This is a genomic window from Burkholderia sp. Ac-20353 (assembly GCF_017104785.1).
Taxonomy (GTDB): Bacteria; Pseudomonadota; Gammaproteobacteria; order Burkholderiales; family Burkholderiaceae; genus Burkholderia.
This window is the reverse complement of sequence record NZ_JAAGPL010000047.1, coordinates 1-50,500: the sequence shown is the minus strand read 5'-3', so window position 1 is coordinate 50,500 and position 50,500 is coordinate 1. Positions and strand designations below refer to the sequence as shown.

General features: G+C 67.2%; 46 protein-coding genes and 1 pseudogene. 20 read left to right on the top strand and 27 right to left on the bottom strand.

Annotated features, from left to right (window positions below; all coding sequences use genetic code 11):
• Positions 1–561: 561 nt before the first annotated feature.
• From G3N94_RS16355 to G3N94_RS16345, 3 genes are all read right to left on the bottom strand, one after another.
• Positions 562–1,221, bottom strand: a complete 660-nt coding sequence (locus G3N94_RS16355; RefSeq protein WP_205793557.1) for an isoprenylcysteine carboxylmethyltransferase family protein — start codon at positions 1,219–1,221, stop codon at positions 562–564.
• Between the two features lie 111 nt (positions 1,222–1,332).
• Positions 1,333–1,497: a hypothetical protein gene (locus G3N94_RS16350; RefSeq protein WP_185732302.1), complete on the bottom strand. Its 165-nt coding sequence runs from the start codon at positions 1,495–1,497 to the stop codon at positions 1,333–1,335.
• Between the two features lie 280 nt (positions 1,498–1,777).
• Positions 1,778–2,197, bottom strand: a complete 420-nt coding sequence (locus G3N94_RS16345; RefSeq protein ID WP_205793556.1) for an HIT family protein — start codon at positions 2,195–2,197, stop codon at positions 1,778–1,780.
• Between the two features lie 284 nt (positions 2,198–2,481).
• Between G3N94_RS16345 and G3N94_RS16340 the strand changes: the two genes are divergently transcribed.
• Positions 2,482–3,660 carry a hypothetical protein gene (locus G3N94_RS16340; RefSeq protein WP_241021882.1) on the top strand — a complete coding sequence of 393 codons (1,179 nt, stop codon included), beginning with the start codon at positions 2,482–2,484 and terminating at the stop codon, positions 3,658–3,660.
• A 230-nt stretch (positions 3,661–3,890) separates the two neighbouring features.
• Complete coding sequence (locus G3N94_RS16335; RefSeq protein WP_205793555.1) at positions 3,891–5,336, top strand: serine hydrolase; 1,446 nt, start codon at positions 3,891–3,893, stop codon at positions 5,334–5,336.
• Positions 5,337–5,414: 78 nt separating this feature from the next.
• On the opposite strand, the gene G3N94_RS16330 is transcribed toward G3N94_RS16335, so the two are convergent.
• From G3N94_RS16330 to G3N94_RS16300, 7 genes are all read right to left on the bottom strand, one after another.
• Positions 5,415–6,038 carry a glutathione S-transferase gene (locus G3N94_RS16330; RefSeq protein WP_205793554.1) on the bottom strand — a complete coding sequence of 208 codons (624 nt, stop codon included), beginning with the start codon at positions 6,036–6,038 and terminating at the stop codon, positions 5,415–5,417.
• Between the two features lie 127 nt (positions 6,039–6,165).
• Positions 6,166–7,650 carry a TIGR01777 family oxidoreductase gene (locus G3N94_RS16325; protein WP_205793553.1) on the bottom strand — a complete coding sequence of 495 codons (1,485 nt, stop codon included), beginning with the start codon at positions 7,648–7,650 and terminating at the stop codon, positions 6,166–6,168.
• Entirely contained in the window at positions 7,647–8,561 is a 915-nt protein-coding gene (locus tag G3N94_RS16320) for a DUF393 domain-containing protein (RefSeq protein WP_205793562.1), read from the bottom strand. The genes G3N94_RS16325 and G3N94_RS16320 overlap by 4 nt, the downstream gene beginning before the upstream one ends.
• 126 nt (positions 8,562–8,687) lie before the next feature.
• Positions 8,688–9,158: a DUF2269 domain-containing protein gene (locus G3N94_RS16315; RefSeq protein WP_205793552.1), complete on the bottom strand. Its 471-nt coding sequence runs from the start codon at positions 9,156–9,158 to the stop codon at positions 8,688–8,690.
• Positions 9,155–10,408, bottom strand: coding sequence for an SDR family oxidoreductase (locus tag G3N94_RS16310; protein ID WP_205793551.1), 1,254 nt, complete (start codon positions 10,406–10,408; stop codon positions 9,155–9,157). The genes G3N94_RS16315 and G3N94_RS16310 overlap by 4 nt, the downstream gene beginning before the upstream one ends.
• Positions 10,405–10,791, bottom strand: a complete 387-nt coding sequence (locus G3N94_RS16305) for a hypothetical protein (RefSeq protein ID WP_205793550.1) — start codon at positions 10,789–10,791, stop codon at positions 10,405–10,407. The genes G3N94_RS16310 and G3N94_RS16305 overlap by 4 nt, the downstream gene beginning before the upstream one ends.
• 83 nt (positions 10,792–10,874) lie before the next feature.
• A complete protein-coding gene (locus G3N94_RS16300; RefSeq protein WP_026044422.1) occupies positions 10,875–11,408 on the bottom strand; it encodes a MarR family transcriptional regulator in 534 nt (177 codons plus the stop codon).
• Positions 11,409–11,689: 281 nt separating this feature from the next.
• On the opposite strand from G3N94_RS16300, the gene fabV reads away from it, so the two are divergent.
• Positions 11,690–12,892, top strand: coding sequence for an enoyl-ACP reductase FabV (fabV, locus tag G3N94_RS16295; RefSeq protein ID WP_205793549.1), 1,203 nt, complete (start codon positions 11,690–11,692; stop codon positions 12,890–12,892).
• 91 nt (positions 12,893–12,983) lie between these two features.
• Here the strand turns inward: fabV and G3N94_RS16290 are convergent, their stop codons facing one another.
• Positions 12,984–13,688 carry an SDR family oxidoreductase gene (locus G3N94_RS16290; protein ID WP_205793548.1) on the bottom strand — a complete coding sequence of 235 codons (705 nt, stop codon included), beginning with the start codon at positions 13,686–13,688 and terminating at the stop codon, positions 12,984–12,986.
• A gap of 351 nt (positions 13,689–14,039) precedes the next feature.
• On the opposite strand from G3N94_RS16290, the gene G3N94_RS16285 reads away from it, so the two are divergent.
• Complete coding sequence (locus G3N94_RS16285; RefSeq protein ID WP_205793547.1) at positions 14,040–14,624, top strand: TetR/AcrR family transcriptional regulator; 585 nt, start codon at positions 14,040–14,042, stop codon at positions 14,622–14,624.
• 45 nt (positions 14,625–14,669) lie between these two features.
• Here the strand turns inward: G3N94_RS16285 and G3N94_RS16280 are convergent, their stop codons facing one another.
• Complete coding sequence (locus G3N94_RS16280) at positions 14,670–15,203, bottom strand: GNAT family N-acetyltransferase (RefSeq protein ID WP_205793546.1); 534 nt, start codon at positions 15,201–15,203, stop codon at positions 14,670–14,672.
• 208 nt (positions 15,204–15,411) lie between these two features.
• The gene (locus G3N94_RS42980) at positions 15,412–15,534 is read right to left on the bottom strand and encodes a hypothetical protein (protein WP_277398546.1); all 123 of its coding nucleotides are present in this window, start codon (positions 15,532–15,534) and stop codon (positions 15,412–15,414) included.
• Here G3N94_RS42980 and G3N94_RS16275 point away from each other — a divergent pair.
• On the top strand, positions 15,533–16,018 hold the full coding sequence (locus G3N94_RS16275; protein ID WP_205793545.1) for an SRPBCC family protein: 486 nt from the start codon (positions 15,533–15,535) through the stop codon (positions 16,016–16,018). The genes G3N94_RS42980 and G3N94_RS16275 overlap by 2 nt on opposite strands.
• Positions 16,019–16,248: 230 nt before the next feature.
• On the top strand, positions 16,249–16,887 hold the full coding sequence (locus tag G3N94_RS16270) for a 2-hydroxychromene-2-carboxylate isomerase (RefSeq protein WP_205793544.1): 639 nt from the start codon (positions 16,249–16,251) through the stop codon (positions 16,885–16,887).
• 21 nt (positions 16,888–16,908) lie between these two features.
• Here the strand turns inward: G3N94_RS16270 and G3N94_RS16265 are convergent, their stop codons facing one another.
• A complete protein-coding gene (locus G3N94_RS16265; RefSeq protein ID WP_205793543.1) occupies positions 16,909–17,898 on the bottom strand; it encodes a LysR family transcriptional regulator in 990 nt (329 codons plus the stop codon).
• 100 nt (positions 17,899–17,998) lie between these two features.
• Here G3N94_RS16265 and G3N94_RS16260 point away from each other — a divergent pair, with 100 nt between their 5' ends.
• Both G3N94_RS16260 and G3N94_RS16255 read left to right on the top strand, forming a co-directional pair.
• Positions 17,999–19,231 carry an MFS transporter gene (locus G3N94_RS16260; RefSeq protein ID WP_205793542.1) on the top strand — a complete coding sequence of 411 codons (1,233 nt, stop codon included), beginning with the start codon at positions 17,999–18,001 and terminating at the stop codon, positions 19,229–19,231.
• Between the two features lie 512 nt (positions 19,232–19,743).
• The gene (locus G3N94_RS16255; RefSeq protein ID WP_205793541.1) at positions 19,744–20,436 is read left to right on the top strand and encodes a phosphatase PAP2 family protein; all 693 of its coding nucleotides are present in this window, start codon (positions 19,744–19,746) and stop codon (positions 20,434–20,436) included.
• Between the two features lie 105 nt (positions 20,437–20,541).
• Here the strand turns inward: G3N94_RS16255 and G3N94_RS42390 are convergent.
• From G3N94_RS42390 to G3N94_RS16245, 3 genes and pseudogenes are all read right to left on the bottom strand, one after another.
• Positions 20,542–20,745 (bottom strand): annotated as a pseudogene (locus tag G3N94_RS42390) (glutathione S-transferase family protein); the annotation flags it as partial.
• Positions 20,746–20,747: 2 nt separating this feature from the next.
• Positions 20,748–21,818, bottom strand: coding sequence for an MBL fold metallo-hydrolase (locus tag G3N94_RS16250; protein WP_205793561.1), 1,071 nt, complete (start codon positions 21,816–21,818; stop codon positions 20,748–20,750).
• 195 nt (positions 21,819–22,013) lie between these two features.
• Positions 22,014–22,667: a peroxiredoxin gene (locus G3N94_RS16245; RefSeq protein ID WP_124600934.1), complete on the bottom strand. Its 654-nt coding sequence runs from the start codon at positions 22,665–22,667 to the stop codon at positions 22,014–22,016.
• Positions 22,668–23,378: 711 nt separating this feature from the next.
• Between G3N94_RS16245 and G3N94_RS16240 the strand changes: the two genes are divergently transcribed.
• Positions 23,379–23,627, top strand: a complete 249-nt coding sequence (locus G3N94_RS16240) for a hypothetical protein (protein WP_241021881.1) — start codon at positions 23,379–23,381, stop codon at positions 23,625–23,627.
• A 67-nt stretch (positions 23,628–23,694) separates the two neighbouring features.
• Positions 23,695–25,860, top strand: coding sequence for a hypothetical protein (locus G3N94_RS16235; RefSeq protein ID WP_241021880.1), 2,166 nt, complete (start codon positions 23,695–23,697; stop codon positions 25,858–25,860).
• A gap of 98 nt (positions 25,861–25,958) precedes the next feature.
• Here the strand turns inward: G3N94_RS16235 and G3N94_RS16230 are convergent, their stop codons facing one another.
• The 3 genes from G3N94_RS16230 to G3N94_RS16220 are packed head-to-tail and all read right to left on the bottom strand — an operon-like array spanning position 25,959 to position 29,529.
• Positions 25,959–26,900, bottom strand: a complete 942-nt coding sequence (locus G3N94_RS16230) for a LysR substrate-binding domain-containing protein (RefSeq protein ID WP_205793540.1) — start codon at positions 26,898–26,900, stop codon at positions 25,959–25,961.
• A gap of 12 nt (positions 26,901–26,912) precedes the next feature.
• Positions 26,913–28,055 carry a porin gene (locus G3N94_RS16225; RefSeq protein WP_241021879.1) on the bottom strand — a complete coding sequence of 381 codons (1,143 nt, stop codon included), beginning with the start codon at positions 28,053–28,055 and terminating at the stop codon, positions 26,913–26,915.
• A gap of 28 nt (positions 28,056–28,083) precedes the next feature.
• A complete protein-coding gene (locus G3N94_RS16220; protein ID WP_205793539.1) occupies positions 28,084–29,529 on the bottom strand; it encodes a cytosine permease in 1,446 nt (481 codons plus the stop codon).
• A 366-nt stretch (positions 29,530–29,895) separates the two neighbouring features.
• Here G3N94_RS16220 and G3N94_RS16215 point away from each other — a divergent pair, with 366 nt between their 5' ends.
• From G3N94_RS16215 to G3N94_RS16200, 4 genes are all read left to right on the top strand, one after another.
• Positions 29,896–31,053, top strand: coding sequence for a ring-hydroxylating oxygenase subunit alpha (locus tag G3N94_RS16215; protein WP_205793538.1), 1,158 nt, complete (start codon positions 29,896–29,898; stop codon positions 31,051–31,053).
• 27 nt (positions 31,054–31,080) lie between these two features.
• Positions 31,081–32,541, top strand: a complete 1,461-nt coding sequence (locus tag G3N94_RS16210) for an NAD-dependent succinate-semialdehyde dehydrogenase (RefSeq protein ID WP_205793537.1) — start codon at positions 31,081–31,083, stop codon at positions 32,539–32,541.
• A 125-nt stretch (positions 32,542–32,666) separates the two neighbouring features.
• A complete protein-coding gene (locus G3N94_RS16205; RefSeq protein ID WP_205793536.1) occupies positions 32,667–33,656 on the top strand; it encodes a PDR/VanB family oxidoreductase in 990 nt (329 codons plus the stop codon).
• A gap of 162 nt (positions 33,657–33,818) precedes the next feature.
• Positions 33,819–34,889 carry a PAS domain-containing protein gene (locus G3N94_RS16200; protein WP_205793535.1) on the top strand — a complete coding sequence of 357 codons (1,071 nt, stop codon included), beginning with the start codon at positions 33,819–33,821 and terminating at the stop codon, positions 34,887–34,889.
• Positions 34,890–34,996: 107 nt separating this feature from the next.
• Here the strand turns inward: G3N94_RS16200 and G3N94_RS16195 are convergent, their stop codons facing one another.
• Entirely contained in the window at positions 34,997–36,076 is a 1,080-nt protein-coding gene (locus G3N94_RS16195) for a tartrate dehydrogenase (RefSeq protein WP_205793534.1), read from the bottom strand.
• 230 nt (positions 36,077–36,306) lie between these two features.
• Between G3N94_RS16195 and G3N94_RS16190 the strand changes: the two genes are divergently transcribed.
• On the top strand, positions 36,307–37,215 hold the full coding sequence (locus G3N94_RS16190) for an HTH-type transcriptional regulator ArgP (protein ID WP_205793533.1): 909 nt from the start codon (positions 36,307–36,309) through the stop codon (positions 37,213–37,215).
• A 22-nt stretch (positions 37,216–37,237) separates the two neighbouring features.
• Here G3N94_RS16190 and ltaE read toward each other — a convergent pair whose 3' ends face one another.
• A complete protein-coding gene (ltaE, locus tag G3N94_RS16185) occupies positions 37,238–38,251 on the bottom strand; it encodes a low-specificity L-threonine aldolase (protein ID WP_205793532.1) in 1,014 nt (337 codons plus the stop codon).
• Positions 38,252–38,628: 377 nt separating this feature from the next.
• On the opposite strand from ltaE, the gene G3N94_RS16180 reads away from it, so the two are divergent.
• The 3 genes from G3N94_RS16180 to G3N94_RS16170 are packed head-to-tail and all read left to right on the top strand — an operon-like array spanning position 38,629 to position 41,220.
• Complete coding sequence (locus G3N94_RS16180) at positions 38,629–40,041, top strand: cytochrome ubiquinol oxidase subunit I (RefSeq protein WP_205793531.1); 1,413 nt, start codon at positions 38,629–38,631, stop codon at positions 40,039–40,041.
• Between the two features lie 32 nt (positions 40,042–40,073).
• Positions 40,074–41,081, top strand: coding sequence for a cytochrome d ubiquinol oxidase subunit II (gene cydB, locus G3N94_RS16175; protein ID WP_124600945.1), 1,008 nt, complete (start codon positions 40,074–40,076; stop codon positions 41,079–41,081).
• Positions 41,053–41,220, top strand: coding sequence for a hypothetical protein (locus G3N94_RS16170; protein WP_124600946.1), 168 nt, complete (start codon positions 41,053–41,055; stop codon positions 41,218–41,220). The genes cydB and G3N94_RS16170 overlap by 29 nt, the downstream gene beginning before the upstream one ends.
• A gap of 92 nt (positions 41,221–41,312) precedes the next feature.
• Here G3N94_RS16170 and G3N94_RS16165 read toward each other — a convergent pair whose 3' ends face one another.
• Entirely contained in the window at positions 41,313–42,014 is a 702-nt protein-coding gene (locus G3N94_RS16165) for a hypothetical protein (RefSeq protein ID WP_205793530.1), read from the bottom strand.
• Positions 42,015–42,111: 97 nt separating this feature from the next.
• On the opposite strand from G3N94_RS16165, the gene G3N94_RS16160 reads away from it, so the two are divergent.
• Positions 42,112–43,020, top strand: coding sequence for a LysR substrate-binding domain-containing protein (locus G3N94_RS16160; protein ID WP_205793529.1), 909 nt, complete (start codon positions 42,112–42,114; stop codon positions 43,018–43,020).
• Between the two features lie 32 nt (positions 43,021–43,052).
• Here G3N94_RS16160 and G3N94_RS16155 read toward each other — a convergent pair whose 3' ends face one another.
• Positions 43,053–43,247: a YqaE/Pmp3 family membrane protein gene (locus G3N94_RS16155; protein WP_124600947.1), complete on the bottom strand. Its 195-nt coding sequence runs from the start codon at positions 43,245–43,247 to the stop codon at positions 43,053–43,055.
• Between the two features lie 227 nt (positions 43,248–43,474).
• The gene (locus tag G3N94_RS16150) at positions 43,475–45,163 is read right to left on the bottom strand and encodes an alkaline phosphatase family protein (RefSeq protein ID WP_205793528.1); all 1,689 of its coding nucleotides are present in this window, start codon (positions 45,161–45,163) and stop codon (positions 43,475–43,477) included.
• A 288-nt stretch (positions 45,164–45,451) separates the two neighbouring features.
• On the opposite strand from G3N94_RS16150, the gene G3N94_RS16145 reads away from it, so the two are divergent.
• Positions 45,452–45,670 (top strand): hypothetical protein, encoded by a 219-nt coding sequence (locus G3N94_RS16145; RefSeq protein ID WP_205793527.1) that lies wholly within the window; start codon positions 45,452–45,454, stop codon positions 45,668–45,670.
• 54 nt (positions 45,671–45,724) lie between these two features.
• On the opposite strand, the gene G3N94_RS16140 is transcribed toward G3N94_RS16145, so the two are convergent.
• Together G3N94_RS16140 and G3N94_RS16135 are read right to left on the bottom strand one after the other, a co-directional pair.
• Positions 45,725–49,582 (bottom strand): DUF748 domain-containing protein, encoded by a 3,858-nt coding sequence (locus tag G3N94_RS16140; protein ID WP_205793526.1) that lies wholly within the window; start codon positions 49,580–49,582, stop codon positions 45,725–45,727.
• Positions 49,583–49,743: 161 nt separating this feature from the next.
• Positions 49,744–50,500, bottom strand: a 757-nt coding sequence (locus G3N94_RS16135; protein ID WP_205793525.1) for a DUF1214 domain-containing protein, incomplete at its 5' end; no start/stop codon positions are given.

Below are 50,500 nucleotides of genomic sequence, written 5' to 3'. Positions count from 1 at the left end.
ATCACCGAGCCGGTGCGACCGCCGACCGCACCGCCAACCGCCGCGCCGGCTACGCCGCCGAGCGCGCCGCCAAGCGCGTTGTTCAAGTCGCTAGCTGCCGCCGGCAGCGCTGTCGCGCCAGCAAGAGCGGCGACGACGAGAGTGGGAGCGATCTTCTTCCACATGCCCGTATTCTTCCTTGTTCGCAATCTGGTTATCGAGGGTTCGCTCTGGTATGACGATTCGTGTCGACCGGCCCGTTCGATGCATTGTGCGGAGGGTCGGACGAATTCATTTCAATGAGCTTGCGGCGAAGAATAGCACCGGTCCCCGACGCTTGCCCCGAACATTCTGGTAACAAGTTGTGTGCCGATCGGAAAGGCTTACCGCATGCTTCGCGCCCGGGCTGGAAGCCCCTGTCAGCACGGGTTTCCGCGCGCACCGACACGAGTTCCGCCCCCCTGAAATCGCCCTTTTCGGCGTTGTGCGAGCGCAACCGGCGGCCTGGTTCGGCACGTCGTGCGCGATATCGGCCGGCCGCTCACGCTGTCGCGCACGCCGCTACACCTGTGCACAAAGGGGTCAGTAGATGCCGGGAACCAGCCGCCACGTCCGCGCGAAATACGCGTCGTATTCGGCGCCGAAATGCGAGCGCAGCAACGCCTCTTCCGAACGGATGCGCGCGACGAGCGGCACGAGCGTCAGCACGGTCAGCAGCACGCCGACGCCCGAGCGAAACGCGAGCGACCAGCCGAGCGCATTGACGAGCAGGCCGAGATAGCTAGGGTTGCGGATGTGGCGGTAGATGCCGTCCGTCACCAGCGTGTGGCCGGGCTGGATCGCGACGAGCCCGCTGAAGCGGCGGCCCAGCACGAACACGGGCCACATCCGCAGCGCGCCGCCGGCGCAGTACAGCACGACGCCGATCCAGCGCAGCGTATCGCCGTCGAACGTCCAGAACCCGAGCCGGTCCGTGTACGCGGGCAGGAACGCGGATGCGAAGCCGATCACGGCAAACACCGCGAGCACCCAGCGGTTGTCGCGCGCCTCCCGGTCACCGGCACTCAGGTTGCCGCTGCTGAACATCGCGACGACGGTCATCGCGAGCGTGACGATCGCGACGACCGTCAGCGGCGGATGCGAGAAGAATGCGGCAAAGCCGCCGCTGCCGAGGATCGCGAGTCCCAGATAGACGAACGTGGCCGCGATCGACAGGATCGCGACCTTCGGTGTGAGCGTCATGGCTGCCTCGCTTGAACGCGCGCTTTCCGCAGAAGTATAGGGCGCGGAGCCCATGCCGCGTGCGCGGCGCGCGGCCGAGGACAGACGGGAAAAGACGCCCGACGCGCGGCGTCAGCGGACGTGGAACACGCCGCCGATGCCGATGCTGACTGGCGGCGCGTAGTACGCCGGCGCATAGCCATAGTAGGCCGGCGCCGGCGCGTAGCCGTAAGGCGGCGCAACGACGCAGCCGCACAGGCCGCTGATCAGGGCGAGCGTAACGAGAAGTCTGGACATGGGCTGGTTCCCGGCGCGAAAGACGCATGACACTTTGCGAAAGCCGCCTCGCGATGACGCGAGAGGCACCCGATACGAAAGGGTCAGTCCGCCCTCCACATATCACTCGATGAATCGATGCATCGAGTGTAGCGGCCGGGTCCCCGCGCCGAGTTTCGGGGGACGTTACACGTGTTACCTGCTGTGACCGCTGAAACAATGCGGCCGGCCCGGTCACAGCCGCCCGGCGCGCCGCCTCGTGCGTGCCGGCCTGCCCGACAACGTCGTGCGCCAGGCGCCGTTACACGAACTGCTCGCGGATGCGTTTCGCGATCGATTCGAGGGTCGCCGCATCGGCGACATCGCGTGCGTGCATCCGCAACGCGACGTCCTCCCAGCGCGGAATCACGTGGAAGTGCACGTGCGCGACCGTCTGGCCGGCCGCGCGGCCGTTGAACTGTCCGATGAACATGCCGTCCGGCTTCAGCGCGCCACGCACCGCGGCCGCGACGCGCTGCGTCATCCGGATGCACGATGCGGCGGATTCGGCGGACAGGTCGAAGATTTCCGCCGCGGCTTCCTTCGGGATCACGAGCACGTGCCCGTCCGCCTGCGGCATCAGGTCCATGATCGCGAGCGTGGTGTCGTCCTCCGCGACCTTGACGCACGGCAGTTCGCCGCGAAGGATTTTTGCGAACGGGTTGTTGTTGTCGTAGGACATGGCAGTTTCCGAATAACGATGGCTGGGAGATCGGTCGAGTCCGGACGATTATCAGCCGACGGCGGCACGGATTTCAACCTGTCAGGCGGCGCAGGCGGCGCCGCGAACAATCGATGTCGGCTCGCATGCAATGCGCGAAAGCGAATGGAATAACCGCGTGCTGCAAGCCGTTTACTCCGAACGTCGGTTCACGCCGTCACGCCGTGAACCGGCGTCGGACACCCGTTGTCTGCGCTGGCCGGCAGCCGGGCTGATTTCTCGTGATCGTCAAAAGGAGTCAAGCGATGAACCCTCTCCCCTCCTGTGCTTCCCCCGACCCACCCGCTGCCAGCCTGCCGGCCATATCACGCACCTCGCATGCGCTCGCGCGCGTGCTGCGGCGAGCAGCCTGCGGCGCGGGCCTCGTCGCGCTGTCGTCGACCGTCGCGTGGGCGGGCGGCGAAACGATCCTGCCGCCGACGGCCGTGATCTCAAATACGGTGCCCGCCAACGGCGACGAGAATCCGTACGGCATCGCATTCGTTCCGCGCGGCGTGCCGACATGGGGCGCGCTGAAACCGGGCGACGTCGTGGTGTCGAACTTCAACAACAGCTCGAACGTGCAAGGCACCGGCACGACGATCGTGAAGCTGTCGCCCGGCAACACGCCGACACCCTTCTTCCATGGCAGCAACCTCGGCCTCACGACCGCGCTCACGGTGTTGCGCAACGGCTTCGTGCTGGTCGGCAACCTGCCGACGACGAAAAATGGCACGATGATCAACGGGCCGGGCTCGCTGCTCGTCATCAATCCGCAAGGCGGTCTCGTCACGCAACTGATCGACGGCACGCTGCTCGACGGGCCGTGGGACATGACCGTGATCGATCGCGGCCAGCGCGTGACCGCATTCGTGTCGAACGTGCTGAGCGGCACGGTCTCGCGGATCGAGCTGGTGTTCGACAACAACGGCGTCACGATGGCGCAGCCGCCGACCTCACTCATCATTGCGTCGGGCTATACGATCCGGCCCGATCCCAGTGCGCTCGTGGTCGGCCCGACTGGACTCGCGTACGACCCGAACATCGACGTCCTTTATGTCGCGTCCACGGGCGACAACGCGGTGTTCGCGATCCAGAACGCCGCGTCGACGAACCGGAATGCCGGCGTCGGCAGACTGATCTATTTCGACAAGAAGCACCTGCACGGCCCGCTCGCGCTGGCGCTCGCACCGAACGGCCATCTCGTGACCGCCAACGGCGACGCGGTCAATGCTGACGCCGCGCAGCCGAGCGAGATCGTCGAATTCACGGTGGACGGCCGCTTCATCGCGCAGATGCAGGTCGACATCGTGCCGGGTGCGGCCTTCGGCCTCGCATTCGGGCGAGACATCAACGGCCAGTCGCAGTTCGCGGCCGTCAACGACAACACGAACACCGCGACCGTCTGGACGCTGCGCCTGGACAACGACAACAACAGCCAATGACGCGGTAAACGGGCGGGCCGCACACGCCGTATCGCGCGCGCGGCCCGTTCGGACGCAGCCCGCTACGCGCTCCTCGACGCTGACACATCCGCTTCGCGATCGGCAGGCAGCATGACCGCGACCGGCCCTGGCCTGCCGCGGCGCCACGCATGCGCGATTGCCAGCGCGCGCCGGAACCTGCGACACTGCCGGTTCGTTTCCCGACGGCCGACAACCGAGGACGCTCGCGCATGACGACACCCTACAGGAAGCTGATGCTGCGCGGCGCCGCGCTCGTGCTGGCCGCCGGCCTCGTCTACGTCGGTAATACGCTGTCGCGTCTCGCGCCGATCGCGACCGGCTACGCGGCGAAGGCGCTGTGCTCGGGCGTGTTCGTATCGGGCCGCCCGGCGGCGTCGGTGATCGACGTCGACATCATGGCGGGCGTCCACCCGCTGCTCAAGCTCGTTCATCCGTCGCTCGATGCCGAACACCATCGCGCACGCGCCACCTTCGTCGGGTTCGCCGAACGCGAAGCCGAGTTCCGGCCGGGGCTCGGCTGCACGCTCGCGCTCGGGCCGTCGGCGAACGCGCTGCCGGCCGCCGGCGAAACCGCGTCCGATCCTGCGCCTGCGCAGTCCTCGCAGTCCGTGCAGTCCGCGCCGATCACACAGACCACACAGACCACACAGGCCGCGCCGCCCGCTGGCGTCGACACGCACAAACTGCGGGCGGCGATCGACAGCGCATTCGACGAGCCCGATCCCGCGCGGCCGCGCCGCACGCGCGCGGTCGTCGTGCTGTATCGCGGGCAACTGATCGCCGAGCGCTACGCGCCCGGGTTTTCGGCCGACATGCCGCTGCCCGGCTGGTCGATGACCAAGACCGTCACCGCCACGCTGGTCGGCATGCTCGTCGCGCAACACAAGCTCGCGCCGGATAGCGCGGCGCTGCTGCCCGAATGGCGCGGCGGCGGCGATCCGCGCGCGCGGATCACGCTCGACGAACTGCTGCGCATGACGAGCGGCCTGCAGTTCAACGAGGACTATGACGACCCGCTATCCGACGTCGCCGTGATGCTGTTCACGCAGCCCGATACGGCCCGGTTCGCGTCGGACAAGCCGCTCGCGGCGACGCCGGGCACGCGCTGGCACTACTCGAGCGGCACGAGCGCGATCCTCGCGCGCGTGATGCGCGACGCGATCGGCAGCACCGAAGCCGACTATCTGGCATTCCCCCACCGTGCGCTGTTCGCCCCGCTCGGGATGGGCCACAGCATCTTCGAGCCGGATCCGGCCGGTACGCTGGAAAGCGCGTCGTTCATGTACGCGAGCGCGCACGACTGGGCGCGGTTCGGGCAATTCCTGCTGCAGGACGGCGTGTGGGACGGCAAGCGACTGCTGCCCGAAGGCTGGGTGGGCTACCTGACGCGCGCGACGCCGCAGGCGCCAAGGAAGGATTTCGGCGCGCAGCTGTGGGTGAAGGTGCCGGAGCCGTTCAACGACACCGATCCGCATGCGCCCGTGCTGCCGGCCGACGCGTTCCACGCGGTCGGGCACGAAGGCCAGTTCGTCAGCGTGGTGCCGAGCCGGCAGCTCGTCGTCGTCCGGCTCGGGTTATCGCGGCCGGAATCCGCGTGGAATCACGAAGCGTTCCTGACGCGCGTGCTCGCCGCGATTCCCGCGCACCGCGAATGAAGGCTGGGGCGTGCAGACACACGCCGACACGCGCCGGCATGCGCAGGCGCCCGCCTGCGACGGCTTGCGCCGTGTGCGTTACGGCATCTTGCTGCCGCCATACGCTTCGAATCCCGGACGCGCGGCGAGACGTTCGAGATACTGCGCCACGGCCGGCAAATCCGGATGCTCGAACGGCGTACCGGCCCAGCGATTCACCGACAGGCCGATCGGCACGTCGGCGAGCGTGAAGTGGTCGCCCGCGACGAACGCGCCGGTCGCTTCGAGCTGCGCGTTCAGCACGCGCATGTGCTTCGTCCAGCCGGCGATCGACCGTGCGATCGCGTCGGGGTTCTGAAAGTCCGGCGATTTTCTCACGAGGCCCTGAAATGCGGGAACCCACGAACGATTCAGGTCCGCGGCCTGCCAGTCGATCCATTGATCGATCCGCGCACGCGTCTGCGGGTCGGCCGGATAGAACGCGTCGCCGCCGTACCGGTTCGCGAGATAGCGGATGATCGTGTTCGACTCCCAGAGCACGAAATCGCCATCCTTGATGACCGGCACGAGGCCGTTGGGATTCAGCGCGAGATAGGTCGGATCGTCGGTCGACCGGAACCCCGCGCCCCAGTCTTCGCGTTCGAACGGGATGTTCAGTTCGGCGCACACCCACAGCACCTTGCGCACGTTGATGGACGGAATCTTGCCGAGAATCTGCAGCATGCTGGCTCCTTGTGAAGTCGGGTACGACTATCCCGGAATGGCCTGATTATCCCGGATTCCGTTCCGGTGAACCCATCGACAATCTCGTCGAATGCAAAAAGTCGGGAGCAAGCCCGGAAGCGGCGGACTATCTCCGCGTCAGATCGCGCAATGCCTGTTCCGCCGTCGAGAACCGGAACGCAAAGCCGTCTTGCTGCAAACGGGCCGGAATCACGCGCTGCCCGTCCAGCAGCACCTCGGCCATTTCGCCCATCGCACATCGCAACGGCGCGGCGGGCAAGTGAAACCACACGGGACTGCGCAGCACGCTCCCTGCAACGCGCGCGAATTCGCGCTGGCTCAGCGCGGCGGGGGCGACTGCGTTGTAGACGCCGCGCATGCCAGCGCTCGACATCGCGCGGGCGATGACCCGCAACACGTCGTCCCGGTGAATCCAGCTCATCATTTGCGTGCCGTCGCCCAATCGCCCGCCCAGGCCGAGATGGTGCGGCAGCAGCATCGGCGGCAACGCGCCTCCGGGCCCGAAGACCAGGCCGAGCCGCAGCACCACCACGCGGATTCCGTAACGATCGAGCGGCTGCGCGGACGCTTCCCATTTGCGGCACAGCTCCGACATGAAACCTGTGCCGGGGCTGCTGGCCTCGTCGAGCCGTTCGTCGGGCGACCGCGCGCCGTAGTAGCCGATCGCGGAAGCCTGGATCCAGGTGTCCGGCTTGATCGCGGCGGCCTCGACCCATTGCAGCAGCGACTGCGTGACGCCGACGCGGCTGGCGAGCAGCCGGGCCTGCCTGCGCTGGCTCCAGCGCGCGCCCAGTATCGGCGCGCCCGCCAGATTGATCACCGTGTCGAAACGTTCATGCGGATGCAGTTGATCAACCGACGTCACGCTGCGCACGCGTCCGCGAAACAGGTAGGCAGCGCGCAGCGGATCGCGCGCCAGCACGGTCACCACGTGCCCCGCGTCGAGCAGTTGGCTGACCAGGGTCTCGCCGATGAAGCCTGTCCCGCCCGTGATCAGCACGTTGCGAAGCGGCTGCCCGGCGAACGGATTGTCACCCGGATTGTTGTCCGGATTGGCGCCGCGATTGGCGCCCGGATCGCGCCGGCCGATGCGCGACGCCGCCAGTCCATCGCGGATGCCCGATGCCGTGACACCGACCGCGAACAGGTCCAGCAACCAGCCGCGCCACCCGAGGTCGATGACACGCAGCGCGACCGGAGCATGCGACCATGTCGCGAGCTGCATCGCATACGCGCAGAACAACGCGCCGCCGTTGACGGCCAGCAACGTATGCAGCACGCGTTCAGTGGCGGGAAGCTTGCGGGTCTGGTCCTCCACGATGAAATCCCACAACGTCAGAAGCACTTCGACGAACAGCACGGCCGCGATGGCCGCCACCCACGCGCCGTAAAAAGCGAGGTTTGCGAACGATGCAAACACCAGGCCGTAGAGCACGGACCGAACGCAATGGATGGTCAGCTCGAGCCGCGCGCGCGGATGGCGCGGCAAGTGCTGCGTGAGCTCGTGGTGGTAGAGCGTGTCGAAGGCGCCCATCCCGCCCTGCACGATAAGCAGGTTGATGGCCCAGTCGAATGCAGGCAGCGTGTTCATGCGGGATCCCTCCTCCACAGCCAGACGAGCGGCGCAACCATCGACGCGAGGGCCGCCACATCGGCCGCGACATGCATCCACGCATGGGCTTGCAGTGAAATCAGCATGTCTTGCGGCGCCCAGACCAGCAGACCGGCGAGCAGCCACCCCCAAACGGCCCGCTTTCGCAACCGGTTGCCGAGGTGTACCAGCGCGAGCATCCATACCGCTGCGGATTGCAGCGTGGCGCCGATCAGCGATATCCACCATATCTGCTGGGCCCGCGCCTGGGCGGGCGCCATTCCGGCCCAGAAATGCTGCTCGATGCCGTGGTGGTAGGCGTCGAACAGCGGCGACCCGGCAAGCCACGGAAGGGCCGCCCCCACGAGCAGGTGCACGACGGCCGCGCCGTACATCCAGCAGACCACCCTGCGACGCGGGTCGTCGTGCGACTCGTCGTGCGACGGCTGATCCGCCGCACGCGCCTGCGCATGCATGCCGGCTTGGTCCCCGGACCCCGCGCGTGGCCTACCGATGCCACACGCATTTCCGTCGCATGCCGGTTCGAAGCGAAAACCCGGCAAGCGCGAAAGCGCATATCGGTTGCGTGCGAAGGTGCGATACAACGCCGCCGACGCATCGCGCAAGCCGGGCACCCGAAGCGGCCAGACGAGCCAGCCGCGCCCGACCAGCGTATACGCGGCCAGCACGCTGTCGATGCCGGTCAGCACGCGGCCGTCACGCAGGCGGCCGTGCAACTCGCGATTCAGTGCGGCCATGTCGACACCCAGCGACGCGGGATCGAAGCCCGGCTCGGCGATGTCCACGAAAGCCAGCCTGTGTCGCGTATTCCACTTTCCGAGGCGCTGCATTTGCGCGACGCATAACGGGCATTTGCCATCGAAATACAACACCAGCGCAGCCTGATTCATCATTTGGACTCCTTTGTGATGTCGTTCCGATATCCGGGAATTTTCCGGATCTTCATCAGATGCTTCAGGCAGGCGCGTAGCCGTTTCGATACGGCAGCACACGCGGGCCGCGCCGAATCGCGCCGCTCACACCGGCTTCAGCACCATCAGGAAATACACGACCAGCATCGCGACAAAGGCGGGATAGCCGAGCAATTCCCACGTCTTCGCGTACTGCCAGTACTTCTCGGGCAACTCGATCGCGCCGTTCGTGTGCGCGTGCTCCGCGATCGCGGCCAGTTCGATCTGCAACCGTACGACCGGCAGCCAGCAGGCGCCGGCGAACAGATACAGGCCGAGCGACGCGACGAGCCACGGCGTGTGCCACGGCCAGCCGGCCGTGTGCGCGAGCCACAGCCCCGACGCGGGCTGGAAGATCGCCGCGGGCGTCGTGAACCACCAGTCCGCGCGCACCACGAGGCGCGACACGGCCGCGATCGCCGGCACCGAGCGCGTGCGGTTCGCGAAAAACAGGTAGAACGCGGTGCCGAAACCCGTGCCCACCAGCAGCACTGACGACAGGATGTGCAACGCCTTGACGGCGAGATAGATATTCATGGACGCACCTCTTCGCTGAACAGGATCACCAGGATCGCGAGGATCGGCAGGTTCTTGAGCACCGGCCCGAACGGCTCGGCCAGCAGGTCGGGCATCGCGACGGCGATGATCGCGGAATACACGGCGATCAGCGCGATCTGCGCAGCCCACAGCCGCCGGCCGGGCGCGGCGACGGTCGCGATGCCGAACGCGAAATCGAGCGCACAGGCCGCGTATAGCGCAACGTATGCGAGCCCGCCGGTCACGTGGGCACGCGCGAGCAGCGCGAGACTGTCGGACAGCGGATGGACGAATGCGCTCGCCAGCGCCGTCCAGATCCAGACGATCGCGAGCGCCCCCGTCAGCAGCGGACGCCGCCAGGTCGCGAGCGCTTCGTCGCGCAACGCCGCCGCGTCCGCGCCGATGAACCCGCGGAGGCCGCGCGGCGGCCGGCCGAGCGCCGCGGTCGACGCGCCGGCTTCGCCGGTATTGCCGCCGTGCAGCATCGTCCACGTGTCGCGCGTGAGCATCGCCCCGGGAATCCGGTCGGACAGCGCCGCCGCCGCTGTGAACAGCGCGCCCGGCAGACTGACGCGCACCGCGGGCGGAAACCCCATCGCGCGCCGGTAAGTCGCGAGCATCTCGCGATACTCGACTTCGTCCGCGCCGACCAGCTCGACGATCCGCTCGCACGCGGCGGACCGATCGATCAGCCGCGCGACGAGCTCGGCCAGATCGTCGACGTGCACGGGCCGCAGCAACTGGCGGCCGCCGGCCGGCAGCACGTGCACCGGCACGCTCGCGAGCATCCGGAAGAAGCGCGCGGACGCGCCCGTCGCGCCGTACACGAGCGCCGGCCGCACGATCCGGAAATCGATCGGCAGCGTCTGCAGGTAAGTGTCGGCGGCGAGCTTGGTCGCGAAGTACGCGGTGTCGCCGCGCTCGACGCCCAACGCGGAAATCTGCACGACCTGCCGGACGCCGGCATCACGGCATGCGTCGAACAGCGCGCACGGCGCCGCGCGGTGCACGGTGTCGAACGTCACGCCGCGCCGTTCGGTCAGGATCCCGACCGCATTGACCACCGCGTCGATCCCGTCGAGCCGCGCGCGCCAGTGTTCGGGCCGCACGTCGTGCACATAGTCGATCGCGATCTCGCCGGGCCCCGCCGCGCGGCGCACGCCGCGCACTACGCAATGGCCGCCGGCCTCGAGGCGCGCGCACAGCGCCCGTCCGATGAACCCGTTCGCGCCGCAGACCAGGATGTTCATGCCGACGTCTCCGCCGCACGCGCCGGCTGCATATCGGGCGACAGATTGCGCGGCAGATAGCGCGCGATGCGGCTCGCGACGACGCCGACCGCCGCGAGTGCGCCGAGCAGCGAAAACACGAGCGTCTGCCGCACCGCGACTTCGAGACAGATCGCGTCGTCGGCCTGGCAGTCGAGCGGATTGCGCGCGGCGATCAACGCCAGCACGAGCGGGCCGGCCACCAGCAGCACCGTGGTGACGCGCACCCAGAACTCCGCACGATCGGCCGTGCCGCACAGGTCCATCAGCAGGCGTCGCGTGACCACGCGCAGGTAGCACGCGATGGCGAACCCGATCGCGATCGGGGCCGTGAACTGGAACACCAGCAACGCGGGTGCATTCATTTTTATCCTCTATTTACAGTTATTTCTGTATAAACAGAAATTCACGCACCAAAAAAAGCGGGCTGCATGCCCGCACGACCTGCTTACTTCGACGACTTGCGCCTGACGGTCTGGCTGATCTTCGCGCCAATGCCGAGCGCCTTCATCAGCGTGTCCGGCTTGAGCCGCAACATCTCGTCCGACCACGTCGTGAGCGTCTCGACGAACTGCAGCGTGTCGCGGATCCGCTGCTCGGTCTCGCGGCTCTCGTCCGCGATCTCGGGGCTCGCGAGGCAATCGCGCAGCACGTCGAGCGTCGGCTCGATCTCGCGCTGGCGGCGCCCTTCGACGATCAGCTTGAACAGCTCCCAGATGTCGGTCGACGTCTCGAAGTGGTCGCGCCGGTCGCCCATCACGTGCACCACCTTCGCGAGCCGCCACGCCTGCAGTTCCTTCAGGCTCGTGCTGACGTTCGAGCGCGCGACGTTGAGCGTCTCCGCGATCTCGTCGGCGGCGACCGGCCGGCCGAGCAGGTACAGCAGCGCGTGAATCTGCGCGACAGTGCGGTTGACGCCCCAGCGGGAGCCCATCTCGCCCCAGTGGAGAATGAATCGTTCGGCAATCGGTGTGAGTTCCATGTCGCGAAATTTAGGTCTTTCAGTTATTTCTGTCAAGAGAGAAATAACTGGCGGTGGGCCGGCGGGTTTCAGCGGCGCTTCGGCGGCGCTTCGGCGGCGCTTCGGCGGCGCTTCAGTGTCCCGAAGCAACCGCATCAGGCCATTCACGAATGGACAGCGCATGCCGATTCCGATGACATCCAAACCGTAAGCAGCATGCGGCCCCGCGTCGGCCGCCGCTTCCTTTACAATGCGCGAACTTTGCCGTTTCCAGGCCTTCCGCTTTTACACAAGAGGTTTCCATGATCATCAAACCGCGCGTGCGTGGCTTCATCTGCGTGACGACGCATCCCGTCGGCTGCGAAGCCAACGTCAAGGAACAGATCGACTACGTGACTTCGCATGGCCCGATCGCCAACGGCCCGAAGAAGGTGCTCGTGATCGGCGCATCGACCGGCTACGGCCTCGCCGCCCGGATCACCGCCGCGTTCGGCTCCGGCGCGGACACGCTCGGCGTGTTCTTCGAGCGCCCCGGCACCGCCACGAAGCCCGGCACGGCCGGCTGGTACAACAGCGCCGCGTTCGAGAAGTTCGCGACCGCGAAGGGCCTGTATGCGCGCAGCATCAACGGCGACGCGTTCTCCGACGCGGTCAAGCAGGCCACGATCGATGCGATCAAGCGCGACCTCGGCAAGGTCGACCTCGTCGTCTACAGCCTTGCCGCGCCGCGCCGCACGCACCCGCGCACGGGCGAGGTGATCAGCTCGACGCTGAAGCCGATCGGCAAGTCGGTCAGCTTCCGCGGCATCGACACCGACAAGGAAGTGATCCGCGAAACCGCGCTCGAGCCGGCGACGCAGGAAGAAATCGACGGCACCGTCGCGGTGATGGGTGGCGAAGACTGGCAGATGTGGATCGACGCGCTGCACGAAGCCGGCGTGCTGGCCGACGGCGCAAAGACGACCGCGTTCACGTATCTCGGCGAACAGATCACGCACGACATCTACTGGAACGGCTCGATCGGCGAGGCGAAGAAGGACCTCGACAAGAAGGTGCTCGCGATTCGCGAACAGCTGGCCGGCCACGGCGGCGATGCGCGCGTGTCGGTGCTGAAGGCCGTCGTCACGCAGGCAAGCTCGGCAATCCCGATGATGCCGCTCTACCTGTCGCTGCTGTTCAAGGTGATGAAGGAAAAGGGCACGCACGAAGGCTGCATCGAGCAGGTCTACGGGCTGGTCAAGGACAGCCTGTACGGCGCGCAGCCGCACGTGGACGACGAAGGCCGCCTGCGCGCGGACTACAAGGAACTCGATCCGGACGTGCAGTCGCGCGTCAAGACGCTCTGGAACCAGGTCGACGACGCGAACCTGTACGAGCTGACCGATTTCGCGGGCTACAAGACGGAATTCCTGCGTCTGTTCGGCTTCGCGATCGCCGGCGTCGACTACGATGCCGACGTGAACCCGGACGTACAGATTCCCGGCATCATCGACCTGACGGCCTGAGCGGCATACGCCGCTCGACACCCGTCGTGCGCCTCGGTGCGCACGACGGGTCGCCCTGCCGGCTCGCCGTACGGCTCGTCACGCGGCACCTTCAGTGTGCCGCGGGTTCCTTCAGATACACGCCGTCCGACAGCCCCTGCTTCACCTGCCGGCTGAATTCGTCGGTGGCGACCTCCTCCGCGCCCGCCTCGACCGCGTCGTAGGCCAGACGCACGACGTCGGCCGGAGCGGCCTTCGGCACGTCCAGATCCCGCGCGAGATCGGTGTCGATGAACCCGGCATGCAGCCCGATCACCTGCGTATGCTGCTCGCGCAGCGAATGGCGCAGCCCGTTGGTCACCGCCCACGCGGCGGATTTGGACACGCCGTAGTTCGACAGGAACGGCCGGTTGATCCAGCTCGCGACCGACAGCACGTTCAGCATCGCGCCGCCGCCGTGGTTGCGCAGGATGTCCGCGAACGCGCGGGCCATCGCCAGCACTCCGAACACGTTGGTTTCGAAATGCTCGCGCAGCGCGACGACCCCGTCCACGTCGACCAGGCTGCCGGCGCGCGCGATGCCCGCGTTGTTGATGAGCAGCGTGACGTCGCGGCACGCGTCGGCCGCCGCCGCGACGCTCGCCGGATCGGTGACGTCGAGCTTCACGGGCACGACGCCCGGCAGCGTCACGCTGGCCGGATCGCGCGAGCCCGCATAGACCTTCTTCGCGCCTCTGGCGAGGGCCTCTTTCGCGAACTGCAGGCCGAGCCCGCGGTTCGCACCCGTGACAAACACGACAGCGCCTTCGATCTTCATGGTTCTTCCTTGTAGCGTCGTTGAACCGCACGCACGCCGGCACGCGACGGGCGTGACATCCGGTGGAAACGAAGTTGCGATGGATACCGATGCGTCGCGCGGCGCAGCGGCAAGCCGCCGTTCCTGGCGCCGGGCTTCCCCGCTCCGCGCTCGCACCCCGAAAGACCGCGATCGCCGGACATCAGGCCCGCCGCGCGTGCTTCGCGGTTCGCGCGAAGTCGGCTACACTTGATGTCAATGTCGATCACCATTGTCTTTGCGACGCATTGTGTCAGCGGGTTTTGGCTGTGTCAATGGTGATCACCATTGTTATTTTCAATGAACGCGATCTCAGAAAAAAGGGAGTGATCGATGGGCGTATCGAGGCAGCAGGCGGCCGAGAACCGCAGCGCGATCGTCGCGGCGGCCGAGCGACTGTTCCGGGCGCGCGGCGTCGACGCGGTCGGGCTGACGGAACTGATGAAGGAAGCCGGCTTTACGCAAGGCGGCTTCTACAACCACTTCAAGTCGAAGGATGCGCTGGTGGCCGCCGTGATGGACAAGGCGATGCAGGATCGCGCCGATTCGCCGACGGGCGGCGCGCTGACGTCGACGATCACGCGCTACCTGTCCGCCGAGCATCGCGACAACGTCGACGCCGGATGCCCGCTTGCGGGTTTCGCCGGCGACGCACCACGGCTCGGCGCCGCCGCGCGCGAATGCTATGCGGGCGGCCTCGCCGTCTATCTCGACCGGCTCGCCGCGCAGGTGGCCGCGGACCGCAATCCGGCGCAGGACAGCCGGCGCGATGCGCTCGCGGTGTTCAGCCAGATGGTCGGTGCGCTGTTGCTGTCGCGTGCGATCGCCGACGCCGATCCGGCGCTCGCCGACGAGATCCTCGATGCGGGCCGCGCGTCGCTCGTCGACGCGCTCGACAGTCCGGCCGCGCCGGCGTGACGTTGCAGGCGGCTGCATGCGTCGCCGCAGCGTCGATCGGCTCCGCTACGCGAGCTGCTTGTGGAAGAACGTCGTCGCGCACGGCGCACCGTCGGGCATCAGCGCGAAATTCGGCACCACGCCGACGCGCTGCCAGCCGGCGCGCTCGTAAAGCCGCTCGGCATCGCCGCCCGTCACGGTGTCGAGCACCAGCACGGTCTTGCCGGCCGCACGCGCCGCCGCGTCGACCGCCGCCATCAGGCGCGCCGCGATCCCCTGCCGCCGCGCGCGCCGGCACACGAGCATCTTCGCGACATCCGCGCGATGCGGCTGATTCTCCGGCTGCGCGGTGACGACCTGCACGGTGCCGACGATCCGGCCGTCCGCGTCCTCCGCGACGATCAGGATGCGCTCGCCGGTCGCGACGCCGTCGGCCACGCGTTTCCAGAAGTCGCGCGCCGTGGCGCGCGCGATCGGCAGCATGAAGCTGACGGACGCGCCGCCTTCGACGCAATCGATCAGGACGTCGGCCAGCGCGTCGATACAGGCGAGCGCTTCGCTCGCGTCCACGTGGCGGATCACGATTTCGGGTGCGGTCATGCGGGTCTCCGGCGAGCGGGTTGGTGTCGTGTGCGCGATGTGTGCGGCAGCGACTCGCGCGCGAGCACGTTGCCGGCATCTTGCGTCGGGCGCGGCACGCGATCGCGACGCGTGCGCCGTTCCACGCGGGTCGCGCGCATCGCCGGCCATCATGCCACGACATCGCATTTCGCTGGCTGCCGTCCTATATTTGCCGCATGACTGACTTTCAAACCGGCGTCAGCGACGTATTCCATGCGTCGTCCGACCCGACACGCTGCGCGATCGTCAAGCGCGATCGGATCGCATGATCGAATTCGTCGAACGCCATCACGAACAGGAGCAGGCCCATGTCAGCAAGCCACACCGAACCCGCAGAAACCCGCGACCTTGTGATCAATCGCGAACTGCGCGCCCCACGCGCCGCGCTATGGCGCGCGTGGACCGACCCCGAACTGCTGCAGCAATGGTGGTGTCCGAAGCCGTGGACCACCGAGGTGCGCGCGTTCGACCTGCGGCCGGGCGGTGCATTCCACACGTTCATGCGCGGCCCCGACGGCGGCACGAGCGACAACCCCGGCTGCTTCCTCGAGATCGTGCACGAGTCGCGCCTCGTGTTCACGTCGATGCTGACGGCGGACTGGCGGCCTCACACGCCGTGGCTTGGCTTCACGGCCGTGATCACGATGCGCGATGACGGTGCGCTCTGCCACTACGAAGCACGCGTGATGCATCCCGACGCGGCCACGCGTGACCGGCACGAACACCTCGGTTTCTTCGAAGGCTGGAACATCTGCATCGACCAGCTCGACGCACTGGCCAGCAAACTGCGGTGAGCAAGACCCGCATCAGCGGGCATCTGGATGCGCCGCGCACGAAGGTCTGCTGAGAGCGGGACGTCGCGCACCGCTTGCCGCGCGCCATTCGACAAACGGCTTGCGCACCGGCCAGCCGAAACGCTGCGCGAATCCCGTCCGCATGCGACACTGTTCCCATCCCTGCCACCACGACGCGCGCGCCGCCGACACCGGCGCACACCCCGGCCATGCCCAACAGGACACCCGCGATGACTACCCCGAGCACCGCCACGTGGTATTTCGATTTCGTTTCGCCGTTCGCGTATCTGCAGATCGAGCAGTTCGAGCGCCTGCCGCCAGCGCTGACCGTCGAGCCGCGTCCGATCGTGCTAGGCGCGTTGCTCGCGCACTGGGGACAAAAGGCGCCGGCCGAGATCGCCGCGAAGCGCGTCTTTACCTATCGCCACGCGCAATACCGCGCCGACAAGCTCGGCATTCCGTTCCGGATGCCGGCCGCGCATCCGTTCAACCCGATCAAGCCGCTGCGGCTCGCCATCGCGATGGGCGGCTCGCTCGACACGATCCGGCGCATCTTCCGGTACATCTGGCGTGACGGGCACGACGTCGCGTCACCGGAAGGGTTCGCCGCACTATGCGACGCCGTCGGTTTTCCGGACGGCGTAAGTGCCGTCGACACGCAGCCGGTGAAGGACACGCTGCGCGCGTACACCGACGACGCGATCGCGCACGACGTGTTCGGCGTGCCGACGTTCGAACTGAACGGCGACCTGTTCTGGGGCGAGGACGCAACCGCGATGTTCATCGATTGCGTCGGATCGCGTGCGTGGCTGGACTCGCCCGAAGTGCGGCGGATCAGCGCGCTGCCGGAAGGCATCCGGCGCGGCTGAGCGGGCCGGTCGCCGCGCGCGTCAGCGCGGCCCGCTGCGCTCCTCGACGAGTGCCGGCACCGCGTCGCGCATCAGCGCGACGAACCGCACGAGCCTCGACGGATAGAACTGCGCATGCGGATAGGTCAGATAGACCGGCAGCGGCGCGGCCTCCCATTGCGGCGCGAGATGCACGAGGCGCCCGTTCGCGAGATAGTCGTCGAGCATCCACGATGACCCGACGCATGCGCCAACACCCAGCAGCGCCGCGCTGCGCAGCGCATACAGGTTCGCGGTGCTGATACGCGGACGGATCGCGATGCGCCGCGTGTCGCCCGTCACGCGATGCGTGAGCGCCAGCTCGTTGCGGTAATACGTGCGCAACGCGAGCCACGGCAACGCGGCGAGCGCGTCGGGATCGGCCGGCACGTCGGCGCCGTCCAGCACCGACGGCGCAGCAACCACGAAGCGCGGCACGTTCGACAGCCGGATCGCAACGACGCCCGGATCGGTCGGCTCACCGACCTGGATCGCGCAGTCGATGCCGCTGCCGATGAAGTCCCGCACTTCGTCCTGCAGCAACCATTCGACCGACACGCGCGGATAGGCGCGCAAGTATTGCGCGAGCGGCCCCACGAAGCGCTCCTGGCCGAACGCGTGCGGCACCGCGACCCGCAGCAGCCCCTCGGGCTCCTCCTGCGCACCACGCAAGTCGGCTTCGAACGACGCCCAGCTCGCGAGCAGTTCTTTCGCGCGCTTGAAGCAGCGCTCGCCGTCGACGGTCAGCCGCATCGCATGCGTCGTGCGCTGCAGCAGCCGCACGCCGAGCGAACGCTCGAGCGCCTGCAACCGGCGGCTGATCGTCGGCTGCGTCGTGCGCAGCTGCGCGGCGGCCGCCGACAGGCTGCCCGATTCGACTATGCGCACGAACGTCTCCATCAGCTCGAAACGATATCCGGCACCGTCGACCGGAACCGTGACATTGCGCGGAAGCCCGCCAGCAGCGGGCATGACCGGGGGTTTCTTGTTCATACGTGGAGCGTATAACAAATCTGCGTGCGACGGTACTACCGTCGTTCGGGCCCGACCGTCACACTCGCGTCCATCTCCTCACCCGACGAAGGACCCGATCATGTCCACCCCGACGAATCCCGCCGCCGCCCGTGAGCCGCTCGCGCATGCGCATGCGGCTCACGCTGTCACACCGCTCGATGGCCGCCTCGTGCTGCTGCTCGCCGCCGCGGCCGGCCTCGCGGTCGCGCCGCTCTACTACAGCCAGCCGATGCTCGGCGTGCTCGGGCCCGACCTCGGCGCGTCGGAACGCGCGGTGGGTTTCGTGCCGACGCTCACGCAGCTCGGCTATGCGCTCGGCATCCTGCTGCTCGCGCCGCTCGGCGACCGCTTCGATCGCCGCCGCGTAATCGTCGCGAAGGCGGCCGCGCTCGTCGTCGCGCTGCTGCTTGCAGCAGTTGCGCCGTCGATCGGCCTGCTGCTCGCGGCCAGCTTCGCGATCGGGCTGGCCGCGACGATGGCGCAGGACGTCGTGCCGGCCGCGGCGACGCTTGCGCACGACGCGCATCGCGGCAAGGTCGTCGGCACGGTGATGACCGGCCTGCTGATGGGCATCCTGCTGTCGCGGGTCGTCAGCGGCTTCGTCGCCGCAAACGCCGGCTGGCGCGCGATGTTCGTGATCGCCGCCGCAAGCGTCGCGGCAATCGGCATCGTGTCCGCACGCGGCCTGCCGCGCTTTCAGCCGACGACGCAGCTGCCGTATCGCGCGCTGATCGGCTCGCTCGGCGAGCTGTGGCGCCGCCATCCCGCGCTGCGGCGCGCGGCGTTCGCGCAAGGGCTGCTGTCGGTGGGCTTCAGCGCGTTCTGGTCGACGCTCGCGGTGATGCTGCACGGCGCGCCGTTTCATCTCGGCAGCGCGGCCGCCGGCGCGTTCGGTCTCGCGGGCGCAGCCGGCGCGCTGGCCGCGCCGGTCGCCGGACGCCTCGCTGATCGCCACGGCCCGGAACACGTGACGCGACTCGGCATCGGCATCGCAACGCTGTCGTTCGCCGTCCTGGCGCTCGCGCCGCTGATGTCCGCACATGCGCAGCTCGCGCTGCTGGCGGCCGGCACGATCGGCTTCGACCTCGGCGTGCAGGCAACGCTGATCGCGCATCAGGCGATCGTCTACCGCATCGATCCGGCGTCGCGCAGCCGCCTCAACGCGGTGCTGTTCGTCGGCATGTTCATCGGCATGGCGGCAGGCGCCGCGATCGGCAGTCTGTTGCTCGCGCAACTGGGGTGGAATGCGGTGATCGTGCTGGCCGTCGTCACGTCGCTCGCGGCGCTTGGCGTGCGGATCTGGCGGCGCTGATACGGTGAAGGGTCGCGACCGATATCGGCGCGATCCATGTGACCCCGTGATCCATGCGATCGCGGCCCATGCAGCCAACTCTGCGATCGCACCACGGCAACCCGGACGGGCAGCACCTCGTGCTTGCCCGTCTTTTCTTTTATTTTCGACAAGCGCTGGCGCGCATGTGCGTCACGCGGCAGATTTCGCCGCACGGCGAGGCAAATCCCCTCACTCGATGCAATGACGTTGCACGCGCAACGCATTGTCCAGTTCACCCAATTATTTTCCTGGCACCCGCATCCGCATCGGCGCTGTGCCTGAGAAATCCTCGCGCGCCGCGCCACACGGCGCCCTCGAATCCGGCCCCATCACGCAGACCCGTTTCATCAGGGGATTCCCCCTATTTTTTCGCATTTTCTTCGAAATAACGGGTGACATACTTGCCCCCCGTTGCGCTTGCCTGTCGAGCGCGCTTTTGATCCCTCCGGCCGCACATGTCATGCGCTGCGCGTCCGCCGGGGCCGCAGAACATGAACGACTTCGACACTTCGATCCAGCTTTTCCTGACCCACATCACGTTCAGCCCGTTGCTGAACCATGTGATCCGCGTTGTTGCGGGCCTGTACACGTTCAAGGGCTTCGTGCTGATTCCGGTGCTGTGCTGGCTCTGGTTCCAGCCGGGCCCGCGCAGCGAATGGCAGCGCGAGATGGTCATCGCGACACTCGCGAGCGGACTCGCCGCGCTCGCGAGCGGCCGGCTGCTCGCGCATTATCTGCCGTTCCGCGTGCGGCCGATCTACAACCCGGAACTGCATCTGCACTTTCCGTCCGCGGAATTGCGTGCGGCGACGCTGCAGGCTTGGAGCTCGTTTCCGAGCGATCACGCGATGCTGTGGATGGCGATCTCGACCGGCATCTTCCTGATATCGCGCCGCATCGGCGTGCTCGCGCTGCTGTACACCGTCGTGTTCATCTGCGTGCCACGCGCGTATCTCGGCTTTCACTATCCGACCGACCTGCTCGCGGGCGCGGCGATCGGCGTCGCGATCACGCTGCTGATGACGCGCGACGCAATCCGCACCCGCTGCGCGCGGCCGGTCCTGCAGCTGATCGAACGCTTTCCCGCACCGGCCTACACGCTCGCGTTCCTGCTGTGCTTCGAGCTGATCACGCAGTTCGACGAACTGCTGACGCTCGCGCAGTCGGCCTCGCGAACGATGTGACCGCAACGGACGCCGCGATGCTGCCACTCTTGCTGTCACGACGAACCGCCGCGCGCTGCCGGTCGCACGCGGCAACGTCGCGCGCCGCGACCGGCACGCTGCAGATCAATCGCGATCCGGTGTGCCGCCCGGAAAGAGCCCGCGATGCGGCCGTGCCTCATCGACCGCACACGAGAACGACGACCACGCAAGCAGACGCTTCCGGTACGCGATCACGTGCGCGAACGACCGAGCGATGCGATGTGTTCAGTGCGCGTAGAACGGGAACGGCGCGGCGCCACGGTCGGCGAGGTTGAAGCAGATGCCGGCTACTACTGCCGGCCATTCACAACCGCCCGCCCCTCGGCCCGCCAGCGCAGCATTCCGCCGCCGAGATTCGCGACCGCCTCGAAGCCCGCGTTGCGCAGGATCACGGTCGCCTGCGCGGACCGGCCGCCCGCCCGGCACACGGTCACGACCGGCCGCTCGCGGCCGAGCTCGCCGGCGCGCGAGGCCAGTTCGCCGAGCGGAATCAGCGTCGCGTCGGGCAGGTGCCCGAGCGGCCCCGTGAATTCGGCGGGTTCGCGCACGTCGACGACCTGCACCGCGTTCAGATGATCCTCGAGCCACTGCGGATCGATTTCCCAGAACCCCGCGAACGTGTACACGAGCGGCGCCCAGTCGGGTTCCGCGCGCTGCTCGGGCGCGCCGACCGCAAGGCCGCACTTCAGGTTCGCCGGCACCGCGACGTCGATCTGCCGCGGGTGCGGCAACCCGAGGTTCGTCATGTAGCCCGCGAAATCGTCCTCGCTGAGATCGCCGCCGAGGCGCGGATTGAAACGCCGCTCCTCGCCGACGCTCGTCACCGTCAGCCCGCGATAGTCGTGCGCAGGATAAAGCAGACAGGTTTCCGGCAGCGTGAAGAGCCGGCCGTGGACGGCGCGGTACATCGCGCGCGGATCCCCCTGCTGGAAATCGGTGCGTCCCGTGCCGCGGATCAGCAGGCAATCGCCGGTGAACGCGATCGACTCGTCGTCGAGCACGAGGCTGATGCAGCCGTTCGTATGGCCCGGCGTCGCGCGCACGGTCAGGTAGCGCCCGCCGAACGGGCAGCGGTCGCCGTCGCGCAGATAGCGGTCCGCGCCCTGCGCGCCGCTCGCCGCCGAGAACGCGATCGCGCTGCCGGTGCGCTGCTTCAGCAGCCACGCGCCCGTCACGTGGTCCGCGTGCACGTGCGTGTCGATCGTCATCGCGAGCCGCAGCCCGAGCTCGTCGAGCAGCGCCACGTCGCGGCGCACCTGCTCGAACACCGGATCGATCAGCACGGCCTCGCGCGACGCGCGGTCGGCCAGCAGATACGTGTAGGTGGACGATTGCTGATCGAAGAGTTGCCGGAAAATCACCACGATGTCGCTCCGTCGCCAGTCCCCGCGCGCGGCACGGCCGACGCCGCGCGCCGCCCTGCCGCCCGTCGGCGCGATCGGCCCGCATCGCCGGCCGATCCGCCCCCGTCATGAAATTGCGCCGCCTTAAGTCCTGCCTTAAGAGACTCCCTACGCGCCTCCCTACGCAGCGCAGGACAAGCGGCGCGGGCCGCGTCAGCGCGGCTGCGTCACATACCGCAGATACGGCTTCAAGGTCCTGAAGCCTTGCGGATATTTCTGCTTCGCGTCGTCGTCCGACACCGACGTCGGAATGATCACGTCATCGCCCGGCTTCCAGTTCACCGGCGTCGCGACCGTATGCTGCGCGTTGAGCTGCAGCGCGTCGAGCAGGCGCATCACCTCGTCGAAATTGCGGCCGGCGCTCATCGGATAGACCAGCATCGCCTTGACCTTCTTGTCAGGCCCGATGATGAACACCGAGCGCACCGTCGCGTTGTCGACCGCGGTGCGCGGGCCGCCGCTCGCGTTCGGGTGGATCATGTCGTACAGCTTCGCGACCGTCAGGGTATCGTCGCCGATCATCGGATAGTTGACCGCGTGCCCCTGCGTCTCCTCGATGTCCTTCACCCATTTCTGGTGATCGCTGACAGGATCGACGGAGAGCCCGATGATCTTCGTGTTGCGCTTGTCGAATTCCGGCTTCAGCCCGGCCATGTAGCCGAGCTCGGTCGTGCACACTGGCGTGAAATCCTTCGGATGAGAGAACAGGATCGCCCACTGGTCACCGATCCACTCGTGGAACCGGATCGTCCCCTCGGTGGTCTCGGCGGTGAAATCAGGCGCTTCCTCTCCTAGTCGAATCGACATTTTCTTCCTCCATGGCATGGAACCCTCATGACGCCCGCGCCGCCCCGGCGCGGCCGCGCCCTGATTCGTCGAACGTAACGCTGGCGACTGCCGCGCACGCCAGTGCCCGCGTCCGGCCCGGCGGCGCACAAGCCTCCGCAGGCGGGACGCGCTCCACCCCGCGCGCGTTTAAAGGTTAGGACAAAATGCGCGCGTCACGGGCAGCAGTTCGCTCCGTGCTCCGACGCACGATACGCGTGCGCAACACTCGCGATCGAGCCGGTGCGACGCGCAGCGAAACCGCCGTCACGCGCGCAGACGCCGCGTGAGGCCATGCGCGCGGCGCCGTGCCGCCGCGCGTGTCGGCAGGCGGATCACCGATGAAACATTTTTCTCGCGCCGAGGCGGGGAACACTGTACGCACGGCAAAAAATCATCAATAAAATCATTGACTTGAATCAATTGGCACATTGCTCGCTTGCCTCTACAGCAAATTCGTCGACGCGCGGCACCGGCGTTACGACGCCACCTCGAACGCGCCCGCACGCACGCGGCCGCACCACCGCACCACTGATGCCGCGCCACACCGGCCGCCGGCCGGTACGGGAACTCCGTCTTGTTGACCCCACCGATTCCAGGGGCCGCTACCCGGCATACATGCCGGGCAGGCCGCCGGGCGGTTAGTCGTTTTTGCAACGTATCGAACAACGTCAGATGCTTCAGGAGGACACCATGAAAGTACGAGGTACGAACGAGTCGCTGCGCGTGTGGCGCGCACTGCTGACCGGACTGTGCGCGGGCGCCGTCGCGGTCGCCACGCTCGGTTCCCCGGCGGCAATCGCTGCCGGCAAACCGCGTCATGTCGGCCATGGCTCGCTGCCGGTGAAAGGCAGCATCGCGGCCAAATTCCCGACGCTGCCGACCGGCCCGCATCCGAGCGAAGTGAACAGCAAACAGAAGATCAAGCCGAATCCACTATAAGCACCACGGTCGCTTCATCGTCGGGGAACAGGTTCATCGATTAGATATCCGATACGTGAGGTTTGCCATGAGTGCAACGCGAACGTTTTTTCACAACCCGGGGCCTGTGGTGCGCGGGCTGGCCGCTGCGGGGCTGTGTGCTGCCGTCCAGGTCGCGCAAGCCGTCCCGGCTGATGCGCAGATCGACCTGAAGGTGCTGGTGCTCGCCAGTCAGCAGGCCGGCAACAGTCCTGAATTGCTGGCGACGCAAACGATCCTCGACCGCCTGGGCGTGCCGTACACGATCTACAGCTACGACACCAACAATCCGACGCTGCCGGCGCTCGAAACCGGCGACCACGCAAAGTACCAGGGCATCATCATGCCGATCAGCGATGCCCGTTTCATGAACCCGTTCACCGGCGGCGCGCTTGCGACGACGCTCGCGCGCTACCAATTCAAGTACAACGTGCGGCTCGCGAGCGTCTACACGTGGCCGGGCGACACGGGCTGCATGCAGTACGTCGGCTACCGCGACACCACGGCGTCGCCGCTCAACACGACGCTGACGGCCACCGGCAAGACGCTGTTCCCGTACATGAATGCCGGCACGAGCGCCGCGAACCCGCTGACGGTGCAGAACGCGTGGACGTACTTCATGTCGCCCGCGAGCCCGCTGCCGGCCGGCACGACGACGACGACGCAGGTCCAGGGCACCGGCACCAACAACGTCACGTATTCGGTCGCGTCGACCTGCCTGTTCGGCAACACGACGCCCGTCGCGGGTGACAGCACGTCGCGCGAGATCATGGCGGTCTCGTTCGACAACAACCCATACCTGATGCATTCGATGACGCTGTCGTACGGCCTCGTCAACTGGGTCACGCGCGGGCTGTTCGTCGGCGTGCGGCATGCGTACATGGATCCACAGGTGGACGACAACGGGATTCCGGACGAGATCTTCCCGTACGCGGTATCGGACTACACGGGCATGTGGTACGACGTCAGAAACGGTAACTGCCAGCCCAACAAGCCCTGCGTGTACACATCGACGAACCCTCAGGGCCAGTGCCCGCTCGGCAGCCCCGTCGGCTCGACGAACCCGAACACCGGCACGACCGCCTGTGAGTACCGGACCGTCGGCACCGATTTCGACAACACGATGAACTGGCAGGACAACGCGAACGCGAATACCGCGAACGCGGGCGCGCTGAAGTTCACGCTGGCGTTCAACGGGTCGGGCTACGGCACCGCTTACGGCGGCCTCGGCAACTACCCGACGACAGGCACCGATACGCTGTCGACCGAGACCAACGCGAACGAATACGAGTTCAAGTGGATCACGCATACGTACGATCACATCCTGCTCGACCCGCCGTTCACGACCACGGCCTCGCAGGTCACGACCGAGCTGGCGAACAACGACAACGTCGCGCAGACGTTCGGCTTCGAGAACTACAACACGTCCGTGATCGTCACGCCGGAGATCTCCGGGCTCTACAACACGACGACGCTCGGCGCGCTGCAGCAGTTCGGCATCTCGGTGCTGGTCTCCGATTCGTCGAAGCCGACCCCGCCGGTCGGCACGCCCGGCTGCCCGATCAACAACAACGGCGTCGCGTGGCCGCTGCCGCCATTCAACGCGGGCAAGTTCAACTGCGTGAACCAGAACATCTTCGAGATTCCGCGCTATGCGACCGCGCTGTTCTTCAACGTGTCGCAGCCGCAGGAATGGGTCGACGAGTACAACTACTTCTACGGCGCTAACGGCATCGATCCGACGAAGTGGGGCTATGACCTGACCTATCCGCAGGTGCTGGACAAGGTATCGGATACGCTCGTGAGCTACCTGCTCACGTTCGACATGCGGCCGCTGATGTTCCACCAGTCGAACCTGCGCGTGTACAGCGGCACGAGCTTCCTGCTCGGCGACCTGATGAGCGCGGTGCTGACGAAGTACAACAAGTACTACAAGGGCTTGCCGATCCGCAGTCCATACCTGTCCGATGCCGGCGTGCTCGCGAAGCAGCGGCTCGTGTTCGACACGTCAAGCGTGGCCGCTACACTCGTGCCGGGCAAGTCGATCACGGTCAGCGCAACGCGCAGCGACGGGCAATCGGTGGTGGTGCCGGTCACTGGCGTGACGTTCGGCACCGTGCATGAAACGTACGGCGGTCAGAGCAACTCGACGATCACGCTGCTGCCTGCGACCGCGTACACGACGCAGATCACGCCGGCACCCGCCTGGCAATAGCTTGCCGACGGGCGTCGCGTAACGGAGGCGTGACCTGAAAACGCCCGCCGCAAGGCGGGCGTTCTTTTGCCGGGGAGTGGTGTGCGGTGTGCACCCCGTCATTCCCACATCGCCGGTTCGCGCCGCGCCGGCCCCCCGGACTCCCCAAGCGCCTCCTTCAGAAACTCGACGCACGCGCGCACCTTCGCGGATTGCGCGAGCCGCGCCGGATAGACGGCCCACACGTTCGCGGGCTGCGAGACGCCCGGCAGCACGCGCTGCAGCCGGCCCGCGTCGATCAGCGGCTGCACGTCCCAGATCGAGCGCAGCACGATGCCGCGCCCGGCGAGCGCCCATTGCACGGCAACCTCGCCGTGATTGCTCGACAGCGGCCCCGTCACCTGCACGGACACCGTCTCGCCGCGCACGTCGAGCCGCCATACGCCGAACGGATGGTCGCGCTCCTTGATCGCGACGCACGCGTGCGACGCGAGATCGCCAACCTGCTTCGGCACGCCGTGCCGCGCGAGATAGTCGGGCGACGCGCACAGCACGCGGTAGTTCGACGCGAGTTGCTTCGCGATCAGGTGGCCGGCGATCTCGTCGCCGATCCGCACGTCGACATCGAAACCCTCGGCCGCGACGTCGACGATCCGGTCGAACAGTTCGAGCCGCACGTTGAGCTGCGGATAGCGGTCCGACAGTTCGGCCAGCGCCGGCGCGACGACGTTGCGGCCGAAGCCGAAACTGCTCGACACGCGCAACGTACCGCGCGGCACGCGGCGCGTCGTCGACACGTCCTCGACCAGATGCTCGACGTCGTCGAGGATCTTCTCGGCCCACGCGTACACGCGCTCGCCGGCATCCGTCACCGCGACGCGGCGCGTCGACCGGTGCAGCAGCCGGATGCCGAGGCTCGCCTCGAGCATCCCGACGCGCTTGCTCACGTACGACGACGACATCGCGAGCGCATCGGCCGCCGCACTGAAGCTGGCCTTGCGCGCGACCATGCAGAACACGCGCAGGTCGCCGAGTTCGGGCGTGACGGCCGCATCGTTCATCGCACGCTCCGGTCAGAACGAATGCCGCATGCCGATCCGCACGTCGGCCTGCGTCTGCGTCGTCGACGGCGTGAAGCTGTAGCCGATCACCGCATCGACGCCTTGCGACGCGCGCAGGTAATCGCCGGAGAGGTAGACGTCGGTACGCTTCGACAGCAGGTAATGGAGGCCCGCGCTGCCCATGTTCCAGTGATGGCCTTCAAAGCGCGTGTGCTGGTAACCCGCGATCAGGCTCAGCGCCGGCGTGAACTGGTACGAGCCGCCGCCTTCGTACGACTGCATGTGCGACGACTGGCCGAAGCCCTTGATCGTCGTGTACGAGAAGTTGCCGTCCAGCGTCAGCTTGCCGATCGTGTAGCTCGAGCCGATGCCGAACGTTCCCTGGCTGTCGACGTTCATCGGCGTGTCGGCGAACAGGTCGGTGCGCGCGCCGGTCGCCGGATCGACGGTGACGGTCTGCTGGCCGAGGAACGTGTGCGTGCCGATCATCGCGTACGGATCGAACGCATAGATGCCGCTCGGGTTGTTCAGGCGCGTGTACGCGGCACCGATCGAGAAGTCGCCCTTCGTATAGCTCGCGCCCGCGCTCCATGCGCTGTTGCGATGGAAGTTGCCGGCAACGTTGCCGAACGAGTACATCGCGCCGAACTTGACGCCGCTCAGGTCTTTCGACAGGAACTTCACCGAGTTCGGCAGGCGGTCGCCGTTGAAGCGGTCGAAGTCGCCCTGATGGATCGCATAGCCGCTGCCCCACGCCGAGATGTTGTAGATCGACACGAGCTCATTGGTGATGTCGAGCTGGTTGCCGAACGACAGCGTGCCCCAGTCGTTCTGCAGGCCGACATACGCCTGCCGCCCGAATTCGGCGCCGCCGAAGCCGAGCTTGCCGTTGCCGAGATGGAAGCCGCTCTCGAGCGCGAACACGGCCTTCAGGCCGCCGCCAAGATCTTCGGTGCCCTTGAGCCCGAAGCGGTTGCCGTACGCGACGCCGTCGTCGAATTTCACGACGTGCGCGCCGCCCGTATTGGACACGTAGGTGATGCCGGCATCGAGCACACCATACAGCGTGACGCTGCTCTGCGCGCGGCTGTCCGTCGCCGCGCACGCCAAAGCCAGCGCTGCCAGCGGCAGCGCCTTCGAAACAATGCTTTTCATCGAGTGTGGGGAGTTCGGTTGTGACGGATCAGTTCAGGCCGCGATCGGCTGCCTCGACGAGCTTGCGTTCCGCTTCGGTGTCGAGCGAACGGCAGGCCCACAGATAGACGAGCGCGGCAACCGGCAGGCCGACCAGCATCGCGATGTCGGTGCCGCCGAGCGCGCGCGCGACGGGGCCGCTGTACATCTCGGTCTTGAAGAACGGGATCATCGCGACGAAGCCGATCGCGTACGCGGTCAGGCCGCGCCAGTTCCAGCGGCCGTAGATGCCGCGCGGGTTGAAGATCTCGCGCACCGAGTAGTGCGTATGACGAACGAGGAAGAAGTCGACGAGGTTGATCGCGGTCCACGGTGTGAACAGATAACCGAGGATGCCGAGGAAGTCGCCGAACTTGCCCATGAAATCGTCGGATGCGGCGAACGCGAGCGAGGTCGCGACGAACGCGACGATCATGAGGCTCACGATGCGCTTGCCGGCGCTCGATTTCAGCGGCTTGAACGAGTCGGTGATGCTGAGCAGCGTCAGCGACGCACCGTAGAAATTCAGGCCCGTGATCGCGAGCAGCCCGAGCAGCGACAGCAGCAGCGTGATCGAACCGAAACCCGGATGGATCGCGTCGCCCGCGCGCTGCACCGCGTCGGCGATCTCGATCTTCGAGTTCAGCGCGGCGGCAGCCGTGCCGACCAGCATCATCCACACGCCGCCGATCAGCGCGCCCGTGAAGGTCCACCAGAACGTCGCACGCACGCCGGTCGTCGGCGGCAGGTAGCGCGAATAGTCCGACACGTAGATCGACCACGACAGTTGATACGCGGCGGCCGCGAACAGCTGCACGAGGAACGGCGTCGCCTTGAAGCCCGCGAACGACAGCTGGTCGGCCGGGAACGGCACCTTCACGCAGATGCCGACGCTGAACACCGTCAACGCGATCAGCAGCGCGATCGCAAGCCAGCGCTGCGCCTTGTGGATCAGGTCGTAGCCGAACACCGCGAGCGCCACCGCGATCGCGGTGAATACGATATAGCTGACGTGCGGCTCGGTGCCGAGCAGGTGATGCGCGGTCTGCCCCGCCATCAGCTGGTTGAACGAGTTGTAGCCGACATACGTGACGAGCGCGACGACCCACACGAGCAGCGCGCCCATGTAGCCAAACTGCGGCCGCGACTGGATCATCTGCGGCAGGCCGAGCTGCGGCCCCTGGCTCGAGTGGAACGCCATGAAAAACGTGCCGAGCAGGTTGCCGATCAGCACCGCGATCGCGCTCCACAGCAGGTTGCCGCCCATGCTGACCCCGATCGCGCCGCACGCGATCGTCGCAAGATTCGCGTCGCCGGTAAACCACACCGGCCACAGATGCCACGCCTTGCCGCGCCGCTCCGCGAGCGGCACGTAATCGATCGAGCGCGCCTCGATGCGCGATTTGCCCCGGCTGGCGTCCACCGCCAGTCCGTGGGCCACTGCGTCCTGTCTCATGTCTCCTCCATGTGCGTCCGATGGCGCCGGTCGCGCACCGTCCGATGGCCGGGCGCGAGCCCGGCGACGGCACGGCGGTCGATCGTATGCTGCCGTCGTTACCTTCAGTTAACAATGAACTACTGGTTAACAATGGTACGCAGTTCAATTAGGCGACCCTACTGGCGCATTCGCCTATTGACGTTTCTAAAAATAGTCGCGACTTGTGATCAAACGCAAATATCAGACAAATTCCGCCATCTTCGGCGATTGCGATCCGTCCATCTCGGGATAACCCTGATCCAAATCAAGCCGCACATCCCCTATATTTCGTTAACCGTTAGTTTTAACGTAACCGACAGTTAATTTTCAGAACCCGACGCCATCATGACCTACCTGCCGATCGAATTCCACCAGAAAGCCAAGCTGCCGCAACTCCCGGCCGATTTCTGCGCGAACCCGGAACTCGCGTGGACGATCCCGAAGACCTATTACACGTCGCAGGAGGTCTTCAAGGCGGAGGAGGAGAAGATCTTCGCCGACACGTGGATCTGCGTCGCGCACCGCAGCGAGCTGACCGAAGCGAACCAGTACGTAACGCGCGAAGTGATCGGCGAGAACATCCTGATCGTGCGCGGCAAGGACAAGGTGCTGCGCGCGTTCTACAACGTGTGCCCGCACCGCGGCCATCAGCTCCTCGAGGGCAGCGGCAAGGCGAAGAACGTGATCACCTGCCCGTACCACGCATGGACCTTCAAGCTCGACGGCGCACTCGCGCACGCGAACAATTGCGATCACGTGCTGGAATTCGACAAGGAGAACTCGAGCCTCGTGCCGGTCAAGGTGGAGGAATACGCGGGCTTCGTGTTCATCAACCTGAATCCGGACGCGGGCACGGTCGAAGACCAGCTGCCGGGCATGCAGGACCGCCTGCGCGCCGCATGCCCGGTGATCGACGACCTGAAGCTCGCCGCGCGCTTCGTCACCGAGACGCCTGCGAACTGGAAGTCGATCGTCGACAACTATCTCGAGTGCTATCACTGCGGCCCCGCGCACCCCGGCTTCTCCGACTCGGTGAAGATCGACAAGTACACGCACACGCTGCACGGCAACTGGACGCTGCAGTTCGGTTACGCGGAGTCGTCGGAGCGCTCGTTCAAGCTCGACCCGTCGATCACCGACGCGAGCTTCCAGGGCTTCTGGGCATGGCCGTGCACGATGTTCAACGTGCCGCCGGGCGCCGACTTCATGACCGTGATCTATGAATTCCCGGTCAGCGCGGAAATCACGCTGCAGCACTACGACATCTACTTCCTGAACGAAGCGTTGACCGACTACCAGAAGAACCTGATCGAGTGGTACCGCAACGTGTTCCGCCCGGAAGACCTGCGCCTCGTCGAAAGCGTGCAGAAGGGCCTGAAGTCGCGCGGCTATCGCGGCCAGGGCCGGATCATGGTCGACCAGCGCCGCAGCGGCGTCAGCGAACACGGCATTGCACACTTCCACAACCTGCTCGCACAGCAGTACCAGGGCTGCCAGGACTGACCCAACCCGCACCAGGACGACACCGACATGACTTTCCTTGAACAACCGGGCCTGCTGCGTGAGCAGGCATACATCGCCGGCGTGTGGCGCGGCGCCGACGACGGCGCGACGCTCGACGTCACCAACCCGTCGACGGGCGAGCTGATCGCGCGCGTGCCGAACATGGGCGCGGCCGAGACGCGCGCCGCGATCGATGCCGCGCACGCGGCGTTCGCGAGCTGGCGCAACACCACCGCAAAGGAGCGCGCACGCCTGTTGCGCGCGTGGTTCGAGCTGATCATGGCCCGCCAGGAAGACCTCGCGGCGCTGATGACGCGCGAACAGGGCAAGCCGCTCGCCGAAGCGCGCGGCGAGATCGCGTATGCGGCCTCGTTCGTCGAATGGTTCGCCGAGCAGGCGAAGCGTATCGACGGCGACGTGATCCCGAGCCCGAACCCGGACCAGCGCCTCGTCGTGACGAAGGAGCCGGTCGGTGTGTGCGCGGCGATCACGCCGTGGAATTTCCCGGCGGCGATGATCACCCGCAAGGCCGCGCCGGCGCTCGCCGCGGGCTGCACGATCGTGATCAAGCCGGCCAACGAGACGCCGCTGTCCGCGTTCGCGCTCGCGGCGCTCGCCGAGCAGGCCGGCATTCCGGCCGGCGTCGTCAACGTCGTGACCGGCAAGTCGCGCGAGATCGGCGCGGAGATGACGTCGAGCCCGCTCGTGAAGAAGCTGACCTTCACGGGCTCGACCGAAGTCGGCCGGCTGCTGATGCGTCAGTGCTCGGACACGGTCAAGAAGATGTCGCTCGAACTCGGCGGCAACGCGCCGTTCATCGTGTTCGACGACGCCGATCTCGACAAGGCTGTCGAAGGCGCGCTGCTGTCGAAGTACCGCAATGCGGGCCAGACCTGCGTGTGCGCGAACCGCTTCTTCGTTCATGATTCGGTGTACGACGAGTTCTGCCGCCGGTTCGCCGCGCGCGTCGCGGCGTTCAATGTCGGCGACGGCTTCGACGCGGACGTCAACATCGGCCCGCTGATCAACGAAGCCGCGCGCGACAAGGTCGACGGCCTCGTGCGCGATGCGCTCGCGCAAGGCGCGCGCGTGCTGGTGGGCGGCGCGCCGCATCCGCGCGGCGGCAACTTCTACGCGCCGACCGTGCTCGCCGATGCGAAGCCCGGGATGGCCGTGCTGACCGAGGAGATCTTCGGGCCGGTCGCGCCGATCGTGCGCTTCACGACCGACGACGAAGTCGTGCGGCTCGCGAACGATTCGATCTACGGCCTCGCCGCGTATTTCTACAGCCGCGACATCGGCCGCGTATGGCGCGTCGCCGAGCAGCTCGAATACGGGATCGTCGGCATCAACAGCGGACTGATCTCGAACGAAGTGGCGCCGTTCGGCGGCGTCAAGCAGTCCGGCATCGGACGCGAAGGCTCCAAGTACGGGATCGAAGATTTCCTGTCGATCAAATACCTGTGCATGGGCGGCGTGAGCACCTGATCCCCTGATCCCCGTTGCACGCGCGGCGGCTTCGGCCGCTGCGCGCCGTATCCCGGACCGAACGACCCCAGCCATACCCGCCGCGCGGCGCCCGTCCGATCCGCCCGCCGGTAAAGGAATGCCAGATGAATGCCCGTGAATCGATCTCCGTCGACGTCGTCGCCGTCGAGACCCTGACCCCGCTGATCAAGCGCTTCACGCTCGCGCTGCCCGACGGCGCGAGCCTGCCGTCGTTCAGCGGCGGTGCGCATGTGCTCGTGTCGATGCAGGACGGCAACGCGTGGCATCACAACGCGTATTCGCTGCTCAGCTCGCCGCACGACACGCGGCACTACCAGATCGCCGTGCGCCGCGAGGAAGCGTCGCGCGGCGGCTCGGCGTTCATGCACGAGCGCGTGACGGCCGGCACGCAACTCGCGATCGGCTCGCCCGCGAACCTGTTCGAGCTCGACCGCCGCGCGCGCCGCCACGTGTTCATCGCGGGCGGCATCGGCATCACGCCGTTCCTCGCGCAGCTTGCCGAGCATCGGCCGGGCGGCGAACTCGAACTCGAACTCGAACTCGAACTCGAACTCGAACTGCATTACGCATACCGCAGCCCCGAGCACGGCGCGTTCGTCGACGAACTGAAGGCCGGCCCGCACGCGGCGAACGTGCACACGTACGTCGACAGCCTCGGCCAGCGCCTCGACCTGCTGCGCCTGTTCAAGTCGCTGCCGGCCGACGCGCACGTGTACGTGTGCGGCCCGCAAGGCCTGAACGACGCGGTGTATGCGAACGCGGCGCTGCTCGGCTGGCCGAAGGCGCAGCTCCATTCCGAGCAGTTCGCGGCGACCGACACGGCCGGCCAGGCGTTCACGGTCGTGCTCGCGCGCTCTGGGCTGGAGCTCGAGGTGCCCGAGGACACGACGATCCTGCAGGCGATCGAGCGCGCGGGCGTGAAGATCGAATCGCTGTGCCGCGAAGGCGTGTGCGGCACCTGCGAGGTCGCGATCCTCGAAGGCGAGGCCGATCACCGCGACCAGTATCTCGACGACGACGAGAAGGCCGCGCAGAAGACGATCCTGCTGTGCGTGTCGCGTGCGCGCACGCGTCGGCTCGTGATCGACCTGTAAATTTTTCCTCGCGCCGTATCCGTTAAACTACCGCGGATACAGGGAAACCCGGCGCGCCATCCCCTCCCGACGCGGCGGCATGGCCCGCGGCCCGCACGATGCGGCCGCGGGCCATGCCGCCCTTGTCGTTTGGCCGCGCGCCGCCGTCACAAAGAGGAATGGATGTCCGAGGATACGTTCGCGTTCCGTCTCAAGGTGCTCCTCGAGCACAAGAAGCTGAGCCTGCAGCAGGTCGCCGACGTGGTCGGCATCTCGCGGCCGGCCGTGCACAAGTGGACGCGCGGCGGCGAGATCGACTATTCGAACCTGCGCAAGCTGGCCGCGTTCCTCGACGTCAACTGGGTCTGGCTGCGCTACGGCGACGACGCGGTGAAGGACCTCGGCCTCGGCGCGCAGACCGAGCTGCCGATGACCGACCTGCGCCGCCGCTACACGGCCGAGATCGTGTCGAGCGAAGCGCGGATGAAGCAGGCGCAGGAAGCGGCCGGCATCGTCACGTGGGAATGGAATCTCGTCAGCGACGAGCTGATCTATTCGGCCAACTGCGCGAAGCTGTACGGCCGCGAAATCCACAGCAACGAGGAATTCTGGGAGATCCTGCACCCCGAGGAGCGCAGCTGGCTCAACAGCCAGGCGCTGCAGCAGGCGGTCGCCGCGCGCGAGCCGTATGTGTGGGAATTCCGGATCGTGCTGCCCGACGGCACCGTGCGCTGGATCGAATCGCGCACCGCGACGCTCGTCGACGATGCGGGCCGGCCGACCCGGATGGTCGGCACGACGATCGACATCAGCGCACGCAAGGCGGTCGAACAGCGGCTGCGCGCGCAGATCGCGCTGCTCGCCGGCGGCGAGCGCCTGGCGGGGCGCGGCGCATGGCAGTGGCGGCCGGAGCAGGACGAAGTGAACGTATCGGATGAATGGTGCCGGCTGTTCGGCGTCGAAGCGGCCGCCGCGCCGCGCCGCCATGTGGAGCTGCAGGCACGCGTGCACGCGGACGACCGCGCGGCGCGCGAGGCCGCGGTGCAGGATGCGCTCGCCCGTCAGGGCGACTATCGCGCGCTGTACCGCGCGCTGTTGCCGGACGGCACGTGCCGGCTGCTGCTCGAACAGGGGCACGTGCAGCCCGCCGACGACGGCGAAGGGCTGCAGCTCACCGCCGTGTGCCGCGCGGCGGAACCGGCCGACGCGATCGCGTTCGCGACGCAGCCGAAAGCGGCGGTCACGCCGCACTGAGCCGAAGGCGCGCAGCGATGCGCGTTTGGCGTTTGAGCAGCCGCATGCGGCGCAGCAGGCCGGCGTTCGGTATCCCGAATCCGGCCTCGCGTTTCACGCTTGCGGCGTCAGATCGCCGCCGCAACCGCCTGGCCGACGGCCGTCGTATCCGCCGTGCCGCCCATGTCCGGCGTGCGCGGCCCGTCCACCAGCACCGTCTCGATCGCGCGCATGATCGCGTCGTGCGCGTCCTTGAAGCGCGCGTCGCCGTCGCCGAGGAAATCCAGCATCATCGCGCCGGACCAGATCATCGCGATCGGGTTCGCGATGTTCTTGCCGAAGATGTCGGGCGCCGAGCCGTGCACGGGCTCGAACAGCGACGGGAACGTGCGCTCCGGATTCAGGTTCGCCGATGCCGCGAGGCCGATCGTGCCCGTGCAGGCGGGGCCGAGGTCGGACAGGATGTCGCCGAACAGGTTCGACGCGACCACGACGTCGAAGCGGTCCGGCTGCAGCACGAAGCGCGCGGACAGGATGTCGATGTGCTGCTTGTCCCACGCGATGTCCGGATAGCCGGCCGCGACCGCCGCGACGCGCTCGTCCCAGTACGGCATGCTGACCGCGATGCCGTTCGACTTGGTCGCTGCCGTCAGCTTCTTGCGCGGGCGCGTGTTCGCGAGCTCGAACGCGTACTTGAGGATACGGTCGACGCCGTGCCGCGTGAACACCGCTTCCTGCAGCACGAATTCACGGTCGGTGCCCTCGAACATCTTGCCGCCGACCGACGTGTATTCGCCTTCGGTGTTCTCGCGCACCACGTAGAAGTCGATGTCGCCGGGCTTGCGGTTCGCGAGCGGGCACGGCACGCCGGGCAGCAGGCGCACCGGACGCAGGTTCACGTACTGGTCGAATTCGCGGCGGAACTTCAGCAGCGAACCCCACAGCGAGATGTGATCGGGCACCTTGTCGGGCCAGCCGACCGCGCCGAAGTAGATCGCATCGTAGCCGCGCAGGGTTTCGTGCCAGTCGTCCGGCATCATCTTGCCGTGCTGCAGGTAGTAGTCGCAGCTCGCCCATTCGAAATGCGTGAATTCGAGGTCCAGGCCGAATTTCGCGCACGCGGCCTGCAGCACGCGCACGCCTTCCGGCATCACTTCCTGGCCGATCCCGTCACCCGCGATCGCGGCGATCCTGAATACCTTGCTCATCGTTCGTTCTCCGTTGCGTCTGTGTGTCTCGGTGTGTTTCTGCCTATCGCGGCTGCCTGCGCGGAATGCACGCACCGCATGCACGCTAGGATGCCGGAAAGCGCGCCGCGGATAATCGGCGGGACTGTGGACGCATTTTGCACGTTTCGTGGACAATCGCGCGTTGCGCCGGCGACGCGCATGCGTCCCCGGCCCGTCACTGTTCACCTTCAAAGGACCTCATCACCCCCATGTCGATGACGCTCGATCCGAAGCAGGCCGCCGCGCTGCTGGCCGTTGCCGACACCGGCAGCTTCGAGCAGGCGGCCGTCCGCCTGCACGTGACCGCGTCCGCCGTCACGCAGCGCGTGCGTGCGCTGGAGACTAGCCTCGGCACGCCGCTCGTGCTGCGCACGCGGCCGTGCCGGCCGACCGTCGCGGGCCAGCGCGTGCTGCAGCACCTACGCCGCGTCGCCATTCTGCAGGCCGATCTGCAAAGCGCGCTCGCGGCCGAGCGCGAATCGCCGATCTCGGTCACGATCGCGCTGAACTCGGACAGCCTCGGCACCTGGTTCCTGCCTGCGCTGACATCGGTGCTGGCCGGCGAGCGCATCCTGTTCGAGCTGATCGTCGAGGATCAGGACCACACGTTCGCGCTGCTCGAAAGCGGGATGGCGGTCGGCTGCGTGACGACCGAGCCGAAGCCGATGCGCGGCTGCGTCGCGACGCCGCTCGGCACGATGCGCTACCGGCTGCTCGCCGCGACCGCGTTCGCCGCGCACTGGTTTCCGCGCGGCCTGACCCGCACGAGCGCGCGCCGCGCGCCCGTCGTCGCGTATTCGCGGCGCGACACGCTGCAGTCGTCGTTTCTCGAGGAAAAATTCGGGCTGCCCGTCGGCGCGTACCCGTGCCATTACGTGCCGGGCACCCATGCGCATTTCGCGGCCGTGCAGCACGGGCTCGGCTATGCGATGGTGCCGGCGCCGCTCGTCGGCGACACGCCACTCGACGCGCAAGGGCTCGTCGATCTCGCGCCGCGGCATCCGACCGACGTCACGCTGTACTGGCACGCGTGGACCGTGCAGTCGCCGGCGATGGCGTCGCTGTCCACGCGCGTCGTCGAGGCCGCGCGGCGGCTGCTCGCGCCGCTCGCGCGCTGAACGTTGCGTCCTCGTTCCGTCCTCACCCGCGGCGCTGCGCGAAATACGCGCCAACCGCATCGACGAACGTGTCGATGTCATCGCGCGACACGTCGCAATGCGTGACGAAGCGCGACGCGTAGAGCATCTGCGTGAGGATTCCGCGCGCGCTGAGCCATGCCTCGAGCGGCGCGCAGTCGGCTTCGGGAAACTGCGCGAACACCATGTTCGTCGCATGCGACAGCACCTTCACGTCGTCGATGCGTGCGAGGCCTGCGGCGAGATGCGCGGCATTCGCGTGGTCGTCCGCGAGCCGCTCGACGTTGTGCTCGAGCGCATACAGGCACGCCGCCGCGAGAATGCCCGACTGCCGCATCCCGCCGCCGAGCACCTTGCGCCAGCGATGCGCGCGCTCGATCAACGGCCGGCTGCCGACCAGCACCGAGCCGACCGGCGCGCCGAGGCCCTTCGAGAAGCAGATCGACACCGTGTCGAACGGCGCTGCCAGTTCGGCGATCGAGCGGCCCGATGCGACCGCAGCATTGCAGACGCGCGCGCCGTCGAGATGCGCGGACAACCCGTGGCTGCGCGCGACCGCGACGGCCTCTTCCGCATAGCCGGTCGGCAGCACGCGGCCGCCGATCGTGTTTTCGAGCGCGAGCAGGCGCGTGCGCGCGAAGTGGTTGTCGATCGGCTTGATCGCGGCGACGATCTTGTCGATCGGCAGCGTACCGTCGAGCGCGTTCTCGATCGGCTGCGGCTGGATGCTGCCGAGCACTGCCGCGCCGCCGCCTTCGTACTTGTAGGTATGCGCATGCTGGCCAACGATGTATTCGTCGCCGCGCTCGCAATGCGCCATCAGCGCGGCAAGGTTGCTCTGCGTGCCGCTCGGGAAAAACAGGCCCGCCTCCTTGCCCGCGCGCTCGGCCGTCGCGGCCTGCAGGCGCAACACGGTCGGGTCGTCGCCCCACACGTCGTCGCCCGTTTCGGCGGAGGTCATCGCGGCCAGCATCGCGGAGCTGGGGCGTGTCACGGTATCGCTGCGTAGATCGATCATCGGTGTTTCCAGAGTGAACGCATGCCGATACGGACCTCCGATACCGGCGGTGCAGAAACGAGACTCCGAGTGTACGCAATTCGCCGTGCGTTTGCCTGACTGCGGCGGGCCGGCCGCGCTTGCGATGCCGCATCGCGCCATATTGACGCAGGTGCGGCAGGCCGCCGCATCGCGCGCGCACCCGCGATGCAACGCGTTCTTGATACGAATCAACGATTTACCCCGCAAAGGCCGCGCGCGGGCTGGACATCTGCGACGAGTTGGCACATTTCGCGCCGCAACATCGCGTCCCATACTCCAGCCAACCCTGCAGCCGCCATTGGCCAGGGTCCGCCGGCAGCCCCGCCGGCGGGTATCGACAGCTTCGGTCAACTGGTATGGATACCGCTTTCTCGGCCCTCGATCTGGCCCGCCTGCAGTTCGCATTCACCGTCTCCTTTCACATCGTCTTTCCGGCGCTGAGCATCGGCCTCGCGAGTTTCATCGCGGTGCTCGAATACCGCTGGCTCAAAACCGGCAAGCAGTACTACAAGACCCTGTGCCTGTTCTGGTCGAAGATCTTCGCGGTCGCGTTCGGGATGGGCGTCGTCTCCGGCGTCGTGATGAGCTATCAGTTCGGCACCAACTGGTCCGGCTTCTCGAGCTTCGCCGGCTCGGTCACCGGCCCGCTGCTGATGTACGAAGTGATGACCGCGTTCTTCCTCGAAGCCGGCTTCCTCGGCATCATGCTGTTCGGCTGGAACCGTGTCGGCCCGCGCGCGCACTTCGGCGCGACGCTGATGGTCGCGATCGGCACGATCATCTCGACGTTCTGGATCCTCGCGTCGAACAGCTGGATGCAGACGCCGCAGGGCTTCGAGATCGTCGACGGCCGCGTCGTGCCGACCGACTGGTTCGCGATCATCTTCAACCCGTCGTTCCCGTACCGCCTGTTCCACATGGCGATTGCCGCGTTCATCGTGGCCGCGCTGGTGGTCGCCGCGACCGGCGCGTGGCACCTGCTGAAGGGCCGCCGCGACCAGGGCGTGAAGAAGATGTTCTCGATGGCGCTGTGGCTGCTGCTGGTGCTCGCGCCGGTGCAGGCGCTGATCGGCGACCAGCACGGCATCAACACGCTGAAGCACCAGCCCGCGAAGATCGCCGCGATCGAGGGCCTGTGGGAAACCGAGAAGGGCGGCACGCCGCTGAACCTGTTCGGCATTCCCGACATGCAGGCCGAAACGACGCGTTACGCGGTGAAGGTTCCGCATCTCGGCAGCCTGATCCTCACGCACAGCTGGGACGGCGAGATCCGCGGCCTGAAGGAATTCCCGCCGGAAGACCGGCCGAACTCGACGGTCGTGTTCTGGAGCTTCCGGATCATGGTCGGCCTCGGCTTCGCGATGATCGGCCTCGCCGCGCTCGCGTGGTTCCTGCGCCGCCGCGGCCGCCTGTATGAATCGAAATGGTTCCAGCGCTTCGCGCTCGCGATGGGCCCGACCGGCTTCGTGTCGCTGCTCGCGGGCTGGGTGACGACCGAAGCGGGCCGCCAGCCGTGGGTCGTGTACGGCGTGATGCGCACCGCGCAGGCCGTGTCGCCGCTCACCGCGCAGCAGGTCAGCATCTCGATGATGACGTTCGTGATCGTGTACTTCCTCGTGTTCGGCACCGGCGTCTACTACATGCTCAAGCTGATGAAGGCCGGCCCCGCGCTGCCGGACGTCAAGCACGACAACTTGCCCGACACGCGCCCCGACCACACCGCGCGCCGCCCGATGTCGGCCGTCGACGACCTGATCGAGACCGTCTGAACGGCCCACCCAACACGCATACGAGGATTTTCATGGACGTCACCGTAATCTGGGCCGCGATCATCGCGTTGGGGCTCTTCATGTACGTCGTGCTCGACGGCTTCGACCTCGGCATCGGCATCGTCTTCCCGTTCTTCCCAGACGAGAAGGAACGCGACCTGATGATGAACACGGTCGCCCCCGTGTGGGACGGCAACGAGACCTGGCTCGTGCTCGGCGGCGCCGGCCTGTTCGCGGTGTTCCCGGTCGTGTATTCGACCGTGCTGTCCGCGCTGTACCTGCCGCTCGTGTTCATGCTGGTCTGCCTGATCTTCCGCGGCGTGTCGTTCGAGATCCGCGCGAAGGCGCGCCGCACCAAGCAGCTGTGGAATCTCGCGTTCATCGGCGGCTCGGCCGGTGCGACGTTCTTCCAGGGTGTGGCGCTCGGCGCGTTCCTGCAGGGCATCCAGGTCAAGGACGGCGTGTTCGCCGGCGATGCGTTCGACTGGCTCACGCCGTTCAGCCTGCTGACCGGCCTCGGCCTGATCGTCACCTACGCGCTGCTCGGCTGCTGCTGGCTCGTCGCGAAGACCGAAGGCGACCTGCAGCGCCGCCTGCATCGCGTCGTGTGGCCGCTGACCGTCGTGTTGCTCGGCTTCATCGCGATCGTCAGCCTGTGGACGCCGCTGCAGGATCCGGCGATTGCCGAACGCTGGTTCGATTCGGGGCTGTTCTGGCGGCTGCTGCCGGTGCCGTTCCTGGTCGCGGGCTGCGCGGTGTGGATGTACCGCGCGGTGCGCAGCCGGCACGACATGACGCCGTTCGTGCTCGCGCTGGCGCTCGTGCTGCTCGGCTACGTCGGCCTGCTCGTCAGCCTGTTCCCGTACGCGATTCCGCAGACCATGACGATCTGGGAAGCGGCGGCGCCGCGTTCGAGCCAGACCTTCACACTGGTCGGCGCAGCGGTTATCCTGCCGATCATCATCGCCTACACGACGATGGGTTACTGGGTATTCAGAGGGAAGGTGCGTCATGAAGACCAGCACTACTACCACCACTGAGCACGACGCCGCGCCGCGCTCGAAACTGCGCGGCTGGATGTGGTTCGTGCTGCTGTGGGCAGGCGGCGTCGCGGGCGCCGTGACACTCGGCTATGTGTTCAAGATCTTCATGAACCTGACGCTGTTTGCCGTGAAATAAGCTGAAGTAATCGTGTCGGGCCGGTGTCGCCGCGCAACGGTTTCGCCGCGCGCGGCACGCGGCCCGCATCGCATCACGCCCGCCATCGTCCATCACCGCCTGCACGGCGTCGCGCACATCGCCTTGTCCACTTCGTCGAAGAACGCCTGGTAGTACGCGGGCTCGACGACAGTCTTGGTGCGCGAATCGCCGTTGCTGTCCCACACCGTGCGGTCGAACCGCGCGCGCACGACCGTCTCGCGCGAGGCAAGCATCTCGCGAACCGTCACGACCGCGGCCACGCGCTCGTGATCGGGCTTCGCAGGAATCCAGCCGATACGAGCCTTCACCGCACCGCGCAGCAACTGCCGCCACTTCGGAAGCAGCGTGTCGCTGCGGCCCGCTTCGACGAGGCCCGTGTCACGATCGACCGTCACCGGCGCATAGCCCTGTGCGCGCAGCACGCCCGCCACCGCGTCGAGCGCATGCGCCTGCGACTCGCCCGCGTAGCGGCGATCGGTGAGCATGCGCAGCGTCTGCCGTTCCGCATCCGTCAAATCGACCTCGGTCTGGCTCGAGCTGTAGCGCACCAGCGAACCGCCGCTGCCGATCTGGCGCTCGGTTTCCGGTTGCGCTGCGCATCCGGTGAGCGCCGCAAACAGGCCCGCGAATGCCAGCGCGCGCCGCGCGCGTGCCGGTGACTTCTCGGTCGAACAACGCGTCGACTGCGGCGTCGACCGCGACGTCGTGCGCCGCGCGCGTCGCAGGCGGCGGATTCCGGTTGATCGGAAGTCGGGCGGCAATATGATCGTCATCGGGCGTTCTCCAGTCGGCGCCATGATAGGGACGCACCTCCGCCTCGACAAACGACATTTTTTGACCGACTGTGTAGCTTTTCTTCGCGATCTCACGATGCGCCGCCTGCCGCCCCTGAACGCGCTGCGCAGCTTCGAAGCTGCCGGACGCCTGCAAAGCCTGACCCTTGCCGCCGAGGAGCTGAACGTGACCCAGAGCGCGGTCGCGCAGCAGATCCGCGTGCTCGAATCGTTCTTCGGCGCGAAGCTGTTCGAGCGCGACGGGCGATCGCTGCGGCTCACGCCGCGCGCGCGGCACTATCTGGTCGACGTCGCGAGTTGCCTCGGGCGGCTTGCGCAGGCGACCGGGCAGATGTTCGATGCGGTCGGCAGCCCGTCGATCCGCGTCGATACGACCGCGTCGTTCGCACACGGCTGGCTGCTGCCGCAACTGGCCGTGTTCCAGGCCGCGCATCCGGGCATCGACGTGCAGCTCACCACGACACCCGACGCCGAGCAGGACCGGCTCGACGAGACCTGCGACGTCGTGATTCGCCGCTACACGCCGGAGCTGCGCCGCAAGGACTTCGTGTCGCGGCCGCTGCTCTCGGGCGTCGCGGTGCCCGTCTGCGCGCCCGGCCATCCGCTGCTCGAGCGCTTGCGCGTGCCGTCCGACCTGCGCAACGCGCCACTGCTGCACTACGCGGGCGTGCCGCAAGCGTGGCAGTACTGGTTTCATCAGGCCGGCACGGAAGTGTCCGAGACGCTGCGCGGCCCGTTCTATCGCGAGTTCTTCCTGCTGCTCAAGGCCGCCGCCAGCGGGCTCGGCGTATGCCTCGCCACGCGCGCCGTCGTGCGCGACGACCTCGAAAACGGCCGGCTCGTCGCGCTGTTTCCCGAGGTCCGGCTGGAAGGGCCGCCGTTTCATTGCCTGTATCGCGACGACGACGACGACCGGCCGCTGCGCACGTTCGTCGACTGGCTGTTCGCGCGCGCGCTGGAACTGGACGGGCCGGCGCTGTCGTGAACCGGGCGGCAAGGCCGCCCGAACCGGTCCCCTCAGCGCCGCTGGCCCAGCGCCGCTTCGATCTTGCGATCGGTCTTGTACTGGCTCAGTGCATAGACCGACCAGATCGCGGCCGGGATCCAGCCGATCAGCGTCAGTTGCAGGATCAGGCAGATCAGCCCGGCAATCGGGCGGCCGATCGTGAAGAACTGCAGCCACGGCACCAGCAGGGCAAGAAGCAGACGCATGGGTGATCCTCTTGGTACGTCGTTGAACGGGTAATGCGCGGTCAATATGGCGTTTCGCGCCGACAAATTCAAGCGTCGTCCGTCCGGCACGGCAGGGTCGCCGATGATCCACGCATCACGCGGTGCACCCAGCCGCGCGCAAATGCGAACGCGGCGCCGTCGACCGCCCGGCGCCGCGCATGCCGCCTGCCGCCCCCGGGCGGCAGGCAACCCTCCCTGATTGTCTGTCAGCGCTCGATGCCAAGCCCCGGCAGCACGCGCGTATGCTCGACGACGACCGCGTGCAGCAGGTCCGGATCGACGCCGAGCAGACCGAGGATCGTCGGCGCGACCTGCTTGGTCCCGACATAGTCGTTGACCGTGCGCGCACGATGGAGGCCCGGGTACGACACGAGCAGGCCGAGGTGGTTGTCATCCGGCGCGTTGCCGCCGTGCTCCTCGTCCTTCTTCTTGCTCGCCGTGTAGATCACGCCCGGATTCGGCTGCACGATGATGTCCGGCGTGCGGCCGTTGGCCGGATCGCCGAAGCGGTCGGCGAGCGCCGAGCCGTACAGGATGTACGCCTGCGGACCGTCCGCGCAGATCCCCGGCGCGTTGCAGCCGAGGTTCGCCTTCAGCGTCTGGACGACGGCGGTGCGCTGTTTGCGATCGCGCAGCCAGATCAGGCCGACGTCGTCGGTCTGCACGAAGCCCGTGTTGACGAGGCCCGTGCCGTCGTTCAGGTTGCCCGACTTCGTATTGTTCTGGCCGAAGTTGCCGTTCTGGTCGAGGTAGTTGTTCTGTTCGAGCAGCGCCGTCAGCGTGTCACCGTTCTTCACGAGCTTCGTGGAATCGGTCGGCGACTGGCCATGCTTCGCCGTCACGATCACGGCCGTCGAGCTGTACAGGTGTTGCTGCTTCAGTTCGTCGACGATCCGGCCGATCGAGTTGTCGACATACGTGATCGCGTTCGCGACTTGCCCGTTCGGCGTGAAGTTCGCGTCCATGTAGCCGCCGCCCTTCGTCACCAGCGCCTTCTGCGCGACGCTCAGCGTCTGGAAGTCCGCACCGAACACCGTCGGCACCGACGCGGCCTTGCCGGTCGAATCCTTGCCGTCGATCTGGTTGATCAGCGCCTGCACGTGCAGGTTGTCGAATTGTGCGGTGTGCGAATAGACGTCGGTGTAATCGGAATTCGTCACCGGGTCGATCGAGTTGATCTCGGTGCGCATCAGATCGTCGACGCCGTTGCCCGACGGGCCGTTCACCCAGTCGTAGCCCCATGCGTGCTTGTCGGCCCACGCGGTGCGGGCATTCGGAATCGCGGCCTTCACGGCCTCGAACACGGTGTTCGTCTTCACGTAGTTGTGCGGATAGACCGGCACGCACTTGCCGTTCAAGAGCGCGTTCGGGATCGCCTGCGGGTTGAATGCGCCGCCGCCGTTGATGTTCTTGAGCTTGCCGCCATTCATCGCGTCGATGCCGGTCGTTTCGTCGAACACGACGTTCCAGCCCTGCTGCCCCGAACAGGTCGTGTCGGTCGGCGCATACAGCGTGCGGTCATACGACACGTCGTAGAACAGGCCGGCCGTCTTCGGCGAGCCGCCCGTCAGCAGCGCCGCGAGGCCCGGAAACGAATCCGACAGGCCCGGCGTGTGTGCGTTCGCGTAGGTCACGCCGCTTTGCGCGAGCGCCGCCACGTTCGGGCACGTGTTCGCGCCGATGCAGCGTGCGAGATCCTGCTCGTGCAGGCCGTCGATGCTGAGCAGCAGCACGTGCTTCACGACACGGCGGCCGTGGTCGCCGTGGTTCCCCTGATTGTCCTGGTTGCCCTGATTCCCTTCGCCCTGCTGCGCGTAGGCACCCGCGCTCGCGAGCGCCAGCGCGCCCGCCACCACCATAGCCAGTTTCCGCTGCTTACCGAAGAACGAAATCATTACCCACCTCATCGATTGACGTTGGACCGCTTCCCCTGCGAACAGGCGCGTCAATATCGCCGAGCTGTGGGGCGCGACCATGAAGCGAGGCTTTCTGTTATCTGTCAAACGTAACCAATCGCAAGTGACTTGAATTGGTCGCAATGGAATGGCTGTAATGCGCCACGTTGGCGATCCCGACTCGGCGAAGTCCGCCACGCAGGGATCGGGCCGACCTTGGATTTTTGTCGGCTTGGCGTTCGACTATTGGCGTGTGATAAAGGGTTTTCCCTGACCCGGAGCACGAGAATGTCGACCCTGGAAGCCTTCCGGTTCGTGCTGGACGATGCACGCACCCCCGAAATCATTCGTCATCACGTCGTCGATGCGCTGCAGTACGCGCTGCGCAACTACGGACAGGTCTTCACGACGAAGGAAATCCAGTGGCTGACGCAATGGGACGATCCGCGTCTGCCGCTCGCGGCGAGGAGGGAACTGGACAAGCGCGAGCCCGTTGCCGCGCGCTGAATGACGTTCCGCCGCCGCGCCTGAAAAGACGCGGCAGCGGAAGTGCGACGGGGATTACTTCAAGCCGAAGTCGACGCGCGTCGTCGCGCCCTTGTCCTCGATGCCCTTCGCATCGAGCTTCGGCGCGACGATGAACATCCGGCTCGAATCGATCTTCCCTTCGAGATACTGACGCACCGACTGCGCGCGGTCCTGCGCGAGCATGCGCAGGCTGCCTTCGTCGACCGGCGCGTGCTCGGCGAGCGCCTTCTTCATGTCGTCGTCCGGCAGTGTCTTCTGCAGGCCGACCAGGTTGCGCGGCTTCTTGAAGTCGGCAGCCTTGTACGCGCGCGTCAGGTAGGTGTGGTATTCGGCCGGCTCGACCTTCACCGAGCGCGTATCGACGCTCTCGCCCTGCCCGACGACGTCCTTCAGCTTCTGCTGCCGCACGAGCCGGTCGACGTATGCGTCGCGCAGCCCCGGCGTGTCCTTGTCCGGATCGACACGGCCGATCAGGTCGAGGCGGATCGACTCCTTCTCGTTCAGCATCTTCACGACCGTATCGAGCTTCTTCTGCTGCGCGTCGCTCAGATCGGACATGCCGGGCGCGAACTCGACATAGCCGAGCTCTTCGCCACCGCTGCCGAACGCGTGCGCGAGCAGCGTGAACGGCGACGTGACGGCCTTCGCGATCAGGTTCAGCACCGCACGCCAGATCAGCCCGCCGACGCTGAACTCCGGATTCGACAGCGAACCCGACACCGGCAGGTTCACGTCGATCTGGCCGCGCGAGTTCTTCAACAGCGAGATCGCGAGCTTCACCGGCAGCTTGGTCGCGGTGTCGTTCTCGACGTGGTCGCCGAACGTCAGCTGGTCGATGAAGATATGGTTGTTCGCCGACAACTGGTCGTTCGCGAGCTGATAGTGCAGGTCGACGTTGAGCTTGCCCTTCGTGATCGGATAGCCCGCGTACTTCGCCGAATACGGCGTCAGGTTGGTCAGCTCGATGTCGTGCGCGGTCGCGGTCAGGTCGAGCGCCGGCTTCTCGATCAGCGGGTTGACCGTGCCCTTGATCGAGATCGGACCGTTGCCCGCGAGGTTCGCGGCGACGTCGACCGGCGCGGGCGTCGTCGAATCCGTGCCGAACGCGCCGACCGTGCCCGTGATCGCGACGAGGTTCGCCGTGTAGTTCGGCTTGATGAAGTTGTCCGTGTAATTCACGCGGCCGTTCTGCAGCACGAGTTCGCCGAAATGCATCCGTACCGGCTTCTGCGGCGGCGTGGCGGCCTTGACGAGCGCCGGCGCCGACGCGGCAACCGGTGCCGACGCTGCCTGCGCGACCGCAGCCGACGCCGCCTGCGCGGCGGCCGGAGCCGATGCCCGCTGCGGCGACAGCGGCACCGCGTCGCCCTCGCCTTTGCCCTTGCTGGCGTCGCGCGTCAGCGACTGCGCGGGGCCGCTTTCCTTCGCGACGATATCCTTCAGGTTCAGCCGCCCTTGCGCGTCGAGCAGCACGCGGCCGTAGAAGTTCGCGAACGTCACGCGCGACGCGTCGACGTCGGTGCCCTTCTCGTCGTAGGTCGCCTTCAGGTTCGACAGCGCGAGCGAGCGCCAGCCCGCGAACGGGTCGGACGTCACCTTGTCGAGCATCCGCACGTCGACGAGCGCCGCGTCGCCGCGGTACGACGCGCGCATCGCGTCGTTCGCTTGCGCGTACGTCAGGTTGCCGTTCGCATTGAGCAGCGCGCTCGCGACGGTCGCGTTCAGCGCGCTGCCGAAATACGGCTCGAACGCCGCCGCATCGAGGCGGTTGCCGTTGATCTTCAGGCCGAGCTTCAGCGGCTGCGCGGTGACATCGCCGGACACGTTCAGCGAGCCCTTGCGGTTCAGCGTCGCCTGCAGTTTCACCGGCAGCGGCTTCGTCAGGTCGTCGCTGAGCTTCTCCACCGACAGCTGCAGCGGCTTGATCGCGAGCTTCACCGGACGCGGCGTCGACAGGTCCGTGTAGTTCGCGGCCGAATCCTTCACGTTCAGCGCGTCGATCCGGTAATGCCACGACGGCGCGGCGGCCTCGGCCTTGCGCGCGACCGTGCGCGCAGGCAGCGCCTTCTGCGCGGGGCCCGCGAACGCCGCGAGATCGATCTGGCCGTCCTTCAGGCGCGTCACGTCGAGCGAGAGCCCGCTCGCGTCGACGCTCGCGATCTGCGCGGTGCGCGTCGCGAGATCGACTTTCGCGATCTTCGCGCTCGCATCGGGCAGCACGATGGCCGGTGCCTTCGCGTCCGGCGTCGCGACCTTCAGCGACTTCAGGCTCACTTCGCTGTCGGCAACCTGCGCGTCGAGCGGGGTCTTGCCCCAGTCAGCCTTCGCGTTGACCGTCGCGCCCAGCGTGCCGTCGAGCACGCGCGCGCGCGTCGCTTCGCCGAGGTACGGCTGCAGCGCCGGCAGCGCGAGCGCATCGACCGTCAGCTTCGTGTCGGCCTGCTTCGCCGCGACGCTGAACGCGCCTTCGGCCTTCACATCGCCGCCGCGCGACAGCGATGTCGACAGCGTGTACTTCGCCGGCGTATTGCCCTGCAGCGTGAAGCCGTCGAGCGTCGCCGCGACGTGCGTGAGCGACAGCGTGGTCGGCGTCGCGGGCACGCGGTCGTCGAGATTGATCGTGCCGCCGTCGATCGCGAAGTGGCGGATCGTCAGGTCGAGCGGCTGCGCTTTCGTTGCGGTCGTTGCTGTCGCTGCGTTCGTGGCGTTCGTTGCCGCCTGCGCTTCGGCGACCGATGCGGCCTGCACCGCACTCGGCGCTGCCGGCATGGCCACGCCCGACGCCGCCGGCGCGGCCGACGTCGCCTTCGCGTTCGGCTCCGCCGCGGGGCGCGCGGCGAGCTTCTCGACGTTCAGCACGCCCTGCCGGTCGCGCGCGAGATCGACGACCGGCTGGTCGACGCGGATCTCGTCGAAGTGCAAGACGTTGCGCAGCGGCTCGAGGCCGGCCGCCGCGACGTGCACGCCGCGTGCGGCGAACAGCGGCTCGGACGCCGCGCTCGTCACCTTCGCGTCGTTCAGGTCGACGGTGCCGGACACGCGCAGCGCCGGTTCCGCGCCGCTCATCACGAAGTTGACCGTCAGGTTGCTGCTGAGCAGGCCGCTCTGCACGGCGACCGGCAGCTTCGTCGGCACGTACGAGATCAGCTTCGGCACGTCGAGCCGGTCGAATTTCAGTTCGATCTCCGATTCGCGCGACTGCGCGAACGGCTTCGTCCTGCCGTCGAGCGCGATCGGGCTACCGTCGAACCGCGCGCGCAGCTTCGGCTGCACGAAGATGTCGGTCTTCGACGGCAGCGTCGCGATGAACGGGATGCCGAGCGTCCAGTTGTCGACGACGTGCTTCTCGTTCAGCAGGCGGTCGTCGAAATCGATCCGGCCGTCGTTGATCTGGATGTTCGACACCGAGAAGTAGGTCGGCTTGCTTTCCGGCTTCGACGGCTTCGAGAACTTCTCGATCAGGTCGGTGAAGTTGAAGCGCTGCGCGTCGTAGCGGACGATCCGCAAGCGCGGCGCATCGAGACGGACCTCGTTGACGATCGGCGCGCCGCGAAACAGCGACGTCCACGACGGCCGCACGACGAGCTTGCCGATATCGATGAAATCGCCCTGCCCGCCGCGCTCGCCGAGATGGATGCCGTCGGCTTCGAGGTTCAGCGTGTACGGGTTCAGCGCGATCCGCCGGATCGTCGCGGGACGGTCGAGCTGCTGGCTCAGTTGCTGCTCCGCGACATGGCGGATCAGCGGCGGCGCGGCGAAGAACCCGAGCAGTCCGAACAAAACGAGGAAGATCAGCACGCCGAGGCCGATGCGCCGGGTCCGGCGCGCGCGCACGACGCCGCCGAGGGCGCGAAGAGTCGAGTTTGCGGTTTCTTTGTCTTGACTTGCCATGCTCGATTGCCAGGGAGACGACGGCTGGGCGATCCGGAAAGCCGGTCCGCCCAGGCCGACTATCTCGAAAGTATAGGCTCAGGGAGTGATGGGACGCTGATCGGGAACGGTAATCGGGCGCCGCCGCGGTCGCCGTTCGGACAGCCGCGGCGGCAGCGCGTTCACTTGCGCACGACGACCGGCGGCAGCCACGAGCCGTCGCTCGCCTTCGGCTTCGGCGCGTACAGCCGCAGTGCGAGCGCAAAATCCGCGCGCGGCGCCGGCAGCCAGTTCGGCGCATGCGCGCCGCCCGGCGACACGGCCGACACGACGATGTCGATCGAGCCGTCGTGGTTGCGCCGCAACCGGTCGCGGTCGCCGAGCGAACGGCGCGCGGCGCCGACGTCCGGCAGCGCGCCGTCCGTCGTGTACGGCGTAAGGGTCCAGAACGCGCGCACGGGCGGCAGCGCGCCCGGCGCGAAATGCAGCGCGTAGCGGTTCGCGCCGTTCAGCGGATGGCCGTCGCTGTCGACGCGCACCACCGCGAGCGTCTCGTCGTCGCGGGTCGCGGTGCCGAATTGCGTATAGGCCGCGTAGGCGCGCAACGCGTAGTCCTGGCCGTACTTGCCGGCCGTATCGCCGAGCCAGCTCCAGCCGTTCGCGCTCAGCAGGTTCGGCGGCGGCGCCGCGAGACGCGCCCGCGCTTCGGCGACGCCGGCCGTCGCGGCGGCGAGGCGATCGCCGGTCCACAGCACGGGGTAGCCGGCGGACACGCCGATGTCATCGAGCAATTGCTGCGCGTGCGCGTCGTCGGCGGGCGCCGGGTTGTCCTGCAGTGCCTGCGCGAAACGCGTGAAGTACGCCTTCGGCGCGAGCGCGGCGACCTGCTCGGCCGGCGTGCCGCCGCTCGCGGCCTCGGCGGGCGCGCTGCCGGCGTGA

Bases quoted from the DNA above. Each gene is read 5' to 3' on its own strand.
- G3N94_RS16355 (WP_205793557.1), bottom strand. From the start codon at position 1,221: ATGACGCTCACACCGAAGGTCGCGATCCTGTCGATCGCGGCCACGTTC.
- G3N94_RS16350 (WP_185732302.1), bottom strand. From the start codon at position 1,497: ATGTCCAGACTTCTCGTTACGCTCGCCCTGATCAGCGGCCTGTGCGGC.
- G3N94_RS16345 (WP_205793556.1), bottom strand. From the start codon at position 2,197: ATGTCCTACGACAACAACAACCCGTTCGCAAAAATCCTTCGCGGCGAA.
- G3N94_RS16340 (WP_241021882.1), top strand. From the start codon at position 2,482: ATGAACCCTCTCCCCTCCTGTGCTTCCCCCGACCCACCCGCTGCCAGC.
- G3N94_RS16335 (WP_205793555.1), top strand. From the start codon at position 3,891: ATGACGACACCCTACAGGAAGCTGATGCTGCGCGGCGCCGCGCTCGTG.
- G3N94_RS16330 (WP_205793554.1), bottom strand. From the start codon at position 6,038: ATGCTGCAGATTCTCGGCAAGATTCCGTCCATCAACGTGCGCAAGGTG.
- G3N94_RS16325 (WP_205793553.1), bottom strand. From the start codon at position 7,650: ATGAACACGCTGCCTGCATTCGACTGGGCCATCAACCTGCTTATCGTG.
- G3N94_RS16320 (WP_205793562.1), bottom strand. From the start codon at position 8,561: ATGAATCAGGCTGCGCTGGTGTTGTATTTCGATGGCAAATGCCCGTTA.
- G3N94_RS16315 (WP_205793552.1), bottom strand. From the start codon at position 9,158: ATGAATATCTATCTCGCCGTCAAGGCGTTGCACATCCTGTCGTCAGTG.
- G3N94_RS16310 (WP_205793551.1), bottom strand. From the start codon at position 10,408: ATGAACATCCTGGTCTGCGGCGCGAACGGGTTCATCGGACGGGCGCTG.
- G3N94_RS16305 (WP_205793550.1), bottom strand. From the start codon at position 10,791: ATGAATGCACCCGCGTTGCTGGTGTTCCAGTTCACGGCCCCGATCGCG.
- G3N94_RS16300 (WP_026044422.1), bottom strand. From the start codon at position 11,408: ATGGAACTCACACCGATTGCCGAACGATTCATTCTCCACTGGGGCGAG.
- fabV (WP_205793549.1), top strand. From the start codon at position 11,690: ATGATCATCAAACCGCGCGTGCGTGGCTTCATCTGCGTGACGACGCAT.
- G3N94_RS16290 (WP_205793548.1), bottom strand. From the start codon at position 13,688: ATGAAGATCGAAGGCGCTGTCGTGTTTGTCACGGGTGCGAACCGCGGG.
- G3N94_RS16285 (WP_205793547.1), top strand. From the start codon at position 14,040: ATGGGCGTATCGAGGCAGCAGGCGGCCGAGAACCGCAGCGCGATCGTC.
- G3N94_RS16280 (WP_205793546.1), bottom strand. From the start codon at position 15,203: ATGACCGCACCCGAAATCGTGATCCGCCACGTGGACGCGAGCGAAGCG.
- G3N94_RS16275 (WP_205793545.1), top strand. From the start codon at position 15,533: ATGTCAGCAAGCCACACCGAACCCGCAGAAACCCGCGACCTTGTGATC.
- G3N94_RS42980 (WP_277398546.1), bottom strand. From the start codon at position 15,534: ATGGGCCTGCTCCTGTTCGTGATGGCGTTCGACGAATTCGATCATGCG.
- G3N94_RS16270 (WP_205793544.1), top strand. From the start codon at position 16,249: ATGACTACCCCGAGCACCGCCACGTGGTATTTCGATTTCGTTTCGCCG.
- G3N94_RS16265 (WP_205793543.1), bottom strand. From the start codon at position 17,898: ATGAACAAGAAACCCCCGGTCATGCCCGCTGCTGGCGGGCTTCCGCGC.
- G3N94_RS16260 (WP_205793542.1), top strand. From the start codon at position 17,999: ATGTCCACCCCGACGAATCCCGCCGCCGCCCGTGAGCCGCTCGCGCAT.
- G3N94_RS16255 (WP_205793541.1), top strand. From the start codon at position 19,744: ATGAACGACTTCGACACTTCGATCCAGCTTTTCCTGACCCACATCACG.
- G3N94_RS16245 (WP_124600934.1), bottom strand. From the start codon at position 22,667: ATGTCGATTCGACTAGGAGAGGAAGCGCCTGATTTCACCGCCGAGACC.
- G3N94_RS16240 (WP_241021881.1), top strand. From the start codon at position 23,379: ATGAAAGTACGAGGTACGAACGAGTCGCTGCGCGTGTGGCGCGCACTG.
- G3N94_RS16235 (WP_241021880.1), top strand. From the start codon at position 23,695: ATGAGTGCAACGCGAACGTTTTTTCACAACCCGGGGCCTGTGGTGCGC.
- G3N94_RS16230 (WP_205793540.1), bottom strand. From the start codon at position 26,900: ATGAACGATGCGGCCGTCACGCCCGAACTCGGCGACCTGCGCGTGTTC.
- G3N94_RS16225 (WP_241021879.1), bottom strand. From the start codon at position 28,055: ATGAAAAGCATTGTTTCGAAGGCGCTGCCGCTGGCAGCGCTGGCTTTG.
- G3N94_RS16220 (WP_205793539.1), bottom strand. From the start codon at position 29,529: ATGAGACAGGACGCAGTGGCCCACGGACTGGCGGTGGACGCCAGCCGG.
- G3N94_RS16215 (WP_205793538.1), top strand. From the start codon at position 29,896: ATGACCTACCTGCCGATCGAATTCCACCAGAAAGCCAAGCTGCCGCAA.
- G3N94_RS16210 (WP_205793537.1), top strand. From the start codon at position 31,081: ATGACTTTCCTTGAACAACCGGGCCTGCTGCGTGAGCAGGCATACATC.
- G3N94_RS16205 (WP_205793536.1), top strand. From the start codon at position 32,667: ATGAATGCCCGTGAATCGATCTCCGTCGACGTCGTCGCCGTCGAGACC.
- G3N94_RS16200 (WP_205793535.1), top strand. From the start codon at position 33,819: ATGTCCGAGGATACGTTCGCGTTCCGTCTCAAGGTGCTCCTCGAGCAC.
- G3N94_RS16195 (WP_205793534.1), bottom strand. From the start codon at position 36,076: ATGAGCAAGGTATTCAGGATCGCCGCGATCGCGGGTGACGGGATCGGC.
- G3N94_RS16190 (WP_205793533.1), top strand. From the start codon at position 36,307: ATGTCGATGACGCTCGATCCGAAGCAGGCCGCCGCGCTGCTGGCCGTT.
- ltaE (WP_205793532.1), bottom strand. From the start codon at position 38,251: ATGATCGATCTACGCAGCGATACCGTGACACGCCCCAGCTCCGCGATG.
- G3N94_RS16180 (WP_205793531.1), top strand. From the start codon at position 38,629: ATGGATACCGCTTTCTCGGCCCTCGATCTGGCCCGCCTGCAGTTCGCA.
- cydB (WP_124600945.1), top strand. From the start codon at position 40,074: ATGGACGTCACCGTAATCTGGGCCGCGATCATCGCGTTGGGGCTCTTC.
- G3N94_RS16170 (WP_124600946.1), top strand. From the start codon at position 41,053: ATGAAGACCAGCACTACTACCACCACTGAGCACGACGCCGCGCCGCGC.
- G3N94_RS16165 (WP_205793530.1), bottom strand. From the start codon at position 42,014: ATGACGATCATATTGCCGCCCGACTTCCGATCAACCGGAATCCGCCGC.
- G3N94_RS16160 (WP_205793529.1), top strand. From the start codon at position 42,112: ATGCGCCGCCTGCCGCCCCTGAACGCGCTGCGCAGCTTCGAAGCTGCC.
- G3N94_RS16155 (WP_124600947.1), bottom strand. From the start codon at position 43,247: ATGCGTCTGCTTCTTGCCCTGCTGGTGCCGTGGCTGCAGTTCTTCACG.
- G3N94_RS16150 (WP_205793528.1), bottom strand. From the start codon at position 45,163: ATGATTTCGTTCTTCGGTAAGCAGCGGAAACTGGCTATGGTGGTGGCG.
- G3N94_RS16145 (WP_205793527.1), top strand. From the start codon at position 45,452: ATGTCGACCCTGGAAGCCTTCCGGTTCGTGCTGGACGATGCACGCACC.
- G3N94_RS16140 (WP_205793526.1), bottom strand. From the start codon at position 49,582: ATGGCAAGTCAAGACAAAGAAACCGCAAACTCGACTCTTCGCGCCCTC.